Annotated in this window: 70 protein-coding genes (2 of these 70 cut by a window edge); 58 read left to right on the forward strand and 12 right to left on the reverse strand. The window is 68.2% G+C overall.

Going from position 1 to position 54221, the window contains the following annotated elements; genetic code table 11:
• The 22 genes from rplB to EV644_RS22290 all read left to right on the forward strand — a co-directional run.
• A protein-coding gene (gene rplB / locus EV644_RS22185; RefSeq protein ID WP_132190618.1) for a 50S ribosomal protein L2 crosses the window boundary here: on the forward strand, window positions 1-592 show its 3' portion. Its footprint begins 242 nt before the window's first position; the window shows 592 of its 834 coding nt (coding positions 243-834); its start codon lies off the left edge, out of view; its stop codon occupies window positions 590-592.
• 17 nt (window positions 593-609) lie between these two features.
• Window positions 610-891 carry a 30S ribosomal protein S19 gene (gene rpsS / locus EV644_RS22190; protein WP_132190619.1) on the forward strand — a complete coding sequence of 94 codons (282 nt, stop codon included), beginning with the start codon at window positions 610-612 and terminating at the stop codon, window positions 889-891.
• A gap of 58 nt (window positions 892-949) precedes the next feature.
• Window positions 950-1456 (forward strand): 50S ribosomal protein L22, encoded by a 507-nt coding sequence (gene rplV, locus EV644_RS22195; RefSeq protein ID WP_241998620.1) that lies wholly within the window; start codon window positions 950-952, stop codon window positions 1454-1456.
• Window positions 1456-2307 carry a 30S ribosomal protein S3 gene (gene rpsC / locus EV644_RS22200; RefSeq protein ID WP_132190621.1) on the forward strand — a complete coding sequence of 284 codons (852 nt, stop codon included), beginning with the start codon at window positions 1456-1458 and terminating at the stop codon, window positions 2305-2307. The genes rplV and rpsC overlap by 1 nt, the downstream gene beginning before the upstream one ends.
• A gap of 3 nt (window positions 2308-2310) precedes the next feature.
• Window positions 2311-2730 (forward strand): 50S ribosomal protein L16, encoded by a 420-nt coding sequence (gene rplP, locus EV644_RS22205; protein ID WP_132190622.1) that lies wholly within the window; start codon window positions 2311-2313, stop codon window positions 2728-2730.
• The gene (gene rpmC / locus EV644_RS47550; RefSeq protein WP_132190623.1) at window positions 2730-3044 is read left to right on the forward strand and encodes a 50S ribosomal protein L29; all 315 of its coding nucleotides are present in this window, start codon (window positions 2730-2732) and stop codon (window positions 3042-3044) included. Before rplP ends, rpmC begins: the two co-directional genes overlap by 1 nt.
• Window positions 3041-3337 carry a 30S ribosomal protein S17 gene (rpsQ, locus tag EV644_RS22215; RefSeq protein WP_132190624.1) on the forward strand — a complete coding sequence of 99 codons (297 nt, stop codon included), beginning with the start codon at window positions 3041-3043 and terminating at the stop codon, window positions 3335-3337. The genes rpmC and rpsQ overlap by 4 nt, the downstream gene beginning before the upstream one ends.
• 91 nt (window positions 3338-3428) lie before the next feature.
• Entirely contained in the window at window positions 3429-3797 is a 369-nt protein-coding gene (gene rplN / locus EV644_RS22220; RefSeq protein ID WP_077019238.1) for a 50S ribosomal protein L14, read from the forward strand.
• Between the two features lies 1 nt (window position 3798).
• Entirely contained in the window at window positions 3799-4200 is a 402-nt protein-coding gene (gene rplX / locus EV644_RS22225) for a 50S ribosomal protein L24 (RefSeq protein WP_132190625.1), read from the forward strand.
• Window positions 4200-4781: a 50S ribosomal protein L5 gene (gene rplE / locus EV644_RS22230; protein ID WP_132190626.1), complete on the forward strand. Its 582-nt coding sequence runs from the start codon at window positions 4200-4202 to the stop codon at window positions 4779-4781. The genes rplX and rplE overlap by 1 nt, the downstream gene beginning before the upstream one ends.
• A 1-nt stretch (window position 4782) precedes the next feature.
• Window positions 4783-4968: a type Z 30S ribosomal protein S14 gene (locus EV644_RS22235; RefSeq protein WP_012923674.1), complete on the forward strand. Its 186-nt coding sequence runs from the start codon at window positions 4783-4785 to the stop codon at window positions 4966-4968.
• A 97-nt stretch (window positions 4969-5065) separates the two neighbouring features.
• The gene (gene rpsH, locus EV644_RS22240; RefSeq protein WP_132190627.1) at window positions 5066-5473 is read left to right on the forward strand and encodes a 30S ribosomal protein S8; all 408 of its coding nucleotides are present in this window, start codon (window positions 5066-5068) and stop codon (window positions 5471-5473) included.
• Between the two features lie 27 nt (window positions 5474-5500).
• Window positions 5501-6043, forward strand: a complete 543-nt coding sequence (rplF, locus tag EV644_RS22245; protein ID WP_132190628.1) for a 50S ribosomal protein L6 — start codon at window positions 5501-5503, stop codon at window positions 6041-6043.
• Window positions 6044-6045: 2 nt separating this feature from the next.
• A complete protein-coding gene (gene rplR, locus EV644_RS22250; protein WP_132190629.1) occupies window positions 6046-6429 on the forward strand; it encodes a 50S ribosomal protein L18 in 384 nt (127 codons plus the stop codon).
• A gap of 33 nt (window positions 6430-6462) precedes the next feature.
• Entirely contained in the window at window positions 6463-7062 is a 600-nt protein-coding gene (gene rpsE, locus EV644_RS22255; RefSeq protein WP_132190630.1) for a 30S ribosomal protein S5, read from the forward strand.
• Window positions 7062-7244, forward strand: coding sequence for a 50S ribosomal protein L30 (gene rpmD, locus EV644_RS22260; protein ID WP_012923669.1), 183 nt, complete (start codon window positions 7062-7064; stop codon window positions 7242-7244). The genes rpsE and rpmD overlap by 1 nt, the downstream gene beginning before the upstream one ends.
• A 1-nt stretch (window position 7245) precedes the next feature.
• Window positions 7246-7686, forward strand: a complete 441-nt coding sequence (gene rplO / locus EV644_RS22265) for a 50S ribosomal protein L15 (RefSeq protein WP_132190631.1) — start codon at window positions 7246-7248, stop codon at window positions 7684-7686.
• A gap of 133 nt (window positions 7687-7819) precedes the next feature.
• A complete protein-coding gene (gene secY, locus EV644_RS22270; RefSeq protein ID WP_132190632.1) occupies window positions 7820-9121 on the forward strand; it encodes a preprotein translocase subunit SecY in 1302 nt (433 codons plus the stop codon).
• On the forward strand, window positions 9121-9693 hold the full coding sequence (locus EV644_RS22275; protein WP_132190633.1) for an adenylate kinase: 573 nt from the start codon (window positions 9121-9123) through the stop codon (window positions 9691-9693). Before secY ends, EV644_RS22275 begins: the two co-directional genes overlap by 1 nt.
• 12 nt (window positions 9694-9705) lie before the next feature.
• Window positions 9706-10527: a type I methionyl aminopeptidase gene (gene map / locus EV644_RS22280; protein ID WP_199239957.1), complete on the forward strand. Its 822-nt coding sequence runs from the start codon at window positions 9706-9708 to the stop codon at window positions 10525-10527.
• 88 nt (window positions 10528-10615) lie between these two features.
• Window positions 10616-11065 (forward strand): DUF1707 SHOCT-like domain-containing protein, encoded by a 450-nt coding sequence (locus tag EV644_RS22285; protein WP_132190635.1) that lies wholly within the window; start codon window positions 10616-10618, stop codon window positions 11063-11065.
• Complete coding sequence (locus EV644_RS22290; RefSeq protein ID WP_132190636.1) at window positions 11062-11886, forward strand: hypothetical protein; 825 nt, start codon at window positions 11062-11064, stop codon at window positions 11884-11886. The genes EV644_RS22285 and EV644_RS22290 overlap by 4 nt, the downstream gene beginning before the upstream one ends.
• Here EV644_RS22290 and EV644_RS22295 read toward each other — a convergent pair.
• The gene (locus EV644_RS22295; protein WP_132190637.1) at window positions 11883-12776 is read right to left on the reverse strand and encodes an NAD(P)-dependent oxidoreductase; all 894 of its coding nucleotides are present in this window, start codon (window positions 12774-12776) and stop codon (window positions 11883-11885) included. The two genes, EV644_RS22290 and EV644_RS22295, sit on opposite strands and share 4 nt — an antisense overlap.
• A gap of 90 nt (window positions 12777-12866) precedes the next feature.
• Here EV644_RS22295 and EV644_RS22300 point away from each other — a divergent pair, with 90 nt between their 5' ends.
• From EV644_RS22300 to EV644_RS22355, 12 genes are all read left to right on the forward strand, one after another.
• On the forward strand, window positions 12867-13205 hold the full coding sequence (locus tag EV644_RS22300; RefSeq protein ID WP_132190638.1) for a winged helix-turn-helix transcriptional regulator: 339 nt from the start codon (window positions 12867-12869) through the stop codon (window positions 13203-13205).
• Window positions 13206-13447: 242 nt separating this feature from the next.
• A complete protein-coding gene (gene infA, locus EV644_RS22305; RefSeq protein WP_012923661.1) occupies window positions 13448-13669 on the forward strand; it encodes a translation initiation factor IF-1 in 222 nt (73 codons plus the stop codon).
• A gap of 32 nt (window positions 13670-13701) precedes the next feature.
• Complete coding sequence (gene rpmJ, locus EV644_RS22310; RefSeq protein WP_008361054.1) at window positions 13702-13815, forward strand: 50S ribosomal protein L36; 114 nt, start codon at window positions 13702-13704, stop codon at window positions 13813-13815.
• A 198-nt stretch (window positions 13816-14013) separates the two neighbouring features.
• The gene (gene rpsM, locus EV644_RS22315) at window positions 14014-14388 is read left to right on the forward strand and encodes a 30S ribosomal protein S13 (protein ID WP_132190639.1); all 375 of its coding nucleotides are present in this window, start codon (window positions 14014-14016) and stop codon (window positions 14386-14388) included.
• Between the two features lie 41 nt (window positions 14389-14429).
• On the forward strand, window positions 14430-14837 hold the full coding sequence (gene rpsK / locus EV644_RS22320) for a 30S ribosomal protein S11 (protein ID WP_012923659.1): 408 nt from the start codon (window positions 14430-14432) through the stop codon (window positions 14835-14837).
• Window positions 14838-14861: 24 nt separating this feature from the next.
• Entirely contained in the window at window positions 14862-15470 is a 609-nt protein-coding gene (gene rpsD, locus EV644_RS22325; RefSeq protein WP_132190640.1) for a 30S ribosomal protein S4, read from the forward strand.
• 103 nt (window positions 15471-15573) lie between these two features.
• A complete protein-coding gene (locus EV644_RS22330; protein WP_112243143.1) occupies window positions 15574-16599 on the forward strand; it encodes a DNA-directed RNA polymerase subunit alpha in 1026 nt (341 codons plus the stop codon).
• A 72-nt stretch (window positions 16600-16671) separates the two neighbouring features.
• On the forward strand, window positions 16672-17379 hold the full coding sequence (gene rplQ, locus EV644_RS48160; RefSeq protein WP_132190641.1) for a 50S ribosomal protein L17, sunset domain variant: 708 nt from the start codon (window positions 16672-16674) through the stop codon (window positions 17377-17379).
• Between the two features lie 143 nt (window positions 17380-17522).
• Complete coding sequence (locus EV644_RS22340; RefSeq protein ID WP_370451446.1) at window positions 17523-18260, forward strand: tRNA pseudouridine synthase A; 738 nt, start codon at window positions 17523-17525, stop codon at window positions 18258-18260.
• Window positions 18253-18873, forward strand: coding sequence for a class I SAM-dependent methyltransferase (locus tag EV644_RS22345; RefSeq protein ID WP_132190643.1), 621 nt, complete (start codon window positions 18253-18255; stop codon window positions 18871-18873). The genes EV644_RS22340 and EV644_RS22345 overlap by 8 nt, the downstream gene beginning before the upstream one ends.
• Before the next feature lie 4 nt (window positions 18874-18877).
• Window positions 18878-19411 carry a SigE family RNA polymerase sigma factor gene (locus tag EV644_RS22350; RefSeq protein WP_132190644.1) on the forward strand — a complete coding sequence of 178 codons (534 nt, stop codon included), beginning with the start codon at window positions 18878-18880 and terminating at the stop codon, window positions 19409-19411.
• The gene (locus tag EV644_RS22355) at window positions 19404-20168 is read left to right on the forward strand and encodes a hypothetical protein (RefSeq protein ID WP_132190645.1); all 765 of its coding nucleotides are present in this window, start codon (window positions 19404-19406) and stop codon (window positions 20166-20168) included. The genes EV644_RS22350 and EV644_RS22355 overlap by 8 nt, the downstream gene beginning before the upstream one ends.
• On the opposite strand, the gene EV644_RS22360 is transcribed toward EV644_RS22355, so the two are convergent.
• Window positions 20169-21188 (reverse strand): hypothetical protein, encoded by a 1020-nt coding sequence (locus tag EV644_RS22360; RefSeq protein ID WP_132190646.1) that lies wholly within the window; start codon window positions 21186-21188, stop codon window positions 20169-20171.
• Window positions 21185-21607 carry a hypothetical protein gene (locus EV644_RS22365; RefSeq protein ID WP_132190647.1) on the reverse strand — a complete coding sequence of 141 codons (423 nt, stop codon included), beginning with the start codon at window positions 21605-21607 and terminating at the stop codon, window positions 21185-21187. Before EV644_RS22365 ends, EV644_RS22360 begins: the two co-directional genes overlap by 4 nt.
• Before the next feature lie 71 nt (window positions 21608-21678).
• Here EV644_RS22365 and EV644_RS22370 point away from each other — a divergent pair, with 71 nt between their 5' ends.
• Entirely contained in the window at window positions 21679-23361 is a 1683-nt protein-coding gene (locus EV644_RS22370) for an ABC-F family ATP-binding cassette domain-containing protein (RefSeq protein ID WP_132190648.1), read from the forward strand.
• A 34-nt stretch (window positions 23362-23395) separates the two neighbouring features.
• On the opposite strand, the gene EV644_RS22375 is transcribed toward EV644_RS22370, so the two are convergent.
• Genes EV644_RS22375 through EV644_RS22390 form a run of 4 tightly spaced genes read right to left on the reverse strand, consistent with a single transcriptional unit; the run spans window position 23396 to window position 26254 of the window.
• Entirely contained in the window at window positions 23396-23941 is a 546-nt protein-coding gene (locus EV644_RS22375) for a GNAT family N-acetyltransferase (RefSeq protein WP_132190649.1), read from the reverse strand.
• Window positions 23942-24000: 59 nt separating this feature from the next.
• On the reverse strand, window positions 24001-24582 hold the full coding sequence (locus EV644_RS22380) for a CGNR zinc finger domain-containing protein (RefSeq protein ID WP_158292904.1): 582 nt from the start codon (window positions 24580-24582) through the stop codon (window positions 24001-24003).
• A gap of 29 nt (window positions 24583-24611) precedes the next feature.
• Window positions 24612-25658, reverse strand: coding sequence for a glycoside hydrolase family 18 protein (locus tag EV644_RS22385; protein ID WP_132190651.1), 1047 nt, complete (start codon window positions 25656-25658; stop codon window positions 24612-24614).
• Window positions 25659-25690: 32 nt separating this feature from the next.
• A complete protein-coding gene (locus EV644_RS22390; protein ID WP_132190652.1) occupies window positions 25691-26254 on the reverse strand; it encodes a TetR/AcrR family transcriptional regulator in 564 nt (187 codons plus the stop codon).
• A gap of 128 nt (window positions 26255-26382) precedes the next feature.
• Here EV644_RS22390 and EV644_RS22395 point away from each other — a divergent pair, with 128 nt between their 5' ends.
• A complete protein-coding gene (locus EV644_RS22395) occupies window positions 26383-26820 on the forward strand; it encodes a nuclear transport factor 2 family protein (protein WP_132190653.1) in 438 nt (145 codons plus the stop codon).
• Window positions 26821-26925: 105 nt separating this feature from the next.
• Here EV644_RS22395 and EV644_RS22400 read toward each other — a convergent pair whose 3' ends face one another.
• Together EV644_RS22400 and EV644_RS22405 are read right to left on the reverse strand one after the other, a co-directional pair.
• Complete coding sequence (locus EV644_RS22400; RefSeq protein ID WP_132190654.1) at window positions 26926-27387, reverse strand: DoxX family membrane protein; 462 nt, start codon at window positions 27385-27387, stop codon at window positions 26926-26928.
• 241 nt (window positions 27388-27628) lie between these two features.
• A complete protein-coding gene (locus tag EV644_RS22405; protein ID WP_241994852.1) occupies window positions 27629-28915 on the reverse strand; it encodes a citrate synthase in 1287 nt (428 codons plus the stop codon).
• A 284-nt stretch (window positions 28916-29199) separates the two neighbouring features.
• Here EV644_RS22405 and rplM point away from each other — a divergent pair, with 284 nt between their 5' ends.
• The 4 genes from rplM to EV644_RS22425 all read left to right on the forward strand — a co-directional run bounded on the left by rplM (window position 29200) and on the right by EV644_RS22425 (window position 32485).
• Window positions 29200-29643 (forward strand): 50S ribosomal protein L13, encoded by a 444-nt coding sequence (gene rplM / locus EV644_RS22410; RefSeq protein WP_132190656.1) that lies wholly within the window; start codon window positions 29200-29202, stop codon window positions 29641-29643.
• 37 nt (window positions 29644-29680) lie between these two features.
• Window positions 29681-30205, forward strand: a complete 525-nt coding sequence (rpsI, locus tag EV644_RS22415) for a 30S ribosomal protein S9 (RefSeq protein ID WP_132190657.1) — start codon at window positions 29681-29683, stop codon at window positions 30203-30205.
• A 7-nt stretch (window positions 30206-30212) separates the two neighbouring features.
• Window positions 30213-31559 carry a phosphoglucosamine mutase gene (gene glmM / locus EV644_RS22420; protein WP_132190658.1) on the forward strand — a complete coding sequence of 449 codons (1347 nt, stop codon included), beginning with the start codon at window positions 30213-30215 and terminating at the stop codon, window positions 31557-31559.
• Between the two features lie 254 nt (window positions 31560-31813).
• Window positions 31814-32485, forward strand: a complete 672-nt coding sequence (locus tag EV644_RS22425; RefSeq protein ID WP_241998664.1) for a class I SAM-dependent methyltransferase — start codon at window positions 31814-31816, stop codon at window positions 32483-32485.
• A gap of 13 nt (window positions 32486-32498) precedes the next feature.
• Here the strand turns inward: EV644_RS22425 and EV644_RS22430 are convergent, their stop codons facing one another.
• Entirely contained in the window at window positions 32499-32861 is a 363-nt protein-coding gene (locus EV644_RS22430) for a nuclear transport factor 2 family protein (protein WP_132190660.1), read from the reverse strand.
• Between the two features lie 29 nt (window positions 32862-32890).
• Window positions 32891-33598: an SDR family NAD(P)-dependent oxidoreductase gene (locus EV644_RS22435; RefSeq protein ID WP_132190661.1), complete on the reverse strand. Its 708-nt coding sequence runs from the start codon at window positions 33596-33598 to the stop codon at window positions 32891-32893.
• Between the two features lie 168 nt (window positions 33599-33766).
• On the opposite strand from EV644_RS22435, the gene EV644_RS22440 reads away from it, so the two are divergent.
• From EV644_RS22440 to EV644_RS22475, 8 genes are all read left to right on the forward strand, one after another.
• The gene (locus EV644_RS22440; protein ID WP_199239947.1) at window positions 33767-34201 is read left to right on the forward strand and encodes a glutaredoxin domain-containing protein; all 435 of its coding nucleotides are present in this window, start codon (window positions 33767-33769) and stop codon (window positions 34199-34201) included.
• A 232-nt stretch (window positions 34202-34433) separates the two neighbouring features.
• Window positions 34434-36257 carry a glycoside hydrolase family 3 protein gene (locus EV644_RS22445; RefSeq protein WP_132190662.1) on the forward strand — a complete coding sequence of 608 codons (1824 nt, stop codon included), beginning with the start codon at window positions 34434-34436 and terminating at the stop codon, window positions 36255-36257.
• The gene (locus EV644_RS46490) at window positions 36254-38719 is read left to right on the forward strand and encodes a glycoside hydrolase family 3 N-terminal domain-containing protein (RefSeq protein WP_158292905.1); all 2466 of its coding nucleotides are present in this window, start codon (window positions 36254-36256) and stop codon (window positions 38717-38719) included. The genes EV644_RS22445 and EV644_RS46490 overlap by 4 nt, the downstream gene beginning before the upstream one ends.
• 34 nt (window positions 38720-38753) lie before the next feature.
• Complete coding sequence (locus tag EV644_RS22455; protein WP_132190663.1) at window positions 38754-40043, forward strand: exo-beta-N-acetylmuramidase NamZ family protein; 1290 nt, start codon at window positions 38754-38756, stop codon at window positions 40041-40043.
• Complete coding sequence (locus tag EV644_RS22460) at window positions 40040-41764, forward strand: serine hydrolase domain-containing protein (RefSeq protein WP_241998622.1); 1725 nt, start codon at window positions 40040-40042, stop codon at window positions 41762-41764. Before EV644_RS22455 ends, EV644_RS22460 begins: the two co-directional genes overlap by 4 nt.
• A 35-nt stretch (window positions 41765-41799) precedes the next feature.
• Window positions 41800-42702: a MurR/RpiR family transcriptional regulator gene (locus tag EV644_RS22465; protein WP_132190664.1), complete on the forward strand. Its 903-nt coding sequence runs from the start codon at window positions 41800-41802 to the stop codon at window positions 42700-42702.
• A gap of 32 nt (window positions 42703-42734) precedes the next feature.
• Window positions 42735-43628 (forward strand): N-acetylmuramic acid 6-phosphate etherase, encoded by an 894-nt coding sequence (gene murQ, locus EV644_RS22470; RefSeq protein ID WP_199239948.1) that lies wholly within the window; start codon window positions 42735-42737, stop codon window positions 43626-43628.
• A 533-nt stretch (window positions 43629-44161) separates the two neighbouring features.
• On the forward strand, window positions 44162-45562 hold the full coding sequence (locus tag EV644_RS22475; protein ID WP_199239949.1) for a class I adenylate-forming enzyme family protein: 1401 nt from the start codon (window positions 44162-44164) through the stop codon (window positions 45560-45562).
• On the opposite strand, the gene EV644_RS22480 is transcribed toward EV644_RS22475, so the two are convergent.
• Complete coding sequence (locus tag EV644_RS22480) at window positions 45493-46248, reverse strand: 4'-phosphopantetheinyl transferase family protein (protein ID WP_132190666.1); 756 nt, start codon at window positions 46246-46248, stop codon at window positions 45493-45495. The two genes, EV644_RS22475 and EV644_RS22480, sit on opposite strands and share 70 nt — an antisense overlap.
• A 17-nt stretch (window positions 46249-46265) precedes the next feature.
• On the opposite strand from EV644_RS22480, the gene EV644_RS22485 reads away from it, so the two are divergent.
• The 10 genes from EV644_RS22485 to EV644_RS22530 all read left to right on the forward strand — a co-directional run.
• Window positions 46266-46520, forward strand: coding sequence for an acyl carrier protein (locus EV644_RS22485; RefSeq protein WP_132190667.1), 255 nt, complete (start codon window positions 46266-46268; stop codon window positions 46518-46520).
• Window positions 46520-46861, forward strand: a complete 342-nt coding sequence (locus EV644_RS46495; protein WP_241998623.1) for an acyl carrier protein — start codon at window positions 46520-46522, stop codon at window positions 46859-46861. The genes EV644_RS22485 and EV644_RS46495 overlap by 1 nt, the downstream gene beginning before the upstream one ends.
• Window positions 46854-47888: a beta-ketoacyl synthase N-terminal-like domain-containing protein gene (locus EV644_RS22495; protein ID WP_132190668.1), complete on the forward strand. Its 1035-nt coding sequence runs from the start codon at window positions 46854-46856 to the stop codon at window positions 47886-47888. Before EV644_RS46495 ends, EV644_RS22495 begins: the two co-directional genes overlap by 8 nt.
• A 158-nt stretch (window positions 47889-48046) precedes the next feature.
• Window positions 48047-48412, forward strand: coding sequence for a beta-ketoacyl synthase chain length factor (locus EV644_RS22500; protein ID WP_241998625.1), 366 nt, complete (start codon window positions 48047-48049; stop codon window positions 48410-48412).
• Window positions 48409-50025 carry a class I adenylate-forming enzyme family protein gene (locus EV644_RS22505; protein WP_132190670.1) on the forward strand — a complete coding sequence of 539 codons (1617 nt, stop codon included), beginning with the start codon at window positions 48409-48411 and terminating at the stop codon, window positions 50023-50025. Before EV644_RS22500 ends, EV644_RS22505 begins: the two co-directional genes overlap by 4 nt.
• Complete coding sequence (locus EV644_RS22510; RefSeq protein ID WP_132190671.1) at window positions 50022-51281, forward strand: beta-ketoacyl-[acyl-carrier-protein] synthase family protein; 1260 nt, start codon at window positions 50022-50024, stop codon at window positions 51279-51281. The genes EV644_RS22505 and EV644_RS22510 overlap by 4 nt, the downstream gene beginning before the upstream one ends.
• A 10-nt stretch (window positions 51282-51291) precedes the next feature.
• Window positions 51292-52365, forward strand: coding sequence for a 4-hydroxyphenylpyruvate dioxygenase (gene hppD, locus EV644_RS22515; protein ID WP_132190672.1), 1074 nt, complete (start codon window positions 51292-51294; stop codon window positions 52363-52365).
• Entirely contained in the window at window positions 52362-53270 is a 909-nt protein-coding gene (locus EV644_RS22520) for a phytanoyl-CoA dioxygenase family protein (protein ID WP_132190673.1), read from the forward strand. The genes hppD and EV644_RS22520 overlap by 4 nt, the downstream gene beginning before the upstream one ends.
• A gap of 13 nt (window positions 53271-53283) precedes the next feature.
• Window positions 53284-54069: a DUF3050 domain-containing protein gene (locus tag EV644_RS22525; RefSeq protein ID WP_132190674.1), complete on the forward strand. Its 786-nt coding sequence runs from the start codon at window positions 53284-53286 to the stop codon at window positions 54067-54069.
• Between the two features lie 3 nt (window positions 54070-54072).
• Window positions 54073-54221, forward strand: partial view of a thiamine pyrophosphate-dependent dehydrogenase E1 component subunit alpha gene (locus EV644_RS22530; protein ID WP_132190675.1) — the start only. Its footprint extends 808 nt past the window's final position; only the first 149 of its 957 coding nucleotides appear in the window; it begins with the start codon at window positions 54073-54075; its stop codon lies beyond the right edge, outside the window.

The following is a 54221-nucleotide window of genomic DNA, read 5'->3' on the forward strand; positions in this document are numbered from 1 at the left end:
GATCGAGTACGACCCGAACCGCACCGCGCGGATCGCGCTGCTGCACTACGTCGACGGCGAGAAGCGTTACATCCTCGCGCCGGCGAACCTGAAGCAGGGCACGATCGTCGAGAACGGCCCCGCGGCCGACATCAAGGTGGGCAACAACCTGCCGCTGCGCAACATCCCGGTCGGCTCGACGGTGCACGCCGTCGAGATGCGTCCGGGCGGTGGCGCCAAGATGGCCCGCTCCGCCGGAGCCAGCGTTCAGCTGGTCGCCAAGGAGGGCCGGATGGCCACCCTGCGGATGCCGTCCGGCGAGGTCCGGATGGTCGACGTGCGCTGCCGCGCCACCCTCGGTGAGGTCGGCAACGGCGAGCAGTCGAACATCAACTGGGGCAAGGCCGGCCGGATGCGCTGGAAGGGCAAGCGCCCGACCGTCCGTGGTGTCGCCATGAACCCGGTCGACCACCCGCACGGTGGTGGTGAGGGCAAGACCTCGGGTGGACGTCACCCGGTGTCCCCGTGGGGTCAGCCTGAGGGCCGCACCCGCACCCGCAAGGAAAGCGACCGCATGATCGTCCGGCGCCGCAAGGCCGGCAAGAAGCGCTGATAGGGAGCCGGACAGAGATGCCACGCAGCCTCAAGAAAGGCCCGTTCGTCGACCACCACCTGATGAAGAAGGTGGAGGTGCAGAACGAGAAGGGCACCCACAACGTCATCAAGACCTGGTCCCGCCGATCGATGATCGTGCCGGACATGATCGGCCACACGCTCGCGGTGCACGACGGTCGCAAGCACGTGCCGGTGTTCGTGACGGACGCGATGGTCGGGCACAAGCTCGGCGAGTTCGCCCCGACCCGGACGTTCAAGGGCCACGAGAAGGACGACCGCAAGGCACGGCGTCGCTGACCTCGGTCAGGACGAAGCGCAGAGCAACCGACGGAGAGATTCGAACATCATGAGCGTAATGGAGCGTAGGGCTGTCAGTGCCCGTCGCGAGAGCCTGCTGGGCGAGGAGCCCGGGGCCTTCGCGGTCGCGCGCTTCGTCCGCGTGACGCCGATGAAGGCGCGTCGCGTGGTCGACCTGGTGCGCGGCATGGGCGTCGACGACGCACTCGCCACTCTGAAGTTCGCCCCGCAGGCCGCTGCCGCGACCGTGTACAAGGTCGTCGACAGCGCCGCGGCGAACGCCGAGGGCACCGAGCACCTGAGCCGGGCCGAGCTGGTCGTGGTGAAGGCCTTCGTGGACGAGGGACCGACGCTGAAGCGTCACCGCCCGCGTGCACAGGGCCGGGCCACCCGGATCGACAAGCGGACCAGCCACATCACCGTGGTCGTGGGCCCGAAGGTCGAGGCGGAGCAGGCCGAAGCCAAGAAGGACGGCAAGAAGGCCGACGGCGCCAAGAAGGCCGCCGCGAAGAAGGCCGACGGCACCAAGAAGGCCGCCGCTGAGAAGAAGGGCAGGACCCGCTAGTGGGCCAGAAGGTTAACCCGCACGGGTTCCGACTCGGCATCAGCACGGACCACAAGAGTCGTTGGTACGCCGAGAAGCTGTACAAGGACTACGTGGGCGAGGACGTCAAGATCCGCCGCCTGCTGAGCAAGGGCATGGAGCGCGCCGGCATCTCCCGCGTGGAGATCGAGCGCACCCGTGACCGCGTCCGGGTCGACATCCACACCGCCCGTCCGGGCATCGTCATCGGTCGCCGCGGCGCCGAGGCGGACCGGATCCGGGGCAGCCTGGAGGAGCTCACCGGCAAGCAGGTGCAGCTGAACATCCTCGAGGTCAAGAACGCCGAGGTCGACGCACAGTTGGTCGCCCAGGGTGTGGCCGAGCAGCTGTCCGGTCGCGTGGCGTTCCGCCGCGCGATGCGCAAGGCGATGCAGACCACCATGCGTGGCGGCGCCCTGGGCATCCGGATCCAGTGCTCCGGTCGTCTGGGTGGCGCCGAGATGTCGCGGTCGGAGTTCTACCGCGAGGGCCGGGTGCCGCTGCACACGCTTCGCGCGGACATCGACTACGGCTTCTACGAGGCCCGCACGACCTTCGGCCGGATCGGCGTGAAGGTCTGGATCTACAAGGGTGACGTCGCCGGCTCCCGCGCCGAGCGCGAGGCGCAGGCCGCTGCCCGCGCCGCCACTCAGCAGCGTGGCCGTCCGGCCCGCCGTGACGGTGGCGACCGCGGTGACCGTGGTGGCCGTGGCGGCGACCGTGGTGGTCGTCGTGACGACCGTCGCGACGGCGGCGCCCGTAACGAGGCCCCCAAGGCCGACGCAGCGCCGGCAGCCGACAAGCCGGCCGAGACGACCGGAACGGAGAGCTGAACCGTGCTCATCCCCCGCAAGGTCAAGCACCGCAAGCAGCACCACCCGAAGCGCTCCGGCGCTGCCAAGGGTGGCACCACGCTGGCCTTCGGTGACTTCGGCATCCAGGCCCTGGAGAGCCACTACGTCACCAACCGGCAGATCGAGTCCGCTCGTATCGCGATGACCCGGCACATCAAGCGTGGCGGAAAGGTCTGGATCAACATCTACCCGGACCGCCCGCTGACCAAGAAGCCGGCCGAGACCCGGATGGGTTCCGGTAAGGGTTCGCCCGAGTGGTGGATCGCCAACGTGAAGTCCGGTCGCGTGATGTTCGAACTCTCGGGTGTGCCCGAGGACGTCGCCCGCGAGGCCATGCGCCGCGCGATCCACAAGTTGCCGATGAAGTGCCGCTTCATCACCCGAGAGGCAGGTGAGAACTGATGGCTATCCTGACCGCCGCCGAGCTGCGGAACCTGGGAAAGGACGAGCTTCTGGAGAAGCTCGGTAACGCCAAGGAGGAGCTGTTCAACCTCCGGTTCCAGGCTGCCACGGGTCAGCTGGAGTCCCACGGCCGGCTGCGCGCCGTCCGCAAGGACATCGCCCGCATCTACACGGTGCTGACCGAGCGGGCGCTCGGCATCACCGACGAGGTCGACGCCCCCGCGGCTGACGCCGCTGACGCCGAGGTCGAAACCGACGCTGTGTCAGATGAAGTGGCAGCGGACGACAGCGAGAAGGCCGGGAGCAAGGCATGACCGAGAACGCAGCGAAGGACGAGACCGTGAGCACGACCAAGGCGCGAGGTGCCCGCAAGACCCGTGAGGGTCTGGTGCTGAGCGACAAGATGGACAAGACCGTCACCGTCGAGGTCGAGGACCGGGTCAAGCACAAGCTGTACGGCAAGGTCATCCGTCGCACCAGCAAGCTCAAGGCCCACGACGAGCAGAACGCCGCCGGTATCGGCGACCGCGTCCTCCTGATGGAGACCCGGCCGCTCTCGGCGACGAAGCGCTGGCGCGTCGTGGAGATCCTCGAAAAGGCGAAGTGACAGACGTCGCCCCGCAGTACCCAATCGAAATCATTCGTTCCGCAAGGCTCACCACGGGTGAGAACCAGCGAGACAACCAGGAGATCAACAGATGATCCAGCAGGAGTCGCGACTGAAGGTCGCCGACAACACGGGTGCCAAGGAGATCTTGTGCATCCGCGTTCTCGGTGGCTCAGGTCGGCGCTACGCCGGTGTCGGTGACACGATCGTCGCCACCGTCAAGGACGCGATCCCGGGTGGTGGCGTCAAGAAGGGCGACGTCGTCAAGGCTGTCATCGTGCGCACCGTGAAGGAGCGCCGGCGTCCGGACGGCTCCTACATCCGGTTCGACGAGAACGCCGCGGTGATCCTGAAGGCCGACGGCGAGCCGCGCGGTACCCGTATCTTCGGGCCGGTCGGCCGCGAGCTGCGGGAGAAGCGCTTCATGAAGATCATCTCGCTCGCTCCGGAGGTGCTCTGAGATGGCGCAGGAGAAGGTGCGGCGCACGCTGCACGTCAAGAAGGGTGATCTCGTTCGCGTGATCGCCGGTAAGTCCAAGGGTCTCGAGGGCAAGATCATCTCGGTCCTGCCCGAGGTCGAGAAGGTCATCGTCGAAGGCGTGAACCGGGTCAAGAAGCACACCAAGGTGCAGCAGGCCCAGCGCGGCGGCACCACGGGTGGCATCATCACCCAGGAAGCCCCGATCCACGTCTCCAACGTGATGCTGCTCGTCGAGATCACCGACGCGGATGGCAAGAAGCAGAAGGTCACCACCCGCGTCGGCTACAACCGCGTCGAGGTGCAGAAGCGGCGCCCCGACGGTTCGACGTACACCGGGTTCCGCAGCGTGCGTATCTCACGCCGCACCGGCGAGGAGATCTGATGAGTGCTACGGCCACCGAGACCGGTGCTGACAAGACGCTGCCCCGGCTGAAGACCAAGTACCGCGACGAGATCGTCGGCAAGCTGCAGGACGAGTTCCACTTCGAGAACGTGATGCAGGTACCCGGGCTCACCAAGATCGTGGTGAACATGGGTGTCGGCGAGGCGGCTCGCGACTCCAAGCTGATCGACGGCGCCATCAAGGACCTGGCCGCGATCACCGGCCAGAAGCCGTCGGTGACCAAGGCCCGCAAGTCGATCGCGCAGTTCAAGCTGCGTGAGGGCATGCCGATCGGCGCGCACGTCACGCTGCGCGGCGACCGGATGTGGGAGTTCCTGGACCGGCTGCTGGCGCTCGCGCTGCCCCGGATCCGCGACTTCCGCGGCCTGTCGGCCAAGCAGTTCGACGGCAACGGGAACTACACCTTCGGCCTGACCGAGCAGGTGATGTTCCACGAGATCAACCAGGACCGGATCGACCGGGTTCGCGGGATGGACATCACCGTGGTGACCACCGCCAAGAACGACGACGAGGGGCGCGCGCTGCTGCGGCAGCTCGGCTTCCCGTTCAAGGAGAACTGACGTGGCGAAGACAGCACTCAAGGTCAAGCAGGCCCGCAAGCCGAAGTTCGCGGTGCGTGGTTACACGCGCTGCCAGCGCTGCGGCCGGCCCAAGGCCGTCTTCCGCAAGTTCGGCCTGTGCCGGATCTGCCTGCGCGAGATGGCGCACCGGGGCGAGCTGCCCGGTGTCACCAAGTCCAGCTGGTGACCATCCGCACCGCCGGCACCGTTCTTTTCTCCAACCACCATCTAGTCACCGTAGGTCGCCCGAAGGCGAAACCACGGCGGGAAAGAGGCCCCAGGCCATGACGATGACCGACCCGATCGCAGACATGTTGACACGTCTGCGCAACGCCAACCAGGCGTATCACGAGTCGACCCAGATGCCGTACAGCAAGATCAAGCAGGGCATCGCCGACATCCTCCAGCAGGAGGGCTACATCTCCTCCTACAAGGTGGAGGAGCCGAAGGAAGGCGCCGTCGGCAAGACCCTGATCGTCGATCTGAAGTTCGGCCCGAGCCGGGAGCGCTCCATCGCGGGCGTGCGCCGGATCAGCAAGCCCGGCCTGCGGGTGTACGCGAAGTCGACCAATCTGCCCAAGGTGCTCGGTGGCCTCGGCGTCGCGATCATCTCGACGTCGCAGGGACTCCTGACCGACCGGCAGGCCAAGAACAAGGGCGTTGGCGGGGAAGTCCTCGCCTACGTCTGGTGACGAAGAACCGGAAGGAGGACCACTCTCATGTCTCGCATCGGTAAGCTCCCGATCACGGTCCCGTCCGGCGTCGACGTCACGATCGACGGCCAGACGGTCACCGTGAAGGGTCCCAAGGGTCAGCTCTCGCACGTTGTTGCGGAGCCGATCGTGGTCAACCGCGACGAGGACGGCACGATCGCCGTCTCGCGTCCGGACGACCAGCGCAAGAGCAAGGAACTGCACGGCCTGTCCCGCACCCTGATCGCCAACCTGGTGACCGGCGTGACGGACGGCTACGAGAAGAAGCTCGAGATCGTCGGCGTCGGTTACCGCGTCCTGTCCAAGGGCCCGGCCACGCTCGAGTTCTCGCTCGGCTACAGCCACACCATCACGGTGGAGGCGCCGGACGGCATCACCTTCACGGTGGAGACGCCGACCCGGTTCTCGGTGCAGGGTATCGACAAGCAGTCGGTCGGCGAGGTCGCCGCCAACATCCGCAAGCTGCGCAAGCCCGAGCCGTACAAGGGCAAGGGTGTGCGGTACGCGGGCGAGCAGGTGCGCCGCAAGGTCGGAAAGGCTGGTAAGTAACCATGGCGATCGGATTGCGTCACAACAAGCACTCCGCCAAGAAGACCTCCTCCCGGCTGCGTCGCCAGATCCGCGTCCGCAAGAAGGTCAACGGCACCCCCGACCGGCCGCGCCTGGTGGTCAGCAAGTCCTCGAAGCACCTGTTCGCTCAGGTCATCGACGACGTCGCCGGCGTCACCCTGGTCTCTGCTTCCACCATGGAGGCGGACCTGCGCGGTGCGGAGGCGAACAAGACCGACAAGGCCAAGACCGTGGGCGGCCTGATCGCCGACCGCGCCAAGGCAGCCGGCATCGACTCGGTCGTCTTCGACCGGGCCGGGAACAAGTACCACGGCCGTATCGCGGCCCTGGCCGACGCCGCCCGTGAGGGCGGCCTCGGCTTCTGACATGGCGACACAAAAGGAAGAAGGTAGTTCGAAATGAGCGGAGGCCAGCAGCGTCGCGGAGGCGGCGCCGGTGGTGAGCGCCGTAACCGCGACGGTGGTCGTGGTGCGGCAGCTGACAAGACCGCCTACATCGAGCGCGTGGTAGCCATCAACCGTGTCGCCAAGGTCGTGAAGGGTGGTCGTCGCTTCAGCTTCACCGCCCTCGTGGTCGTCGGCGACGGTGAAGGCACCGTCGGTGTTGGGTATGGCAAGGCCAAGGAGGTGCCCGCGGCGATCGCCAAGGGTGTCGAGGAGGCCAAGAAGGCATTCTTCAAGGTGCCGAGGATCCAGGGCACCATCCCGCACCCGGTCCAGGGCGAGAAGGCCGCAGGCGTTGTGATGCTGCGTCCGGCCGCTCCCGGTACCGGTGTGATCGCGGGTGGTTCGGCGCGCGCGGTACTGGAGTGCGCCGGGATCCACGACATCCTGAGCAAGTCGCTGGGCTCGTCCAACGCCATCAACGTGGTTCACGCCACTGTCGAGGCGCTGCGCAGCCTGGAGACTCCGGAGGCCGTGGCGGCTCGCCGTGGTCTGCCGGTCGAGCACGTCGCCCCGGCGGCGCTGCTGAAGGCGCGGGCGGAGGTGGCTTCCTGATGGCTCGCCTGAAGGTGACCCAGACCCGTTCCGGCATCGGTGGCAAGCAGAACCAGCGCGACACGCTGCGGACCCTGGGCGTGAAGCGGATCGGCGACGTCGCCGTTCACGACGACCGCCCGGAGATCCGGGGCATGGTGCGTACGGTTCGCCACCTCATCACCGTCGAAGAGGTTGACTGACATGACGCTCAAGGTTCACCACCTGCGTCCGGCGCCCGGCGCCAAGACCGCCAAGACCCGCGTGGGTCGTGGTGAGGGCAGCAAGGGCAAGACGGCCGGCCGCGGTACCAAGGGCAGCAAGGCCCGTAACAACATCCCCGAGAACTTCGAGGGTGGCCAGATGCCGCTGCACATGCGGCTGCCGAAGCTGAAAGGCTTCAAGAGCAGGAACCGAGTGGAGTTCCAGGTCGTTAACCTGGACAAGCTCGGGCAGCTGTTCCCCGAAGGGGGCGAGGTCAGCGTGACTGACCTGGTCGCCAAGGGCGCGGTCCGCGACAGTCTCCCGGTGAAGGTGCTGGGCGACGGCGAGCTGACCGTTGCACTGCAGGTTTCGGTACACAAGTTCTCCAAGACCGCCAAGGACAAGATCCTTGCGGCCGGAGGATCAGCCACCGAGGTGTGAGTGCCAGGGCTCGTGCGAGCCAGCGTTTGTTATTGTCGCGCTGGAGTTCGGACGAGCCCTGGTTCGTCTCTTGCCCAGCTGCTTTGCTAGGCCCCTGCCCTGACCGGGCAAGGGAAACTTGTGGGAGGACAGGGTGTTAGGCGCCTTTGCCAACGCGTTCAAGACTCCGGACCTGCGCCGGAAGATCTTGTTCGTGCTCTTCATCGTCGTGATCTTCCGGATCGGCTCGGTCGTGCCGGCGCCTGGCGTCAACGTCCAGTCGCTGGACACCTGCCTCAACCAGGCGACCTCGGGTTCGAACGCGAACCTGTACAACCTGATCAACCTGTTCTCCGGTGGGGCACTGCTGCAGCTCGCGATCTTCGCGCTCGGCATCATGCCGTACATCACCGCCAGCATCATCCTGCAGCTGCTCACCGTGGTCATCCCGCGGCTGGAGTCGCTGAAGAAGGAAGGCCAGGCGGGACAGGGCAAGATCACCCAGTACACCCGCTTCCTGACCGTCGGTCTGGCGATCCTGCAGGCGACCGCGTTCGTCGCGCTCGCCCGGACCCCCGGCCGGCTGTTCCAGGGCTGCAACGAGCCCCTGCTGCACAACGACGGCTGGTTCGCGGTCACCGTGATGGTGCTGACCATGACCGCCGGCACCGGTGTGGTGATGTGGCTCGGTGAGCTGATCACCGACCGCGGCGTCGGCAACGGCATGTCGATCCTGATCTTCACCCAGATCGTCGCCACCTTCCCGTCGCAGCTGTGGAGCATCCGCAAGCAGAAGGGCATCGCCACCTTCATCGTCGTGCTCGCCATCGGTCTGGTGATCATGGCCGCGGTCATCTTCATCGAACAGGCGCAGCGCCGGATCCCGGTGCAGTACGCCAAGCGGATGGTCGGCCGGAAGATGTTCGGCGGTACCTCGACCTACATCCCGCTGAAGGTGAACCAGGCGGGTGTGATCCCGGTCATCTTCGCCTCCAGCCTGATGTATCTACCGGTGCTGGTCAGTCAGTTCCGACAAGACGAAGGCTGGGCGCAGTGGATCCAGGGCAACCTCGTCAAGGGTGATCACCCGATCTACATCGTGACGTATGTCGCCCTGATCATCTTCTTCACGTACTTCTATGTCTCGATTACCTTCAATCCGAAGGAAGTTGCAGACAACATGAAGAAGTACGGCGGCTTCATCCCCGGGATCCGGGCGGGTCGGCCGACCGAGGAGTACCTCTCCTACGTCCTGTCCCGCATCACGCTGCCCGGCGCCATCTATCTCGCGGCGATCTCGCTGATCCCGCTGATCGCACTGGTCCTGCTGAACGCCAGCCAGAACTTCCCGTTCGGCGGCACGTCGATCCTGATCATGGTCGGCGTCGGTCTGGACACGGTCAAGCAGATCGAGTCGCAGCTGCAGCAGCGTAATTACGAAGGGTTCCTGCGCTGATGAGAATGTTGCTGATGGGTCCGCCCGGAGCGGGTAAGGGTACGCAGGCAAAGGTGCTTGCGGACCGTCTCGGAATCCCGGCCGTATCCACCGGCGACATCTTCCGCGCGAACGTGAAGGACGAGACCGAGCTCGGTCTCGAGGCGAAGCGGTACATGGACGCGGGCAACTACGTCCCGGACGAGGTCACCAACGCAATGGTGCGGGACCGGCTGTCCGAGGCTGACGCGGGCGAGGGCTTCCTGCTGGACGGGTACCCGCGCACGTTGCCCCAGGTCGGCACTCTCGACGACATCGTGGCCGACCACGGCCACCAGTTGAACGCCGTGGTCGCGCTGGTCGCGGACATCGACGTGCTGGTCGACCGGATGCTGCGCCGGGCCAAGGTCGACGGCCGCTCGGACGACTCCGAAGAGGTCATCCGGCACCGCCAGGAGGTCTACGCCGCCGAGACCAAGCCGCTGTTGCGGGTCTACGCCCAGCGCGGCCTGCTGGTCGAGGTGGACGGCGTCGGCGAGATCGCCGAGGTCAGCGAGCGCGTGCTCGCCGCCCTCAAGACTCTGGATGGTTAGAACCGAGCTGTGATGTTCAAGGAGCGCGGGATCGAGATCAAGAGCCGCGAGCAGATCCTGTCCATGCGTGCGGCCGGCCTGGTGGTCGGCCGCACGCTGGAACTGCTCCGCGCCGAGGTGCGGCCCGGTATCACCACCGGTGAGCTGGACGCGATCGCCGAGGACCACATCCGGTCCTCCGGCGCGACCCCCTCGTTCAAGGGCTACCACGGCTTCACCGGCTCCATCTGCGCGTCGGTGAACGAGGAGATCGTGCACGGCATCCCGGGCGACCGGGTGCTGGCCGAGGGTGACCTCATCTCGATCGACTGCGGCGCGATCGTGGACGGCTGGCACGGCGACGCCGCGATCACGGTGCCCGTCGGCGAGGTGGCGCCCGAACTGCTCGAGCTCGCGAAGGTGTGCGAGGAGTCGATGTGGCACGGGTTCGCCGCCGCCCGGCTGGGTGGCCGGCTGACCGATATCTCCGCCGCTGTCGAGCGCCACGTCCGCGCCAACTCGTCGTACGGGATCGTCGAGGACTTCGTCGGGCACGGGATCGGGTCGGCGATGCACCAGCCGCCGAACGTGCCGAACTACGGCAAGGCCGGCAAGGGACCGAAGCTGATCGAGGGCCTGGCCCTGGCGGTCGAGCCGATGCTCACGCTGGGCGAGCAGAACAACCACACGCTCGAGGACGACTGGACGGTCGTCACCGACGACGGCACGGCCGCGGCGCACACCGAGCACACGTTCACGTTGACCCCGCAGGGTCCGTGGGTGCTGACCGCCCTGGACGGCGGCGAGGCCAGGCTCAAGGAGCTCGGCGTCACCTTCGGCCCGCTGGCCGACTGAGACTGACCAGCGGCCCACTGGCTGACGGACACCGGGGTCCGCCCATCGGGGGACGCCGTGCGCTCCCAGGCTGAGGCACACTTGGGACATGCCCAGTCAGTACCAGCCACACCAGCGCTTCACCGAGGCCGACCGCGACAAGATCGCGAGCCGGCTGCGGGACGCCTTCGCCGACGGTCGGCTGGACCAGCCCGAGTTCACCTCGCGGCTCGACCAGCTGTACGCCGTGCAGACGTATGGCGAGCTGGAACCGCTGGTGCGCGACCTGCCGCCGGTCCGGACCTACCAGACCCCCGCGATGGTGCAGGACAGCAAGCCCGCTCCCGCCCCCGGTGAGTTCCCCGAGCGGAAGAACAACCAGCAGCAGCCGTCGCTGCGCCAGGCGGCCGGCGGCTTCACCGGCATCGTGATGATCAACGTGGTCATCTGGTTCGTCATCGGTGTCGCCAACGGTGGGAACTGGCCGCACTTCTGGCCGGTCTGGCTGCTCATCCCCTGGACGTTGATCGTCCTGGGCAACCTCGGAAAGCGCCGTTGACGGCGGCTCCGGTCGGTCGCCGCGCCCTCCGGCAGCGGATCAAGCCGGCTTGGACGTGGCAACTGCGGCAGGGGTCCGCGCTCGTCTACGTGCTCTGGTTCATCGTCGCGGTCCCGCTGGTGATCGTCGGCCTGCTGGTCGAGCCGCGCTGGGTCGGCTGGCTGGTGCTGGCCTGGTTCCTGGTGCTGATCGTCTTCACCCTGGCCACCCGGCTGTCCGAGGCCAGGTTGCGGCGGTCCTGGGAGGACGTCGTCGAGCAGATGGGCTGGCACTTCAACGCGGTCGATCCCGACCTGCTGGAGCGCTGGCCGTTCCCGCCGTTCAACGCTGACCCCGCCGCCGAGGTCGTCGACGTCACGGCGGGCCGGCATCGCGGCCGGGAGTTCTGGACCGGCCGCTTCCGGCACAAGGTCCGGCGCCACCAGCTCGGCTTCGATTTCCTCGACCTGGAGGTCGAGCGGCCACTGCCGCCCCTCCAGGTGCTGCCCGCCTCACTGGCCCCCTTGGCCGCGGCCAGCCTGCTGCCGATCAAGCTGTCCGTGGACGGGCTTCCCGAGCCGTACCAGTTGTTCAACGGCCGGGAAGACCTGGCCCTCGAGGTGCTCCACCCGCGCGCAGTCGAGGCCCTCACTCCAGTGCCGCCCTTCGGCTTCAGCTGCGAAGGCCGGCGCTTCGTCGTGGTCCTCGCCGCCTACCGCGACGCCAGTACTGCGCTGGCGCAACTGGACGCCGCCTGCGACCTCCTGGACCTCATGCCAGAGCACGTCTGGCAAACCGGCGAGCAGTGGGCCGCCACGAGACCCCTGACCGACCAGACCTAGTTCGCCTGCTGATTCGCCTCCTGGAGCAGGCGAACCGTCACCGCGAGGTCCTCGTCGCCGTGCCCCTCGGCGACCGCCCGATCGAGCAACTCGCCCATCGGAACCAGCAGCGCCGGATCCACTCCTTGAGCGACCGAGGCGTCGAGCAGATTGACGAATCCGATCGCCTGCATCGCCAGGTTCGAACCCGCCGCGCCCGGCTCAGCGCCGTACTCGAGATCGTTGGCGATTCCAGTGATCGAGCCAAGCATGGCGGTGAGCCAGGGGATCAGCAGGCCGGCGGTGAAGGCGGTGGGGGAGACCTTCTCGCTGGAGACCAGTGCGAGGGCCTGCGCGGCGCCACCGAACATCCCGTACATGCCACTGAGCAGCGCCAGATCGTGCAAGGCCGCAAGCCCCGGATCGCTGCCCACGTACGTCGTCTTCGCGATCGCCGCAAGAGTCGTCTGGTGGCGCTCGAAGGCATCGGGTGCGCCGCTGTAGAGCACGAACGCCGCCGGTCCGCCGATCATCGCCGGCACTGCCATGATCCCGCCGTCCAGGTATTGCGCGCCGTGCCGCTGCGCCCACTCGCCTGTACTCCGGGCCTGGGCAGGCGTGCCGTTCGTAAGGTTCACCAGGATCTTGCCCCGGAGCAGCGAGGTGTCCGCATCCAGAGGCGCAAGGGTGGTGTGGACGCTGGCGTAGTCAAGCAGGCAGGCGATCACCAGCGGGGCGGCCTGGACCGCCTCGGCCACGGAGGTGGCGCGGGTGGCGCCGAGGTCGTCGAGCTCGGGGGAGCGGCCGGGAGTGCGGTTCCAGACGGTGGTCGGGTGGCCGGCGGCCAGGAAGGCCCGGGCGAGGGCGGTCCCCATCGCGCCGAGGCCGAGAACGGTGACAGGAGTTTTCATGCGGTCCAGACTTGCCGAGGAGCTATAAAGTCGACAAGTACCTACTATTTGGTCAGGTACTCACCATTTGGTCAGTGAGGAGTTCCGGGCATGGTGGCAGCGACGCCGTACACGTGTGGGTTGGACGCGGCCGCGGACGTGATCGGCGGGAAGTGGAAGCCGCGCATCCTCTGGGCGCTGCACCACGGGCCGCGCCGGTTCGGGGAGCTCCGCAAGGACGTCGCCGGGGTGACCGAGAAGATGCTGATCCAGCAGCTCCGCGAGCTGGAGAGCCGCGACATCGTGCACCGCGAGGTCTTCCACCAGGTGCCGCCGAAGGTCGAGTACTCTCTGACCAAGCTCGGTGAATCGCTGAACCTCGCGTTGGCGCCGCTCGACGAGTGGGGCGCCGAGCATCTGGACGAGCTGGAACTCACCCGCGGCTGTTGACCGCTCACTCCCCGTCGCCAGGCGGGCGCTCCGGTCCGGAGTACCCGGGCCGGCGGAGGCCGATTGGGTTTCCGGCCGGTAGGTGGCGTACACTCTTCCCTTGGCCCATAGTGGCCTCTGATCGTGCTGCCCGCGGCTGCTCGATGAGCGCATTCTGTGTGCCGTCGGGAGGGTGACACTCGTTCAGGGGTGCGGGCCGGTAGTACCACCCATTCAGTTGTCGTCTACAGAAGTGCGAGGACATGCCCAAAAAAGAGGGAGTCATCGAACTCGAGGGCACCATCGTTGAGGCCCTGCCGAACGCGATGTTCCGTGTTGAGCTGTCCAACGGGCACAAGGTGCTCGCGCACATCAGCGGCAAGATGAGGCAGCACTACATCCGGATCCTCCCCGAGGACCGGGTCGTCGTGGAGCTGTCGCCGTACGACCTCACCCGGGGTCGCATCGTCTACCGGTACAAGTAACCACCACATCACCTGTCGAAGAAAGAAGCTCGATGAAGGTCAATCCGAGCGTCAAGAAGATCTGCGACAAGTGCAAGGTGATCCGCCGTCACGGCCGGGTCATGGTGATCTGCGAGAACCCGCGGCACAAGCAGCGGCAAGGCTGATCCAGCCCCACCTCGAGCAGCACAGCACTTTCGCACCACAGCGCGCACGCTCGTCCAGCAAAGCAACAGGCTGGATGCTGCCCCCGGAACAGAGGCCGGGGCCTTGCCGGTGAAATCCCGAGAGATCGGGCAGAGCACCGAGGCGGGCAAGGACGCGGCGCGCCACCACACCTCTGCCGACGAAAGGAACACCGCCACATGGCACGCCTCGTAGGGGTCGACCTGCCGCGCGACAAGCGCATCGAGGTCGCTCTCACCTACATCTTCGGTGTAGGTCGTACTCGCGCCCTGAAGACGCTCGAAGCCACCGGTATCTCCGGTGACAAGCGCGTCCACGAACTGGGCGACGAAGAACTGGTCAAGCTCCGGGACTTCATCGAAGGCAACTACAAGATCGAAGGTGACCTCCGTCGCGAGGTGACCGCGGACATCCGCCGCAAGATCGAGATCGGGTCGTACCAGGGTCGCCGGCACCGCAGCGGCCTGCCGGTGCGCGGTCAGCGCACGCGGACCAACGCCCGTAGCCGCAAGGGTCGCCGTAAGGCGATCGCCGGCAAGAAGAAGACGAAGTGATGACCCGGATGACCGTCGACCACCCCAGGAGCAACTGACCTATGCCTCCCAAGAGCCGCACCGCGGCGGGCGCGAAGAAGGTGCGCCGCAAGGAGAAGAAGAACGTGGCCGCCGGCCACGCGCACATCAAGAGCACGTTCAACAACACGATCGTGACGATCACCGACCCGACCGGCGCGGTCATCTCGTGGGCCTCCGCGGGCACCGTCGGCTTCAAGGGCTCGCGCAAGTCCACCCCGTTCGCCGCGCAGATGGCAGCCGAGGCTGCCGGCCGTCGCGCGATGGAGCACGGCATGCGCAAGATCGACGTCTTCGTCAAGGGTCCCGGCTCCGGCCGTGAGACCGCGATCCGTTCGCTGGGTGCGGTCGGCCTCGAGGTCGGCACCATCCAGGACGTCACCCCGACCGCCCACAACGGCTGCCGCCCTCCCAAGCGGCGCCGGGTCTGACCCAGAGAAAGGTAGGCAGCGAAAATGGCCCGTTACACCGGACCCATGACCAAGAAGTCGCGCCGTCTCGGGGTCGACCTCGTCGGTGGCGACAAGGCGTTCGAGCGTCGTCCGTACCCGCCGGGTATGCACGGCCGCGGCCGTCCCAAGGAGAGCGAGTACCTGCTTCAGCTCCGTGAGAAGCAGAAGGCCCGCTACGCCTACGGCGTGCTGGAGAAGCAGTTCAGCCTGTACTACAAGGAGGCCTCGCGGCGTCCTGGTAAGACCGGTGACAACCTGCTGATCATCCTCGAGTCCCGCCTCGACAACGTCGTGTACCGCGCCGGTCTGGCCCGGACCCGTCGTCAGGCGCGTCAGCTCGTCGTGCACGGTCACTTCACCGTGAACGGCATCAAGGTGAACATCCCGTCGTACCGGGTCTCGGCCCACGACGTGATCGACGTCCGGCCGAAGTCGGCCGAGATGACGCCGTTCATCATCGCCAGGGAGACCCACTCCGAGCGAGTGGTTCCGGCCTGGCTCGAGGCGCTGCCCGAGCGGCTGCGGATCCTCGTGCACCAGCTGCCCACCCGGGCACAGATCGACACCCAGGTCGCCGAGCACCTGATCGTCGAGCTCTACTCGAAGAACTGACGTACTCCGCCCGCCGTGGCTCGCGCCGCGGCGGGCGGGACGTCACTCTTCGGTTCGCGACCTCAAATAGTGGTCGTCGCGGAACTAGAAGGAAGAACACACAGTGCTTATTGCGCAGCGTCCCACCCTGGCCGAAGAGGTCGTCGACGAGCACCGCTCGCGGTTCGTGATCGAGCCGCTGGAGCCGGGCTTCGGCTACACCCTCGGCAACTCCATCCGCCGTACCCTGCTGTCGTCCATCCCGGGCGCCGCCGTGACCAGCATCAAGGTCGACGGCGTGCTGCACGAGTTCTCGACGGTTGCCGGGGTCAAGGAAGACGCCACCCAGCTGATCCTGAACCTCAAGGACCTGGTCGTCTCCTCCGAGCACGACGAGCCGGTCACCATGTACCTGCGCAAGCAGGGCCCCGGTGACGTCACCGCCGCCGACATCGCGCCGCCGGCCGGCGTCGAGGTGCACAACCCGGACCTGAAGATCGCCACCCTGAACGAGAAGGGCCGGCTCGAGATGGAGCTGGTCGTCGAGCGGGGCCGCGGCTACGTGTCCGCGATCCAGAACAAGTCCGCCGACGCCGAGATCGGCCGGATGCCGGTCGACTCGATCTACTCGCCGGTCCTCAAGGTCACCTACAAGGTCGAGGCGACCCGTGTCGAGCAGCGCACCGACTTCGACCGTCTCGTCGTGGACGTCGAGACCAAGCCGTCGATGCTGCCCCGCGACGCCGTCGCGTCGGCCGGTAAGACGCTGGTCGAGCTGTTCGGCCTGGCCCGTGAGCTGAACGTCGAGGCCGAGGGCATCGACATCGGCCCGTCGCCGGTCGACGAGCAGATGGCGGCCGACCTGGCCCTGCCGGTGGAGGACCTGCAGCTGACCGTCCGGTCGTACAACTGCCTCAAGCGCGAGGGCATCCACACCGTGGGTGAGCTGATCTCGCGCAGCGAGCAGGACCTGCTGGACATCCGCAACTTCGGCTCCAAGTCGATCGACGAGGTCAAGCTGAAGCTGGCCGAGATGGGCCTGTCGCTGAAGGACTCGCCCCCCGGCTTCGACCTGCGCGCCGCTGCCGAGGCGTACGGCGACGACGCCGAGGACGAGGACGAGAGCTTCGCCGAGACCGAGCAGTACTGACAGTCCGGCCCTGCACCGCAAGGCCGATCCCAAGGTCCGACCCGGGCCTGAGATTTCCTGGAGTCAACAGAGATGCCTACCCCTACCAAGGGATCCCGCCTCGGCGGCAGCCCGGCGCACGAGAAGCTGATCCTCAGCAACCTCGCGACCTCGCTGTTCGAGCACGGCTCGATCACCACCACCGCGGCCAAGGCCAAGCGCCTGCAGCCGCTGGCGGAGTCGATGATCACCAAGGCCAAGCGTGGTGACCTCAACTCGCGTCGTCAGGTGATGAAGCGGATCCGCGACAAGTCCGTCGTGCACGTGCTGTTCACCGAGATCGGTGAGCGGTTCGCGGACCGTCCGGGCGGTTACACCCGGATCACCAAGCTCGGCCCCCGCAAGGGCGACAACGCCCCCATGGTGAAGATCGAGCTGGTCGAGGCCCTGGCGGACTCGCCGAAGGCCAAGGCCGCCGCGAAGAAGGCCACCCCGGCCAAGAAGGCGACGGCGAAGAAGGCCGCCGCCGAGGACGAGGCGAAGACCGAGGAGGCCGAGGCTCCGGCCGAGGAGACCAAGGTCCAGGACGTGGTGGCCGCCAAGTACGAGGGCTCCGCGGCCCCGAACGAGGACGGCTCGGCGCCAGAGGGCTTCGACATCAAGGGCAACGAGAACTCGATGAAGTACCACACCACCGAGTCGCCCTGGTACGACCAGACCGAGGCTGAGGTCTGGTTCAACACCGAAGAGGCCGCCGAGGCCGCCGGCTTCACCAAGGCCGGCGAGACCGAGGACAAGTAACACCTCGCAGTCGCTGTCAGCGCCTCTCCACTTTCGAGTGGAGAGGCGCTGCTGCGTTAGATTGCCCTGTGCGTTGGCGAATTGACCTGAGGTACGACGGCACCGGTTTTCACGGCTGGGCCCGTCAGACAGCCCTCAGGACCGTGCAGGAGACCCTTGAGGAAGCGCTGCGGACCGTACTGCGACTCCCGGAGCCTCCGGTGGTCACCTGTGCCGGGAGAACCGACACAGGAGTCCATGCCCGCGGCCAGGTGGCCCATGTGGACCTGGAGACCCCTGTGACCGCCAGAGACCTGTTCAGGCGGCTCAACGGCGTACTGCCGGAGGATGTGGCGGTTACGGCGGTAGCGGAGGCTCCGGAGGGCTTCGACGCCAGGTTCTCCGCGTTGTCCCGTCGGTACGTCTACCGCGTCTGTGACGACCCGGCAGGTTGGGACCCGCTGCGCCGCCAGGAGGTACTGCGGGTCGGCAGGCCGCTGGACGTGGGCCGAATGAACCAGGCTGCTTCCGGGTTGCTGGGCGAGCACGATTTCGCCGCCTTCTGCAAGAAGCGCGAGGGGGCGAGCACCGTCAGAGCCCTGCTGGACTTCTCCTGGGCCCGGGTGGCTCCCGGCCTTCTGGAGGGCACAGTGATCGCCGATGCCTTCTGCCATTCGATGGTGCGGGCTCTGGTGGGCTCGATCATCCCGGTGGGCGACGGACGCCGTGAGGTTGACTGGCCCGCCAGTGTGCTCGCCGCGCGCGTGCGGGACTCGGCAGTGACCGTGCTGCCCGCGCACGGGCTCACCCTGGAAGAAGTGCGCTACCCAGCAGACGAAGACCTGGCCGCGCGGGCCGTCCAGTCCCGCCAGGTCAGGGGAGAGGTGTACCAGCGTGGCTGACCACTACTTCTCGGCGGAGCCCACCTCAGCCGACGTACGACGTACGGTCGAGGCGCGGATCTGGGGGCGCGAGTACACCTTCACCACGGCGACTGGCGTCTTCTCCCGGGACCGCCTGGACCTCGGTACGTCGGTCCTGCTGCGCGAGGTGGAGCCACCCAGCGGCGGCGGGACGTACCTCGACCTCGGGACGGGGTACGGGCCGATCGCCTGCGCCCTGGCCGTGGAGGCTCCGGAGGCCCAGGTGTGGGCGGTCGACGTGAACAACCGCGCGCTCGAGCTGACCGCCGAGAACGCGAAGGCGGCCGGCGTCGCGGACCGGGTGCACCCGGCGCTGGTGGACGACGTACCGGCCGAATTGCGGTTCGACGAGATCTGGTCCAACCCGGCGATCCACATCGGCAAGCCCGAGCTGCACAGGATGCTGCTGCACTGGCTGGCCCGGCTTGCCCCCGGCGGCGTGGCATGGTTCGTCGTCGGCAAGAACCTGGGCGCGGACTCGCTGCAGCGATGGCTGACGGAGCAGGGGTACCCCTGCGAACGCACGGCCAGCGCGAAGGGTTTCAGGGTTCTGCGGGTGACTGCAACGAATGAGACTCCAGCGCCGTCCTGAGGGTATGGAGGCAGCCTTGGCGGCAGCAGAGGCGCATACCAGCGCGATCGACTTCGAGCTGTGGGTGACGGAGAAGTCGGACGCGCTGCTGCGGTTCGCCTACATCCTCACCGGTGACGTCACGCTGGCCGAGGATGCGGTCCAGGACGCCCTCACGACGGCCTGTGCGCGCTGGGGCCGGGTCAGCCGGGCCGACGACCCTGAGGCGTACGTGAAGCGGATGGTGGTCAACGCGCACATCTCCTGGTGGCGGCGCTTCCGCCGCCGCGAGGCACCGGCCGCGGAGCCCACCCGAACGGCGCCGGCCTCCCCGGATGGCACAGCCGCCCGGGCCGACGCAGAAGCCGTGTGGGCGCTCTGTGCGACCCTCCCGGACCGGCAACGCGCCGCCGTGGTGCTGCGCTTCTACGAGGAGCTCTCGTACGCCGAGATCGGAGTACTGCTGCACTGTGCGGAGGCGACAGCCAGATCGCACGTCCACCGGGCCCTGGGGGTCCTGAAGAACACGCTGAGCAAGGAAGGAGCCGAGGATGCCTGAACCGGAGTACGGGCATGAGCAGGAACTCGGCCCCAAGATCGCCGACGCTCTCCAGACCAAGGCGCACGCCGCCCGCGGGTTGCAGGCGAGCGGACTGGCCCAGGTGGCACGCAAGCGGGTTCGCCGCCGGCGGCAGACATTGATCGCCGGCTCGGCGGCTGTGGTGGTCGCCCTGTCGATCGGTGGCGTCTGGGGCGCCATCGGCGGACCTTCGCCGGTCTCGACGAGTGCCGATAGCAGCAGCGCCGGGGGCGCGGGCGATGCTGACTCCAGGGAGGCGGCACCGTCCTTGCCAGGTCCGGCCTGTCCGGAGCAGCACCCGATCCTGACGGCTGGCAGTCACGAGGCAGTGCAGCCTGGTGTTGGTCTCGATGTGGAACTTCCGGTCTACGGGCTCCAGGCGTGCCGCTACCGGCTCCTGGCGGGCGACACGATGCTGCTGGGCGCGGCGACCTTCAACGCGACTACGGCCCAGCAGGTGGTCGACGCCATCAAGGTGCTCCCCGAGCGGAACCCGACGCTGCCCGTCTTCAAGTGCGCGCCGGACACGGCCCGTCCGTCGGAGGCGATCGTCCTGCGCTTCGACACCAGGCTCGGCATCCGCGAGATCTGGGTCGGCTACGACGGCTGCTCCTCCGCCGGCTTCTTCACCGGCTCACGCACCTTCGGCCTGTACGCCGCCCCCCTCAAACTCTTCATGACCGGCACAGTCCGCCCCACCGGCGGCACCTACCTCGACCACCTCAAGGGCTGGTAGCTACTCCAACGACTGTCCCTGCCCCCGCCTGCTGTTCAGCTGCCGCACGTTGTCCGGTACCGCGCCGTCCCCGCCACTCGCCCGGAAGGACGCGTCAGGCGGCGTCTGCCCGCCCAGAAACTTCCGCAGGTGGCCGACCTCAGGGTCAGGGGCGGCCTGCTTGATCGCCTGGTCGCGGTGCCAGTCGCGGTAGTGATTCTCGATGCCGGCGGTTGACGTGCTCAAGGCGGTCACCGCGCGCCCAGCACTCTGGTGGCCGGCGATGCTCTTGGCCACGTCGGACTGGAGTTCGCTGCCCTGCGCGGCCGCGACATCTGCCAGGTGTGGCCGCATCGCCTGGACCAGTTGGGTTCTGACTACCTCCCGATGCTGGGCGGGCATGACATCGCCCAGCCTCTCGTCGATCACCATGTCGGCGACGGCTGCCCAGCGGTCGGTTCGGTCCGCCTGCTCGAGGCCTTCGCGTACCTGGCTCTGGGGCAGGCCGGAGACCTCTGCCGCACCGCGAATCAGCTCGTCGGTGGCCGCTGTGTAGGCCGGATAGGAGTCGATCGACTCGGCGCTGAGCAGTCCCGGCTGCGCGCGGTCCATGCCGATGTCCTGGATCACGTCGTCGACGTTCTCGTGCGCCCAGGTCTCGGTCAGCCCTTCCTCCAGCGCCAGGGTGTCGGGGGAGTAGACCGGGGTCGCGCCGGGAGCAGTGTCATCCCCGAGCGTGTTGCTCAGGTGCTTGGCCTCGTGGACCACGGTGAGGACAGCATCCCGCGCGTTGACCAGTTCGTCCTCGGTGAGCGGCCGGCCGGCGGTATAGGCCTGGGCGACCGGCTTGAGCACCCTGTCGACGTTGACGGTCATACCACCGTCGTCCATGGCGCTCCCGCCGGCGTCCGACCGCGTTTCCTCGTACAGCTCGCCGTTCCAGCGCGACGCGGTACCGGACAGTTTCTGCACCGACCGGACCACGCCGGCTACCCAGAGGTACTCGTTGCTATTGGGTGGGACCGGTCGACCTGCGCTCATCCGGCCGAACTCTGCAGGTGGTCGATCAGCCGGACCAGCGGGCTGTTGAGCCTGCGGATCGCTCCGGCCTCGCGGACCGGCGCCTCGTCGGCGAGGGCGCCGATCTGCTCGATGGTCCGCTCGAGCTGAGGTATCCGGGTCTCGGCCGGCCCGTCGCCGTTGATCGCCCGGGCGAACAGGACCTGGGCCTGCTGGAACTGCTCGCTGCTCGCCTTGGCGGGACCGGCGAGCAGGCGGGGCAGTTGGCCGGCGCGAAAGCGCGCACGTTCGCGGCCGCGCTCGTCCCGGACCTGTTCCGCCAGGTTGCGCAGTCGCTCGCCCTCGGCCTGCACCACGTCGGGCGTGGCGCCCTTGAGGTCGGACAGCAGCCGCCTCATCTCGGCCTGGAAGGTCTCGTAGTCGACCGGCTCGTCGTTCATCGGGCTCCCTGTTCGCTCGGCGTAGACGATAACGGTTCGCGGTCGCACGGAGCGCCGGTCAGACTGGGGGTATGGGTCACGTGGATGTCGCTGGGATCGGGTTCGAGTTGCCGGACGGGCGGGTGTTGCTGGACGACATCACGTTCCGGGTCGGGGACGGGGCCAAGGTCGCATTGGTCGGCGCGAACGGGTCCGGGAAGACCACGTTGACCAGGATCATCGCGGGCGACCTGAAGCCACACAGCGGAAGCATCGGGCGATCCGGTGGGCTCGGCGTGATGCGGCAGTTCATCGGGTCGGTGCGGGACGAGACGACCGTCCGGGACCTGCTGCTCGGCGTCGCGCCGGAGCGGATCCAGACGGCCGCCGCGAAGCTCGACCAGGCCGAGCTGGCGATGATGGAAGCCGACGACGAGAAGACCCAGTTGCGCTACGCCCACGCCGTCTCCGAGTGGGGCGAGGCCGGCGGGTACGACGCCGAGGTCCTCTGGGACGTCTGTACGACGGCCGCCCTCGGCATCCCGTTCGACAACTGCCGGTGGCGCGAGGTGAAGACGCTGTCGGGTGGTGAGCAGAAGCGGCTCGTGCTGGAGGCGTTGCTGCGCGGGCCGGACGAGGTACTGATGCTCGACGAGCCGGACAACTACCTCGACGTGCCCGGCAAGCGCTGGCTGGAGGAGCAGCTCAACGCCACCCAGAAGACGGTGCTCTACATCAGCCACGACCGTGAGCTGCTGGCCAACACCGCGACCCGGATCGTCACCGTCGAACTAGGGGCCGCGGGCAACACCGCGTGGACCCACGGCGGCGGTTTCCGGACGTACCACGCGGCCCGCGAGCACCGGTTCGAGCGGTTCGAGGAGCTCCGCAAGGTCTGGGACGACGAGCACGCCAAGCTGCGCGCGCAGATGCTGATGTACAAGCAGAAGGCGGCCTACAACTCCGACATGGCGTCGCGCTACCGGGCGGCGCAGACCCGGCTGCGGAAGTTCGAGGAGGCCGGGCCGCCCGAGGCGATCCCGCGCGAGCAGAAGGTCAGCATGCGGCTGACCGGCGGTCGCACCGGCAAGCGCGCGGTCGTCTGCACCGGCGTCGAGCTGACCGGCCTGATGAAGCCGTTCGACCTCGAGGTCTGGTACGGCGAACGCGTGGCCGTCCTCGGCTCGAACGGCTCGGGCAAGTCGCATTTTTTACGCCTGCTGGCGAACGGTGGTTCCGATCCGGACATCGAGCACCAACCGGTCGGGGAGGTGGCGATCCCGCCGGTCGCGCACACCGGCAACGCCAAACTCGGCGCGCGCGTGCGGCCCGGGTGGTTCGCGCAGACGCACGAGCACCCGGAGCTGGTCGGCAAGACCCTGCTGGAGATCCTGCATCGCGGTGACGACCACCGCGAGGGCATGGGCCGTGAGCTGGCCTCGCGGAAGCTGGATCGGTACGAGCTGGCCCACGCGGCCGAGCAGACCTTCGACAGCCTGTCGGGCGGTCAGCAGGCGCGATTCCAGATCCTCCTGCTCGAGCTGTCCGGCGCCACGCTGCTGCTGCTCGACGAGCCGACCGACAACCTGGACGTGGAGTCGGCCGAGGCGCTGGAGGAGGGCCTGGACTCCTTCGACGGCACAGTGCTGGCCGTCACCCACGACCGCTGGTTCTCCCGCGGCTTCGACCGCTTCCTGGTCTTCGGCAGCGACGGCTCGGTCTACGAGTCCCCGGAGCCCGTCTGGGACGAGGGCCGAGTAGAGCGCGCTCGCTAGTCGCAGTACTGCGGCATGGGTTGCTCCCAGTTCGCTAGACGGGCTGGGGGCGGTCCACGCGGTACACGTAGTGAAGTGGGTCGTCGATGGGGTTGTCAGGCTCCATCGGGCCCTCGGCCACACGGCGGAAGCCGGCCCGCTCCAGAGCTCGCCAGGACGGCCGATTGCCGGCCACCACCGCGACCATGATCGCGGCCGAGTCCGGGTACGCCGACCAGGTGTCCGCGACGATCGCCGCGATCATCGCGGTCCCGATGCCCTCACCCGTGAGCCCGGCCTCGCCGATCAGGTAGTCGATCGTCGCCGTCTCGGCCGGTACGTCGGTCAGCGCCTCGAACTCGGTCAGGTACTCCGGATAGTCGCGCAGCCTGCACCGCTGGATCAGGCCCACCGGGAGGTCGTCCCGTAATACCAGCAGATCCTCCGACGGTTCACCGCCGTCGGCGCTCGTCCCGAAGTCGCGCTCGACGGCCTCCGGGCTCGTCTCGTGGTTCCACCAGCGCGCGACGTGAGGGTTCGCCAGCCACCCCGCGAGCAGCGGGAACTCGGCGCGGGTCAACCGACGGAAGCTGTAGCTCATGTCCCCTCCTGACAGCTGCTGACGCCAAAACCATAGATCAACCGTCAGTTTCACGCGCTCTATTTGCTGGTACGACGCCGGTAGTACCGCGCTTGGCGGGCTCGCTGGCCGCAAGAGGGATCGCAGAACTGCCGTCGCGGGTGGGTCTTCACGAACAGCATCCGGCAGTCCGGACCTTGGCAGCGAACCACCTCGTCGGGTCCGGCCGCAAGGGTGATCGCGTCGGTGGCCAGGTCGGCGAGTAGGCGCGTCGTGCCCGTGGTCGACGAGTTCCCGACGGCGACTGGGGTCTCGCCGGCACTCCATTCCAACTGCAGCGAAGAGTGTGCCTGAGCAGCGCAATCGTTGAGGGCGGCGATCGACTCGTCGCCCGGGTGCTTCCCGTCGGCGAGCGCGGCGAGCACCCGGTGGACGTGATCCCGGAAGTCCTGCACGCGTCCTGCATCCCGAGCCGGCACGAAGACCGGCCGCGCGGGTGCCCCGGTCGCATCCACCTCGCCGTGGAGTTCGGCGTACGAGGTGAACCAGCCGTTGAGGAGTTCGGCCGAGGCCAGGTAGTCCAGGATCACGCCGCGGTCGTCGTACCGCGTGTTCGCGAACTCGACCACGAGCGGCTCGGTGCCCAGCAGCGGATACTCCACGCACTGACGATAACAAGAACCTCTTGCCGTCAGACGCTGAAGCACCAGCCCTGGCGATAGGCGGCCCAATGCTCAGGCGTCGCGGTGAAGTCGACGTACAACGCGAGCCCGAAGTTCTCCCGTCCGGCCTTCCCGAGCCCCAGCCGAGCACCTCGCACCGCGGCCTTCACCGTCTCCGCGTGCCCCCAGTGTGACGGGTTGCTCTCCCAGTACGCCGGCAGTCCCATCAGCAGGTCCACGTTCGGCGGGGTGACCTCCAGGGCGAGTTCGGTCTGGCGAGCCACGTAACCGCCGTACAGGGACTCGGTCGGCATCGCGGTGTCGTACGACATCACCGCGACCTGCTCGACCCGCCGGGCGACCTCGGCGAAGTAGTCCTGCGACCACCACTTGCCGTGCCCGGCGATGGCGATCGTGGCCTTGTCCAGCCCAGGCGCCGGGCTGATCTGTGCGGTCGCCACCGACAGCGGGACGTCTCGAGCGGCCGTCACCTCGTGCACCTGGTCCAGCAGCGCCAGGAACCCCTTCGAGCCCGACCACACCGGTTCGACGTCGAAGTGGATCCCGTCGAAGCCCTGGTCGAGCACCTGAGTGGACGTGGTGGTCACCCGATCGCGGACCGCCGGATCCTCGAGATCCATGCCGGGCTTCTTCTCCGGCTGCAGTACGTCGCCGAGCCACGCCTGGACCCGGATGTTCGGCATCGCCTGGTGCACGGCGTCGGTGAACCAGCGGGCCTTCGGCGAGACCTTTGCCAACGGCAATGTCCCGTCGTGCTCCATCGGTCCGGTGTGCACGTAGAGATCGCGGACTCCGGTGTCCTTGAGCAACGCGGCCAGCGTCGCCACATCTGCCGCGGACTTCCTGCCGTCGACCCACGCATGCCCGAGCCAGACGGCGTCCTTGCCGCGCGTCCGGGCGTCCACCGACGGATCGCCCGTGTACTCGAGCCGCAGCGACACCGCCAGCACCCCCAACGGCACCGGAATCACCAGCAAGAACGCCAGTACTGCGACCAGCAGCACTTTCCGCCGGCGCGACCACCCCCGCCACCTCGCTGCGAACCCCCGCCGCATCGCCGCGAACCCGCGCGGCCTGGCGCCCGGCGTCACGGAGTACGGCCCGGGCGCAGGCCGTCGTACAGGAGGGCGAGCATGCGGTCACGGACGGGTGGCTCGAGGCCGACCGCGGTGGCGCCGCGGGATGCGCCGATCAGCAGGGCGTACACCTCGGGCAGGGCGGCGTCGGCGCGGACGTCCCCGCTCTTCTGTGCGCGTTCGAGCAGTTCGCCGAAGGCCTCGCGCAATCCAGTTCCGGCCTGTTTGGCGTCCTGGCCGACGGCAGACTTCGCCGCGCCGAGGGCCTCCGCGATGGCCAGCTTCGACGCGGATTCCGAGACCACCTGGCTGAAGAAACCGTAGAAAGCGGCTCCTGGATCGTCATCACCCGCCAACTCGATCGCGCGGTCGCGGAGCCGCTCCAGCCGCCTCGTGAGCACGGCCTCGAGCAGTTCGACCTTGGTGGGGAAGTGCCGGAAGACGGTGGCGATCCCGACGTCGGCGAGCTTGGCGACCTCGTCGGTGGACGCGGTCGGCGACTGCCCGAAGACCTCCTCGGCCGCGGACAGGATCCGGGCCCGGTTGTCCCGGGCATCGGCTCGCAACGGCCTCATCGCACTCCTCGCTAGTGGTGGCACCGACAGCCTAGGAGACGCCGGCCGACACTCCTGGGTTGTAAACGGAGTTGTGACTCCGTATATTCGGAGTCGCTACTCCGTTTAATCTCGTGGAAGAGGACCTGATGACTCCGACAGATGTGTTCCTGCGGCTCGTGCACGGCGTCGCCGACCGCGACTTCGAGGCGCTACCCGTGCTGTACGCCGAACAGACCGACGTCCGCCACCCGATGTCGCCGTACGGGGATCACCCGCTGCTCAGCCGCGACGCGCTGCGCGAGCACTTCGGTGGTACCGGGCCGCGTGTCGGCGAGGTGGTGAAGTTCCAGCCCGCCAACCTCCGCATCCACGAGACGCGGGATCCCGAGGTGATCGTCGCGGAGTTCGACTACGCCGGCACCGTGATCGCGACGGGCGAGCCGTTCACCGTGCCCTGTGTCTTCGTACTCCGCGTCCGCGACGGCCTGATCGTCGAGTCGCGCGACTACATCGACCACCTCGCGATGGCGAGGGCCAGGGGGCAACTCGACGAGCTGATCGCGGCCCTGAAACCCGCAAGCTGAATCCCTGGGAACCGCGCGCCGGGACCGCGGCGTCGTAGTCGCCAGAAGCGCACAGAACGGCCCCGGTTCGTGGCGAAGATGCCGGACCGGGGCCGTCCCCAATGCTCAAACGCTCAGCCTCTTCAGCGGTGCCGCGGCGAGTGCCTTGGCGGCGATCACCAGCCCGGCCGCGGCGAGCACGATGTCCTTGAACACGTACTGCGCCTCCAGCGTGGGCGTCCCCGGGAACAGGTCCCCGAAGAAAAGCACCAGCGGCGACATGATGCCGACCAGCGAGAAGCCGAGCACCAGCAGTCCAGTGCGGAGCAGCTTCCCGGTAACCAGCGTGATCCCGATGAAGCACTCCATCACCGCCGTGAGCAGCAGCGCGGACTGCCCGCTGATCACGCCGAGGGTGAGGGTGTCGATCGTCCGGATCACGAGCGCCTCCGCCGGGCTCGCGCCGGGGAAGAACTTCAGGATCCCGAAGGCCAGGAAGACCAGGCCCAGGCTGATCCGCAGGATGTCGATGCTCCGCCGGCCGAGCCAGCCGGTGATTCTGTTGCCTTTGACAAGTAACGCGTTCATGGTCGGTTTCTCCCGTTCGCAGCTGATGACCACTTCAGCGTCGTGGTTTCGGGCCCTTCGCCGCGTCCGGCCGGCGACGGCACTGCGACTACCCCAGCCGCGGTAGTACGCCGTACCGGGGACTCGCCCGTACGGCGTACCGGCCAGGGTTGCCCTGATGCCCGCGGGAGCAGGCGGCGGGAACGCGAACGGCTCCCCGACCGAGGTCGGGGAGCCGCTTTGGGCAGACGGTTTCAGCGGGTCAGCGGTCGCCCATCGGGACGTACTGCGTGCCGCGCGCGCCGGTGTAGATCTGCTTCGGCCGGGCGATCTTCTGGTCGCTGTCGCCGAGGCTCTCCAGCCACTGCGCCAGCCAGCCCGACGTCCGCGGGATGGCGAACAGCACGGTGAACATCTCCGGCGGGAACTGCAGCGCCTCGTAGATCAGACCCGAGTAGAAGTCGACGTTCGGGTAGAGCTTGCGGGAGACGAAGTACTCGTCCTCCAGCGCGATCTTCTCCAGCTCGACGGCAATCTTCAGCAGCGGGTTGATGCCCGTCACCTCGAACACGTCGTCCGCGGCCTTCTTGATGATCTTGGCGCGCGGGTCGTAGTTCTTGTAGACCCGGTGGCCGAAGCCCATCAGCCGCTCGTCGCCGTTCTTCACGCCCTCGATGAACGACGGCACGTTGTCGACCGTGCCGATCCGGCGCAGCATCTTCAGCACCGCCTCGTTGGCGCCGCCGTGCAGCGGGCCGTAGAGGGCCGCGATGCCGCCGGTGACCGCGCTGTACGGGTCGACCTGGGTCGAGCCGATCGCCCGGACGGCGTTGGTGGAGGCGTTCTGCTCGTGGTCGGCGTGCAGGATGAACAGGATCTCCAGGGCGCGCACCAGCCGGTCGTCGGCGGCGTACTTCGGCTCGCTCATCTTGAAGAGCATCGAGAGGAAGTTCGCCGCGTAGCTGAGCTCGTTGTCCGGGTACACGTACGGCTTGCCCTGGGCGTGCCGGAACGCGAAGGCGCCGAGCGTCGGCATCTTGGCGATCAGCCGGCGGATCTGCAGCGCCCGCGACTCCTCGTCGAAGATGTTGCGCGACTCGGGGTAGAAGGTGGACAGCGCACCGACCGAGGCGAGCAGCATGCCCATCGGGTGCGCGTCGTAGCGGAAGCCCTGCATGAAGGTCTTCAGGTTCTCGTGCACGAACGTGTGATAGGTCACGTCGTGCGTCCAGGCCTCGAACTCGGCCTTGTTCGGCAGCGAACCGTTCACCAGCAGGTACGCGACCTCGAGGTAGTTCGACTGCTCGGCGAGCTGCTCGATCGGGTATCCGCGGTACTCCAGGATGCCCTTGTCGCCGTCGATGAAGGTCACGGACGACCGGGTCGAGGCCGTGTTGACGAACCCGGGGTCGTAGGTCGCGAGACCCCCGTCGCCGTCGGTTGCGCTGATCTGCTTGAGGTCTGCGGCACGGATGGTGCCATCGGTGATGGCAAGGTCGTAGTCCTTGCCGGTCCGGTTGTCCCGGACGGTGAGCGACTGTTCGGTCACAATGCCCTCTTCGGAAGCTGGCGCCATCGCCTGGTGAGTGAGGGTTATCGTCGCCGGCGGGACGCGGATCGGACTGCAATCTTCACCGCTAAACTAGTGCTGTCCTCAGCTGCTTCCAAGCCGGGGTCCTCCGGTGGCCTGGGCTCACTTTGACCCCGGGGTGTCCGCGCCGGTATTCTGGGCTGCTGTTGTGCGTTCCTGGTCCTCGCCGGTGTGTTGCGGGCCCGCTCGCCGACGTACCAGTTCTGTTTTTGTCAACCTCTGAGAAACGAAGGTCAACGACCGTGCGCACGTACAGCCCGAAACCTGCTGACGTCACCCGTGAGTGGCATGTGATCGACGCCACCGACGTCGTGCTCGGTCGGCTCGCCGTCCAGATCGCCACCCTGCTGCGCGGCAAGCACAAGCCGACGTTCGCGCCGCACGTGGACGGCGGTGACTTCGTCGTCGTCATCAACGCCTCCAAGATCGCCCTGTCCGGCAACAAGCGGACCGACAAGCTGGCGTACCGCCACTCGGGTCACCCGGGTGGTCTGACGGCCACGCCGGTCGGCGAGATCCTCGAGAAGGATCCTCGCAAGGCCGTCGAGAAGGCTGTCTGGGGCATGCTCCCGAAGAACCGTCTCAGCCGGAAGCTGCTCAGCAAGCTGAAGGTGTACGCCGGTCCGGAGCACCCGCACACGGCTCAGCAGCCGAAGCCGTTCGAGATCACCCAGATCGCTCAGTAGTAGCGATCGACGAGCCAGGTAAACGAGGATTCCCAGCGTGAGCGACATCACCACCGAGACCGACGCCGAGTTCGACCCCGAGGTCCCCATCGACAGCGAGGGCCCGGTCGCCTACACCTCCGAGACGAACCCGAGCCCGGAGCAGCGTGCCGAGTCCGGCCGCGTCGCGGTGATCAACCCGGCCGGTGCCACCGGTCGCCGCAAGGAGGCCGTCGCTCGCGTCCGCCTCATCCCGGGGACGGGCAACATCACCGTCAACGGCAAGCCGATCGACGTCTACTTCCCGAACAAGGTTCACCAGCAGCACGTGAACGAGCCGTTCGTGGTCGCCGGTCTCGAGGGCTCCTACGACGTCATCGCCCGGATCAACGGCGGTGGCATCACCGGCCAGGCCGGTGCGCTGCAGCTGGGGATCGCCCGCTGCCTGAACGCCGCCGACGAGGAGGCGAACCGCCCGGGTCTGAAGAAGGCCGGTCTGCTCAGCCGCGACGCGCGGATCAAGGAGCGCAAGAAGGCCGGTCTCAAGAAGGCCCGTAAGGCTCCGCAGTACAGCAAGCGCTGATCACCTGATGTCGCGTTTGTTCGGCACGGACGGCGTCCGTGGCCTGGCGAACGTGGATCTCACCGCGGAGCTGGCTCTCGACCTGTCGGTCGCGGCCGCTCACGTACTCGGCGAGGCCGGTGCCTTCGAAGGGCACCGGCCACGCGCCGTTGTGGGCCGGGATCCTCGTGCCAGCGGTGAGTTCCTCGAAGCAGCGGTGGTGGCCGGTCTGGCCAGCGCCGGTGTCGATGTCGTCCGGCTCGGCGTGCTGCCGACCCCGGCCGTCGCCTACCTGACCGGTTCGACCGGTTCCGATCTCGGCGTGATGCTGTCCGCGAGCCACAACCCGATGCCCGACAACGGCATCAAGTTCCTGGCCCGCGGCGGGATCAAGCTCGACGACGTGATCGAGGACGCGATCGAGGCCCGGATGGGCGAGGAGTGGCAGCGCCCGACCGGCGCCAAGGTCGGCCGCGTGCTCGACGACGGGCAGGGATTCGAGACGTACGTCTCGCACCTGGTCCGTTCCGCCCCCAACCGTTTCGACGGCGTCAAGGTGGTCATCGACTGCGCCAACGGCGCGGCCTCGCTGACCGCCCCCGAGGCCCTGCGCCGGCTGGGCGCCGAGGTCATCACGTACTCCGCGGCCCCGGACGGCCTCAACATCAACCTCGACTGCGGTTCGACCCACATGGAGGGTCTGCGCCGCGAGGTGATCGGCCACGGCGCCGACCTCGGCATCGCCCTCGACGGCGACGCCGACCGCTGCCTGGCCGTGGACGCCGACGGCGAACTCGTCGACGGCGACCAGATCCTGGCCGTGCTCGCGCTGTCCATGCGCGACTCCGGCCGGCTGTCCAACGACACCGTCGTGGCGACCGTGATGAGCAACCTCGGCTTCGTCCAGGCGATGGTCCGGGAGCGGATCGCGGTCGAGCAGACGAAGGTCGGCGACCGGTACGTGCTGGAGGCGATGAAGGCCGGCGGCCACAAGCTCGGCGGCGAACAGTCGGGCCACGTGATCCTGTCCGACCACGCCACCACCGGCGACGGCACCCTGACCGCCGTCATGCTGCTGGCCCGGATCGCCCAGACCGGCAAGTCCCTGTCCGACCTGGCCGCCGTGATGACCCGCCTCCCGCAGGTCCTCGTCAACGTCCCCAACGTCGACAAGACCCGGGCCGGCACCGACCCCGAAGTACAGGCCGCCGTAGCAGCCGCAACCGTCCGCCTGGGCGAAACCGGCCGAGTCCTCCTCCGCCCTTCCGGCACGGAGCCCCTCGTCCGAGTCATGGTCGAAGCGGAGTCTTCCGACACCGCCCACGAGGTAGCCCACGACCTGGCCGCCATCGTGGAAACCTCCCTCAAGCTCTGACTCCAGCTGAAGTCCCCGCCGACGAACCTGTCGGCGGGGACTTTCTGTTGTACCGCCTCCTAGGCTGCCTGGATGAGGCGAGCCGTGGCTGAACCCCAGGCCGGGTAAGCCCGAGGCACCCGGCCCCCTTTTCTGAGGGCCTGGGCGATAACCGGTGGACAGCTTTGGCGGTCTGTTGTCATCGTCGCGGGATGCGACAGGACGAGATTTGGGATGTGGATGCGGCTCGGGTGTATGACTCGCCGGGGACGGGGATGTTTGCGCCTGAGGTTCTTGGGCCGACTGTGGACCGGTTGGTGGAGTTGGCGGGGGAGGGGCGGGCGCTGGAGTTTGCGATTGGGACTGGGCGGGTTGCGGTTCCGCTGGCCGAGCGTGGGGTTCGGGTTACTGGGCTGGAGTTGTCGCAGCCGATGATCGAGCAGCTGCGGACGAAGGTCGACGAGGAGACGATCGAGGTGGTCGTCGGCGATATGGCGACCGAGCGCGTTCCGGGGGAGTACACGCTCGTCTATCTCGTCTACAACACGATCTCGAATCTGCTCACCCAGGAGGAGCAGGTCGCGTGCTTTCGCAATGCGGCCAGGCATCTGGTGGCCGGTGGGCGGTTCGTGATCGAGCTTTGGGTTCCGGACTTGCGGCGGCTTCCGCCGGGGCAGTCGGCCACGGTGATTCACAACGAGCCGGGGTACATCGCGCTGGACACCTACGACGTGCTGAACCAGCAGGTCGTCTCTCACCACTTCAAGTTCGACGACAGCAAGCAGGCGCAGCTCTTCCGTAGTCCGCACCGGTACATCTGGCCGGCTGAGCTCGACCTGATGGCGCAGCTGGCCGGGTTCGAGCTGGAGAGCCGGCACGCCGACTGGGCGGGGGCCGAGTTCACCTCCGAGTCCCGGTCGCACGTGTCGGTCTACCGCCTGCCCTGATAACCCACGCAGGTCAGGTGAGGCGCGAGACCTGGTAGTGGGTGATCAGCCAGCCTTCAGGAGTACTGCGGATGATCAGGCTCAGGTAGACGGACACGGTGGGCCTGTCGAGGAAGCTGAAGTCGACGGTGAGGTAGCCGAGGATCAGGTCGTCGGCCAGCCGCTTGGTCTCGCGGATGTCGTAGTGGGCGGTCATGCCGATCGGCTGGACGTCGTAGTACGCGGCGACGCTCTCCGGGCCGATGCTGTACGGGTGCAGGCCCTGGAAGATCGCGTCGTCGGTGAAGTACGAGGCGACTAGCTTCGGGTCGTGAGCGTCGACAGCGGACTTCCAGTGGTCGACGACGGTTCTCAGGATCTCGGTGTCAGTGGACATGCTCTTCTTCCTTCTACTGCTGGTGGTGGTCAGTGGCCCGCGCTCTGGCCGCCGTCGACGTGCAGGACCTCGCCGGTGACGAAAGGGGCGTTCTCCAGATAGGTGATCGCGTCCACGACGTCGCCGATCTCGCCCATCCGGCCGACCGGATGCAGTCCGGCGAGGGCATCGTGGGTCTCCGCCGGGTGCATCGGCGTCCGGATGATGCCGAGGGCAACAGTGTTGACCCGGATGCCGCGGGCGGCGTACTCGATGGCCAGGGACTTGGTGACCGCGTTCAGGCCGCCCTTGGTGAGGGAGGCCAGCGCCGACGGCACGTTCGTGCTGGCGTGGTCGACCAGGCTGGTCGAGACGTTCACCAGGTGCCCGCCGCCGGTGGCGAGCATCGCGGCGACGGCCTGCTGCGAGACCTCGAAGAACCCGCGCAGGTTCACGCCGGTCACCAGGTCGAAGTCCTCGTCGGTGTAGTCGGTGAAGGGCTTGGCGACGAAGACACCCGCGTTGTTGATCAGGGTGTCGATCCGGCCGAACTGCGCCAGACCGGCCTCGATGATGCGGGTGCCGACGCCCGGCTCCGAGATGTCACCCGGCACGGTGAGTACCAGCGGGTCGTCGGACGGGGTGATGGAACGGGAGTTCGCGACGACCGCGTACCCGAGCTTGCGGTAGGCGGTCACCAGGGCCTCGCCGATTCCTTGGGACGCGCCCGTGATCACGGCGACTTTCTGCGTGCTCATTCGCTGCTGCCTGCTCTCTACTAGGAGGTGGCCTCCGCTTCTGGAGACCATGGATTGAGAGTCGCTCGGGCGCCGGGCGTTCAGAACGACCGAGTTGCTCCCTGCTGAGAGGCAGCGGCTCCCACGGCCTCGGGACCGGGCGGGATGGGGTGAGATAGCGTCACGGGCGTGCTGCGTAGCTGGATGTTGGCCGGGTTGGTCTTCGTGTGCGGGCTATTGGCAGCCGCCTCCCAGGTCGCCGCGGGCTCACCCGGCTCGGGCGTCGTCCTGGCGGTCGCCTTCTGCGCGCTGGCCGCTCTCGTGTCGCCCCTGGCCTTCCCCAGGTCGATCACCGCGGCCGAGGCGCAGCAGCGCAGTACCGACGACGGCAGAGCGATCATCTACTGGCGCCCGGGCTGCCAGTACTGCATCCGCCTACGCCTGAAGCTCGGCCGTCTCGCGCGCCGGGCCTATTGGGTCAACATCTGGACCGACCCGGAGGCGGCAGCCGCCGTCCGGGCGATCACCGGCGGCAACGAAACCGTCCCCACAGTCGTCTACGCGGGCCACCCCCAGGTGAACCCCGACCCAGACCAGCTCCGCCGCCAACTCCTCGCCGACTGACGGCTGGCGGCCGGCCGGTTCCGTGAACCTCGACGGGCCGCTGAGGATCGCAGAGTGTAGTCGGGTGGGGTTGGCCGGCTGAGGTTCAAGTGATTGAACTGTGCTGGTTGTTGTCGGGGGTGTGCAGGGCGTGTTGGATGAGGTTGCGGTTTCCCCTTGACCGGGCTCGGTGGCGTGGGTAACTTTCGCGTGCGGGGGCACGGTTGTAATTCAATTACCTGAGGGGTCGGTCATGTCCGCCTTGCGCCGTTTTGCCGTTGCCAGCCTCACCGGGGTGAGCGCCGTTGCCGTTGTGGCTTCGCTGGCTCCCGCCGCCGCTGTCAGTGCTCCACCGCCCGAGCCTCGCGTCGAGGCGCCGGCGATCACCAATCTGCAGCAGGCCACCCAGGCGCTGCAGGGGATGACGCTGGAGGAGAAGATCGGGCAGATGTTCGTGCTGTTCGCCTACGGGCCGGACGCCGCGAGACCTGACGCCCGGAACACCGCCCTGTACGGCGTGGCGACGCCCGCCGAGGTGGTCGCGAAGTACAAGCCGGGTGGGTGGATCTACTTCAACGCCCGGGACAACGTCACCAACCCGACCCAGCTGGCGACGTACTCGAACCAGTTGCAGACCGCGGCCACCAGCACCGGCCAGCGGATCCCGCTGACGATCGCCACCGACCAGGAGCAGGGCGTGGTGGTCCGGATCGGTCCGCCCGCCACTCAGTTCGGCGGCAACATGGCCCACGGCGCGTCCCGCAGTACCGCGGACGCCCGGACGGCGGCCGGGATCACCGGGCGTGAACTGAAGGCGATGGGCATCCGGCAGGACTACGCGCCGGTCGCCGACGTGAACGTGAACGCGCTCAACCCCGTCATCGGCGTCCGCTCGTTCTCCAGCGATCCCGAGCTGGTGAGCGACATGACGGTCGCGCAGGTCCAGGGGTACCAGAAGGACGCCGGGATCATGGCGACCGCGAAGCACTTCCCGGGCCACGGTGACACCCGGGACGACAGCCACACCTCGCTGCCGACGATCAACCACACCCTGCAGGAGTGGAACACGATCGACGCGCCGCCGTTCAAGGCCGCGATCAAGGCCGGCATCGACTCGATCATGACCGCGCACATCGTGGTGCCGTCGCTCGACCCGTCGGGTGACCCGGCGACGCTGAGCAAGCCGATCCTGACCGGTGTGCTGCGCAACCAGCTCGGCTTCAAGGGCCTGATCATCACCGACGCGCTGGAGATGGCCGCGGTCCGGGCCAAGTACGGCGACGCCGAGGTGGCGGTCCGCGCGATCGAGGCCGGGGCCGACCAGATCCTGCTGCCGCCGGCGCCGGACGTGCAGTTCAACGCGGTCGTCAACGCGGTGAAGTCGGGCCGGATCAGCGAGCGCCAGATCAACGAGAGCCTGCTGCGGATCCTGCTGATGAAGCTGAAGAACGGCGTGCTCTTCCAGCCGTTCGTGGACCCGGCGAAGATCCCGAGCGTCGTCGGTACGCCGGCCAGCCTCGCCGCCGCGCAGAAGATCGTGGACAAGAGCATCACCTTGGTGAAGAACAACAACTCGACCCTGCCGCTGTCCAACACCCCGCGGAAGGTCCTCGTCACCGGTTGGGGCGTCGCGACGACGGCGTCGCTGGGCGCCAGCCTCACCAACCGGGGCGCGACCACCACGGTCGCGCAGACCGGGGCGGCGCCGACCGATGCGGCGATCGCGGACGCGGTCGCGAAGGCGCAGGTCAATGACGTGACGGTCGTCCTGACCCAGAAGGCGTGGGACACGACGGTGACGGACAAGCTGGCCAAGCAGCAGAAGCTGGTCAACGACCTGCTCGCCACCGGCAAGACCGTGATCGTCGTCGCCGTGCGCGACCCCTACGACATCGCGTACTTCGACGACGCGCCGACGTACGTGGCCACCTACGGCTACCAGGGTGTCTCGATGGAGTCGCTGGCGAAGGTGCTCTACGGCGAGATCGCGCCCACGGGCAAGCTCCCGGTCGACATCCCGGTCGCCGGCCAGCCCACGACCCCGCTCTACCAGTTCGGTCACGGACTGACCTGGTGAGCCCGATCGAGTTCTCCCGTCGGCAGACTCTCGGCCTGGCGGCCGCGGCAGTAGCTGGTACCACGTTCGCGGCCGCGCCCGCCCAGGCGGCGTCCAACCGCTGGGTCCGGGAGACCCTGCGCAGGATGTCGCTCGAGCAGAAGGTCGGGCAGCTCTTCGTCAGCTACGTCTACGGCCCGACCGCGGACACCGCCGACCAGCGCAACACCAACCTGTACGGCGTGGCGACCCCGGCCGAGGTGGTACGCAAGTACCGCCTCGGCGGGGTGATCTACTTCGCCTGGACCGACTCGGTCGCCAACCCCGACCAGATCGCGCGGCTGTCGAACGGCCTGCAGAGCGCCTCCCTGGACAACCAGGGGATCCCGCTGCAGATCAGCACCGACCAGGAGCACGGCGTCGTGTTCCGGGTCGGTCCGCCGGCCACCCAGTTCCCCGGTGCGATGGCGCTCGGGGCGACCAGGTCTGCCACGAACGCGCGCACGGCCGGCGGCATCGGCGGACGCGAGCTCAAGGCCGTCGGCGTCAGCACCGACTTCGCGCCGGTCGCCGACGTCAACGTGAACCCGCTCAACCCGGTGATCGGCGTCCGCTCGTTCTCGAGCGACCCGCAACTGGTCGCGCAGCTGACGGCCGCCCAGGTCGCCGGCTACCAGCGCGACGGCCGGATCGTCTCCACCGCGAAGCACTTCCCGGGTCACGGTGACACCGCGACCGACAGCCACACCGGCATCCCGGTGATCAGCCACACCCGGGAGCAGTGGAACACCATCGACCGGCCGCCCTTCGAGGCGGCGATCCGGGCCGGCATCGAGTCGATCATGACGGCGCACATCGTGGTCCCGGCCCTCGATCCGTCCGGGGACCCGGCCACCCTGAGCAAGCCGATCCTGACCGGGATCCTGCGCGAACAGCTCGGCTTCGACGGGGTGGTGATCGCCGATTCCCTCGGTATGCAAGGCGTCCGGGACAAGTACGGCGACGCCGAGATCCCGCTCCGGGCGATCGAGGCCGGCGTCGACCAGCTCCTGATGCCGGTCGACCTGGAGCTGGCGTACAACTCGGTCCTCAACGCCGTTCGCAGCGGCCGGATCAGCGAGCAGCGGATCGACCAGAGCCTCGAGCGGATCCTCAGCCTGAAGCTGAAGACCGGCGTCGTCGACCACCCGTACGTCGACCTCACCCGCGTCTCCAAGATCGTCGGCACGCCGGCCAACTACGCGGCGGCACAGCGCATCGCCGACCAGAGCACCACCCTGCTCAAGAACGACGCCGGCCTGCTGCCGCTGTCGCCCGCGCCCCGCAAGATCCTGGTCGCGGGCTACACGCCGGCGGTGCTCGGCGCGGCGTTGCAGAAGCGCGGCGCGACCACCACGGTCAAGGACACCGGCGCCACTCCCACCGACGCCAAGATCGATGATGCGGTCGCGGCGTCCGCCCAGGCCGACCTGACGATCGTGCTCACCATGAAGGCGTGGGACACGGCCGTCACCGACAAGCAGGCGAAGCAGCAGCTCGTCAACGCGCTGCTCGCCACCGGCCGCCCAGTGATCGTCTCCCACGAAGCACTCGCCAAGGTCCTGTACGGCGAGATCGCGCCGACGGGCAGGCTCCCGGTGGACATCCCGACCGCCGCGGATCCCACCCAGTCCCTGTATCCGTTCGGCCACGGCCTCACCTGGGATGCCAGGGAGACCCGCCTGACGGTGGCGTCGTACAACATCCATGCGGGGGCGGGCGTGGACAACGTCTTCGACCTGGACCGGACGGCGCAGGCGATCAAGGCGCTGGACGCGGACGTGGTCGGCCTCGAAGAGGTCGACGTGCACTGGGATGCGCGTAGCCAGTGGCGGGACACCATCGCGGAACTGGCGGAGAAGCTCGGCATGTACGCCGGATTCGCGCCGATCTACGACCTGGATCCACCGGCCGCCGGGCAGCCGCGCAGGCAGTACGGCGTGGGGGTGCTCTCGCGATTCCCCTTACAACGTACAGAGAACCATCCGATCACCCGGCTCTCCACCCAGGACCCGAATCCCGTGCCCGCTCCGGCGCCGGGATTCCTGGAGGCCGAGCTCGACGTCCGCGGCCGCCGGGTGCACGTCTACGTCACCCACCTGGACTACCGGGCCGACCCGTCGGTCCGGCTCGCCCAGGTGGACGACACGGTGAAGATCCTGGCCCGGGACAGCAAGAAGGACCTGCAGCTCCTGGTCGGCGACTTCAACGCCGAGCACGACGCGCCAGAGCTCGCCAAGCTCTGGCGGCGCCTCGACGACAGCTGGACCGAGGCCGCGGCGACCACTGGTGGTCCCGCGACCTATCCAGCCGTCACTCCGGTGAAGCGGATCGACTTCGTCACCGTGGGCGCGGGCTTCCGCGTCCAGCACGCCGCAGTACCTCAAGAATCAACGGCCAGTGATCACCGCCCCGTGGTGGCTGACCTGTACTTCCGCCCGTGACTACTTCCCCTGTGTGTCCTCGAAGGAGAATGCGATGAAGCGCCGCAGTCTGCTGGCTGGTGCGGGAGCACTTGCCGCCGCCCCGCTGATCGACGTCCAGGCCGCCGGCGCGGCCGAGCCGGCCAAGCAAGGCAGCAAGGTGACGACCGGCGCCCAGGCGCTGGCGAATGACGGGTGGAAGGCACTCGCCGGGCAGAAGGTCGGGGTGATCAGCAACCCGACCGGCATCCTGGAGGACCTGAACCACATCGTCGACACCATGCACGCGTCCGGCCAGGTGAACGTGGTCGCGGTCTTCGGGCCCGAGCACGGGTTCCGCGGCAGCGCGCAGGCCGGCGGTTCCGAGGGCGACCACGTCGACCCGCGGACCGGGATCATGGTCTACGACGCGTACGGCGCGAACGCGGACAAGCTCGCCTCGCTCTACACGAAGTCGGGCGTCGAGACGGTCGTGTTCGACATCCAGGACGTCGGCTCGCGGTTCTACACCTACATCTGGACCATGTACGAGGCGATGATCGCCGCGGTCCGTACCGGCGCCAAGTTCGTCGTGCTGGACCGGCCGAACCCGGTCGGCGGCTACGCGCGCGGCCCGATGCTCAAGCCCGGCTACACCTCGGGCGTGGGCAAGGAGGAGATCATCCAGCAGCACGGCATGACCGTGGGCGAGCTGGCCCGGCTCTTCAACGCCGAGTACCTGCCGCTGGACGCGAACGGCGCCCGGCTCAAGGAGCTCCAGGTGATCCAGGTGAAGAGCTGGAAGCGCGACCAGCTGTACGCCGACACCGGGCTGACCTGGGTGATGCCGAGCCCGAACATGCCGACGCCCGACACCGCGCTGCTCTACCCCGGCGCCTGCCTGTTCGAGGCGACCAACATGTCCGAAGGCCGCGGCACCACCCGGCCCTTCGAGCTGATCGGCGCGCCGTACGTCGACTACAAGTGGGCGCAGGCGCTGCAGACCAAGGACATCCCGGGCATCGCCTTCCGCGAGGCCTACTTCACGCCGTTCATCAGCAAGAACGCGAACCTGCTCTGCGGCGGCGTGCAGATCCAGATCACCGACCCGCACCAGGTGGAGGCGATCGTCGCCGCGACCCACATGATCGTCGAGGCCAAGAAGCTGTACCCGGGCTTCGCCTGGCGTACCGGTGACAACCCGCCCGGCCGGTGGATCGACCTGCTGACCGGCTCGGATCGCTTCCGCACCATGCTGGACGGCGGCGCCACCGCCGAGGCGATCATCGCCGCCTGGCGCAGCGAGACCGACGCCTGGACCGCCCGGCGCGCGAAGTACCTGCTGTACAAGGGAGATCACCGGTGAAACTGGTCAAGCCGATCGCGGTAGTGTCTACCCTGATGCTCACCATGGCCACTCCTGCAGTTGCTTCAGGCAACAAGTCCGGGCGCTTCGACCAGCCGCACGACGGTTACGCGCCGAAGTCGACGCTGCTGCGCGACTCGACCCCGGCGAAGGCCGGTCTCGACCCTGCCCCGATCGACGCGGCGCTCGCCCAGGTCGCGGGCTGGACCCGGCCGAGCGGCACCGTCAAACCCCTGTACGCCGGGGCGGTGACGCTGCTCGGTCACGACGGCAAGGTCGTCACCAGGACGGCGACCGGGCTGGCCCTGAAGTATTCGGACGGCAGCGGGACCGAACTGCCTGCTGACCAGCAGATCCCGATGCGCACGGACACCATCTTCGACATGGCGTCGGTGTCGAAACTGTTCACCTCGATCGTGGTGATGCAGCAGGTGGAGAAGGGCAAGATCGGGCTGGACACGCCGATCGCGACCTACGTGCCGGAGTTCGCGGAGAACGGCAAGGGCGCGATCACGGTCCGGCAGGCGCTCACCCACACCACCGGCCTGCCCGCATGGCTGCCGTTGTGGAGCGCGCAGCCGGATCCCGCCTCCCGGATGCACATGGCGCTGACGGCGAAACCGACCAGCGCGCCCGGCACGACCTACCTGTACAGCGATCTGAACCTGATCTCCCTGGGCGAGGTCGCGGCCCGGGTGTCCGGCAAGACGCTCGACAAACTGGTCGCGGACGGGATCACCAAGCCGCTGCAGATGCGCGACACCGGCTACAACCCGGACGAGAAGAAGAAGCCGCGGATCGCCGCCACGGAGTACCAGACGGCACCGCCGCGCGGCATGGTCTGGGGTTCGGTGCACGACGAGAACGCCTGGTCCCTGGGCGGCGTGGCCGGCCACGCGGGCGTGTTCTCGACCGCGGACGACCTGGCCGTGCTGGCCCAGACGTTCCTGAACGGCGGCAGTTACCGCGGGGCGCGGATCCTCAAGGAGAACTCCGTCACCGCGATGATCACGAACTTCAACCAGGCCTTCCCGGGCAACGACCACGGGCTCGGCTTCGAGCTGAACCAGCGCTGGTACATGGGTGGTCTGTCCGCTCCCCGGACGGCCGGGCACACCGGGTACACCGGCACCTCGATCGTGATCGACTTCGACTCACGCTCGTTCGCGATCCTGCTGACCAACCGGGTCCACCCGAGCCGCAACTGGGGCAGCAACAACCCGGCCCGGCGCGCCGTCGTACAGGGCCTGGCGCTCTCGCTGGGGGTCGGCCCGCGGCACGGCAAGGACGCGTGGTTCTCCGGCACCACCGACGCCAGTACTACGACGCTCGCGGCAAAGATCGCCGTACCGGCCGCCGGCGCGAGGTTGTCGTTCGACCTGTTCGTGGACACCGAGGAAACCGATCTCCTGTACCTGGAGAGCTCCACGGACGGGACCACCTGGACCAAGGTGCCCTTCACCGTCAGGGATCGGGGCACCGTGATCGACCGGGACGGTTCGATCAGCGGATCCGGCGACCGGCACTGGCACCAGGTGTCGGCCGACCTCGGAGCGGGCGACCAGACGCTGCGCTGGCGCTACACCTCCGACCCGCTCTACCAGGGCCGGGGAGTCTATGTGGACGGCGTCAATGTCTCATCGGGCGACCAGGTGCTGTTCGACGGAGAACGAACGCCTGAATCATTTATCGCTTCTGGTTGGAGACTTTCGCGTCGGTGACCCCGCTCGGTGCTTGATCGCCGTACGGTGGCGTCATGACTTCAGTTACCTCTCCAGGACCCACGGGGCCGCTGCTGGTCCGGGTCCGTGCGGTGATGCCCGCGCTGGCCCCGGCCGAGCAGCGGGTGGCGAACGCGGTCCTCGCGGACCCGGGCGGAGTGGCGGCGATGACGATCTCCGAACTGGCCGAGGTGGCGTCCACCTCGGAGACCACGGTCATCCGGTTCTGCAAGCAGCTCGGGGTCCCCGGCTATCCGCAGCTCCGCCTGCAGCTGGCGGCCCAGTCGGCGCAGGAGAACATCCGGCCAGAGGTCGGCGGCGACATCGAGCCGGGGGACTCCCTGGCCGATGTCGTCGGCAAGGTCGCGTTCGCGGACGAAAGGGCGGTCCGCGAGACCGCTCAGCAGCTGGACGTCGACGCGCTGAGCAAGGTCGTCGCCGCGGTCGCGAAGGCGCCGCGCGTCGACCTGTACGGCGCTGCCGCGAGCTCGTTCGTGGCGCTCGACCTGCAGCAGAAGCTGCACCGGATCCGCCGGGTCGCCTTCGCCTGGTCGGACGTGCACGTGATGCTGACCAGCGCCGCCCTGCTCGGTGAGGACGACGTGGCGATCGGCATCTCGCACACCGGGACCACGGTCGAGGTGGTGGAGGCGCTCGAGGAGGCGGCCAAGCACGGCGCCACCACGGTCGCGGTGACGAATTTCCCCCGCTCCCCGCTGGCCCGGACCGCAGATCTTGTGCTGACCACGGCCGCTCGCGAGACGACGTACCGGTCCGGTGCGATGTCCAGCCGGATCGCGCAGCTGATGGTGGTCGACTGCCTGTTCATCGGGGTCGCACAGTCCGTGCTGCCCGACGCCCGGAAGGCGCTCGAGGAGACGGCGACCGCGGTCCGGGGTCACCGGCTGAAGAGCTCTGTCAATGATCAACAGAATTGAAAAACCTTCAGTAGAAAACTAACATCGTCTCTGTGATCACACCCACGGAGCAGCGCAACCCCAGGACGCTCGCGATCGATGCGGTGGGCACCACCGAGATTCTCCGGATGGTCAACGCGGAGGACGCCAGAGTCGCCGGCGCGGTCGGTGCGGTGATCCCGGAACTCGCGCAGGCCGTCGACGCCGGCGTGGAGGCCATCCGGAACGGCGGACGGGTGCACTACTTCGGCGCCGGCACCTCCGGTCGCCTGGCGGTGCTCGACGCGGCCGAACTGCTGCCGACCTTCCACGCTCCGGACGACCTGGTTGTCGCCCATCACGCAGGTGGCATAGAGGCGTTGCTCCGCGCGGTCGAGAACGTCGAGGACTCCGAGGAGGGCGGCGCCGCCGACGCGGCGTCCGTGACCGGGCACGACCTCGTCATCGGACTGGCCGCCTCCGGCAGTACGCCGTACGTCGCGGGCGCGTTGCGGGCGGCTCGGGCGGTCGGCGCGACCACGGTCCTGGTGACCTCGAACCCGTCCGCGCCGCTGGCTCCGCTGGCCGACATCGTGATCGCCGCGGACACCGGGCCCGAGGTGATCGCCGGATCCACCCGGCTGAAGGCCGGCACCGCGCAGAAGCTGATCCTGAACGGCTTCTCCACCACGCTGATGATCAAGCTCGGCCGCACCTGGTCGAACCTGATGGTCGACATGGTGGCCACCAACCAGAAACTCCGCGGCCGGATGCTCCGGATCCTGGCCGAGGCCACCGGCGCCGACGAGGCCGCCTGCTCCGCCGCGCTGGCCGAGGCCGACGGCGAGCTGAAACCGGCCCTTGTGCACCTTCTGACCGGCTCTCCCGTCGCCCGGGCCCGCGAGGCCCTGGAACAGGCGGGCGGTCGCGTCGCCATCGCCTTGGGCCGCCTCAGCGCCCCTGCCTGACCTGCCACACCCCTCGCCGAGGGCGGCTTCCGCGACTCAGGTCGGGGCCCTTTGCCGCCCGGTGGCGGGTTGTTCGATCGATAGCGGCATGTAGGGCGCCAGTCGTCGGACAGGCCGCCAGCGGTGGGCTCGAGCCTGGCAGTGGACGCACCACCGGGCCGGCCGAGCAGAAATCTGGAAAAAAATTCTGCCGGTATATTCTGGAATAGCCCGCAAAACGCTGATTTGAGCTCCGCGCGGGGAACCCTGCGCGGCTCTGTGATGCTCCGAAATTCCTAACCGGTGGTAGCTCGTCGACTGGTTTGATTGGGTGGGGTTTGTTTGAGTGGCGGCCGTTGCGGAACGAAGCAGCATCGCTCATTTTTCGCCAAATGTTAAGCGATCCGGAGCACATTGCGAAGGGTAGCGGAGTCGTCACTTTCGGTCCGTAGCGGGACCGTCTGGTCGTGTCGTATCGTCACGTCATCGCCAGGCCTTGGTGGGGGTGCTGGTGCTCTGAATCCTTTGTGTTCAAGGCGAACTTCGGAGCTCGGATGACCATGGACGGTACTGTCGTGGTGCCCGGAACCACTATGGGTGCCCAGTGGGTCGACGACGTTCTGCTGGCCGGACCGGCGAGCGACGTCTGCTTCCATCTCCCTACTCCCATTGACCGCGGAATGCTGCGCCGGCTGGTCCGGGACCGGCAATCCGAACTGGCGGAATCGGGCTTCCGCCCGGGTGGTGCCGCCGCATTGCGGTTACCCCCGTCAATGGCATTCATCACGCATTTGCTGGCGGTTTGGCGCAGCGGTGGCCAGGCGATCCTGCTGGATCACCGGCTGACCGACTACGAGGTCCGCCGGGCGATCGAGCGGCTGGTTCCGCAGGTCGTGGTGTCGCCCGAGCGGCCGGTCCCCTCGGGGCTGCGCACGTTCGTCGAGATCGACACCGACGTGGCCAGCTACTCCGGTCACCCGGCGAACACCTCGCACGCGGTGGTCCAGCTCAGCTCGGGCTCCACCGGGCCGTCCAAGGTGATCGGCCGGACCGCCGAGGACCTGGTCGAGGAGGTACTGCGCTACACCCGGATCGACGGGGTTCCGCAGCGCGGCGAGCGGGTCATCCTGCTGCCCTCGATGGTGCACGTGCTCGGTCTGGTCGGTGGCCTGCTGTACGGCCTGCACGCCGGCGTGACGCTGGTCCCGCCCGCGCGGTTGACCGGTGACGCGATCGTCCAGGCGATCGCGAGCGACGACAGCCCCGCGACCGTGCTGGGCGTACCGTTCCACATCGGGCTGCTTGCCTCGGTCAACGAGCCGCCGCCGCTGCCGCAGTTCAAGCGGATGACGACCGGTGGGGAACTCGTGCCCGCCGCGATCTCGCGGGCATTCGAGGAGAAGTTCCAGGTCCCGCTCGGCAACATGTACGGGATGACCGAGGTCGGGGTCATCGGCACCGACCTGTTCGGCCGCCACCGTCCGGCGATCATGCCCGCGCCCGGCATCGAAGTACGGGCTGTCGACGGGGAACTGCACATCCGTCGGCCGGAGTCGCCGTACCTCGGGCTGTCGGACCCGGCGCGCTGGGCCGACGGGTGGCTGCGGACCAAGGACGCCGGGGTGGTCGACCCCGAGACCGGGCTGGTCAGTATCAAGGGGCGACTCGACTCGCAGGTGTCCGTCGGCGGGCTGAAGGTGGACCTGACCGAGGTGGAGTACACGCTCGGCACGTTGCGCGGCGTCGAGGCGGCGGTCGTCGTCTTCGACGGCGGGATCACCGCCTACCTGCAGCTCAACGAGCCGCGCACCGTCGCCTGGATCGAGGCCGACCTGGCCCAGCAGCTCGCGTCGTACAAGCGGCCGCGGAGCGTGCGGCTGGTCGATCAGTTGCCACGGACAACCACAGGGAAGCTGGTCCGCGACGTCACCGTGCTGCGCAAGGCAGCGCCGTGATGTTCGCAGACCTCCACGGACCGGACACCAGCCGGTACTGCGACCGCGAGCACGGCATCAGCGTGCAGGGTCAGGTAGAGCAGCGCCAGGGTGGGTTCGGAGGGCACCAGGCCGCCGGTCAGAGAGCCACCGGTCAGAGAGCCACCGGTCAGGGTGCCCGCATCGGGGGGCGGCGAGTCGAGGGGTTCCCGCGAGTGGACGGATTCCGGCGGAGGCAGGGGGTCCGCCGGAGCGAGGGGTTCTGGCGGGAGGGGCATCAATCGGCGAAGACCCGAGCCGCGCAGACCGCGGCCGAGTGCCTTGCCGACGGCCTCCTTCGCCGTCCACAACCGCAGGAACGCCTCGACCTCGTCGGGTTGAGCGGCCATCCAGGTCAGCTCGGCCGGGTCGAACCAGCGCCTGGCCAGGCCCGCGACCTCGAAGGACCGGCGGTTCTCGACGTCGATGCCGACCGGACCCGCGGCGCTCGCGGCGACCGCGACCAGATCGTGCCCGTGGCTGACGCTCACCCACAGACCGTCCACATGCGGGCGGCCGGCTTCGTCGTGCCGCAGTACCGGCTCGCCGCCGACGAGGTTGACGGCGAGCGCGATCAGCAGGGCGTGTGCGGCCGACCGCTGGTCGCCGTCGACAGGCTTCACCCAGACGTGCACGGGCTCCGGACCGGATCCCGGACGTTCTTCCACAGAAAGAAGGTATCCCGATGAGGGAAGAGGTTCGCGAGTTCGTCCTCGCCCAGTTGCAGGACATGAACTACGACACCGAGGGCATCGACGACGACACCACCCTCGGCCCGGCCGGGGTGGATCTGGAGTCGCTGGCGCTGGCCGACCTGTCGGTACGGGTGGAGGACCGGTTCGGGGTGCGCTTCTCCGACGACGAGTCCGAGGAGCTGGCCCTGATGACGGTCGGCGAGTTCACCACCGCGGTGGCCGGCCGGGTCGCGCAGCAGGTCTGATGAACTCGTCCGCCCCACCCCCCGTCACCCCGCCGCCGGCTGCGTCGTCGGCCGAGTGGGTCCAGCCGGTCCCGCCGTCGGCTGGGTCGGTCGCGTCGGTGCAGTCGCCGTCGGTCCCCGGGCCGCCTGGACGGGCGGAGATCGTGGACTGGCTGGCGGCGCTGGGGGACCGGCCCGCGGGGGAGGTCCGGGAACGGATCGACTCGATGGAGCTGGCCTGGCTGGTGCATCAGGTCGAGCAGCGCTACGCGGTCGAGCTCGACGACGACCAGCTGGACCGGATCAGGACAATCGGGGACGCCGTCGCCGTGCTCGCGGAGGTGATCCCGGGCCATGGCTGACCCGCGACCGGTCTCGATCACCGGGCTCTCGGTGCTGAGCGCTCTCGGCCGAGGTGCCGAGGCGCAACTCGCGGCGGCGCTGCCCGGCGCGGCCGCCTTCACCGAGGTTCAGCGCTTCGACACCACCAATCGCCGGGTCCACCGCGCAGCGACGGCGGCGGACGTCCGCTCGCTGGAGGAGGAGATGCTCGACGCGATCACCGGCGCCTGCGCGGAGGCCGGCCTGAACGCGGCACGACGAGCCACAACCCCTTTGTTCCTGGCGGTTCACGGCCGCGCCGGCGTGCGCGGCCTGGCATCGCGAGCCACCCGCATCTACACCAGCGCCTGCGTCTCAGCCAGTACTGCGGTCGCCGACGCGGCCGCGCTGATCCGCAGAGGCCACGCGAACCGGATCGTGGTGGCAGCCGGCTACTTGGTCGAGCCGGACCAGTACGCCTTGTTCGACGCCGGCCGGGCGCTCTCGGACGACGGCGTGGTCCGCCCGTTCAGCCTTGACCGCAAGGGCTTGCTCCTCGGCGATGGGGTGGCAGCAGTGGTCCTCCAAGCAGGCGAGGGTCAGGCGGAGATCGTTGGGTGGGGCCGCGCGGGCGACGCCTATCACCCGTGCCAGCCGGCTCCTGATGGTCGTGGGCTGGCGACCGCGATGACCGCCGCACTCCGCAAGGCGGATCTCCCGCCCGAGGTCGTCGGCTACATCAACGCCAACGCCACCGGAACCAGCTTCAGCGATTCCTCCGAGGCGGCCGCGATCCGCCGTGTGTTCGAGGCGGATGTCCCGGTCAGCTCGACGAAGGCCGTGCACGGTCACGCCCTGGAAGCCTCCGGGCTGCTCGAACTCGTCCTGACAGTGCTGGCCCTGCGCGCCGGCAAGTTGCCGGTGAACGCCGGCTTCACCACGGCCGATCCGGACTGCCCGCTGGAGCTGATCCTGGATGCCCCCAGGCCGGCCACAGCGCAGTACGGGATGACTCTGAATGCCGCCTTCGGCGGCGCCGACACGGCCCTGCTGGTGCGTGCTGGATGAACCGCCTCGCCGGAATTCCTGAACCCCGTGTGGTCACGGACAGTCACTGGCCGCAGTCGGCTGACGACGCGCTGGCAGGTCCTCCGTCACTACCCGGTTTCGTCGGGTCATCGTTCAGCCCGCTCGTCGCGGCTGTGGCCGATGGTTGCCTGCGGCCCGTGTTCGGCGAACCGCCTTTGCGGCAGGGCGAACGGACCGGGATCGTGCTCGTCAGCCGGACCGGCGATCGGGCCGGCGCCGAGCACGTCCGCGCCGCGGTTGCCGACGGCAAGCGAGTCGGCCCGCTCTACTTCTTCCAGTCTGTGCCGAACAGCGTGGCCGGCTATGTCGCAGCCCGCTGGGGATTGCGCGGACCGGTCGTCTGCCTGAGCCCGACCACCGACGCCCGGCGTACCGGGCTCGACCAGGCAGCACTCCTGATCGCGGACGGCGACGCGGACCACGTCCTCGTCGTACTCGTCGAACAAGCGGCCGCCGGCGACACCGCCGTGGCCCTGTTGGTAAGTGGGGGAGATCCGTCATGAAAAGTCTCAGGGCCCAACTGGCCGCGGACCCGACGATCGGTGCGGGCAATGTGCTGGGGACCGTGATCGCCCACGGCGCCGACCTGCAGGGACCGGGGTTGACCTTCGACACCGCGGTCGACCACTTCCCGGCCGAGCACCCGCTCACGCTGGGCGAGCTCGACGAGCGCGTCCAGGCCCGTACGGCGTGGTTGCGGGAGCACGGCATCGGTCGCCGGGATGTGGTCGCGATCTGGGCGACGGAGGCCGCCGACATCGTGCTGAGCTTCCTCGCGCTCACCCGGGTCGGAGCGATCCCCGCGCTGATGAACGGCAAGATGGCCCCGGCCATCGCAGAGGAGTACATCCGCCGCCTGCGCGTCACCGGCGTGCTGGCTGATGCCGAGCATCGGGAGAAGCTCAGCGAGGCGCCGATCCTGGCCGAGCCGAAGGATGTCGGCACCGGCGATCCGGCCGAGGCGCCCGAGCACTACCGGCACCACCAGGACGATCCGGTCGTCATCACTCATACCTCGGGGACGACCGGCGTACCGAAGGCCGTCCTGCACACGCACACCACCTTGTACGCCGCGCTGAAGCACCTGCTCACGATGCCGCAGGCGCAGGGCACCGACAGGATCCTGAACGCGCTGCCGATTCCGCACACCGCGACGATCCTGATGGTCAACCAGGTGCTCGGCAACCGGGCCGAGATGCTGCTGCTGTCCAGCCAGGACGCGCCGAACGTGCTGCGGCAGATCGAGCGGTGGAAGCCGCGTGGGGTCTATGGGTTCGCGGTCACCTGGGCCGGCCTGGCCCGCGAGGACCTGAGCCGGCACGACCTCGCCTCGGTCCGGATGTGGTTCAACACCGGCGACTGCGCGCACGAGCCGCACATCCGCAAGCTGGTCGCGGTCGGCTCCCGCGAAACCGTCACCAGACAGGGCCGTACGACGGTCCCGGGGTCGCACTTCATCGACGGGCTCGGGTCCAGCGAGATGGGGCACAACGGGTTCCACGTCACCCACACGATCGACAGCCAGCACTACGGCCGGTGCATCGGCAAGCCGTACCAGTTCGCCGAGGCGACCGTGCTCGACAGCCGTGGCGAGGAACTCCCGGCGGGCAAGCCGGGCCTGCTCGGCTTCCGGTCGCCCTCGGTGTCGCCGGGCTACTGGAACGACTCGGTCAACACCTACAGGTTCCGGCTGAACGGCTGGTTCCTCACCGGTGACCTGGTCTACCGCGACGAGACCGGGCACTTCTTCCACCTGGACCGGGTGCCCGACGCGGTGGCCGGGTTCGAGGGGCCGCAGCTCTACACGTCGATGTCGGAGGAGCGCATCCTCGCGGCATTGCCAGAGGTCCTCGACTGCACGGTGATCATCGTCCAGGAGGACGGCCGATTCCTCACCGACGTCCTGCTCGAACTCTCGCAGGACGCTGACCCCGCCGCAGACCGCAGCGAGCCGGTACGACGCGCCGTCGGCGAGGAAGTCGCGGCGACGATCCGGCGGATCGCTGTCATCGGCGAGGACGACGTACCGGTGACGGTGACGGGCAAGGTCCGTAAGGTCGCGCTCCGCCAGGAACGACTGGATGGCGTGGCGGCCGGAGCCGGGGTGGGTCGATGACCGCGGCAACCATCACCGGAATGGGCCTGCTCACCCCGGTCGGCCGAGGTGTGGAGAACGTCTTCGACGCGTTGCTGCATGGCAGGTCCGGCATCAGCCGTCCGCCCGAAGGCCACCCGGTCGCGAACTCGGTCGAACTGGCCGGTTTCCTGCCGCCGTTCGACGCGGGCACGATCGCTGGTGGCCCGGACGGGAAGGTGATGGACCGCACGGTGATCCTCGCCCAGCTCACCGCCGAGGATGCGCTGGCCGACGCCGGTCTGGTCGTCGGCGAGAACGTCGACCCCGCACGCATCGGTGTGATCGTCGGCGGCGTGGGCGGCATGGCCACGCTGGAAAACCAGGTGCTGGCCCGGGCCGAACGCGGTCGCGCGGCCGTCAGCCCCTACCTGCTGACCGGGATCCTGCCGAACATGCCCGCGGCCAGGATCGCGATCCGCCTCGGCCTCCGCGGCTACACCTCATCAGTCGGTACGGCGTGCGCGTCCGGCGCGCAGGCGATCGCCGACGGCGTGCGGCTGATTCGCACCGGCGAGGTGGATGTGGTGATCTGCGGCGCGAGCGAGGCGCCGCTCTTCCCGACCTTCGCGGAGACCTTCGCCAACGCCCGGGCGCTCGCCCGGAACTGGGATGACCCGACCCAGGCGAGCAGGCCGTTCGACCTGCGCAGGAACGGGTTCGTGCTGTCGGAAGGGGCCGCGCTGCTGGTGCTGGAGAGCGCCGAGCACGCCACCGCCCGGGGAGCAGCCGGGTACGCCGATGTCGCAGGCTACGGAGTGAACGCCGACGCGCATCACCCGACCGCACCACGACCGGACGGGACGGGGGCTGCCGACTGCATGCGCAGGGCCTTCGCCAGCGCCCGGGTGAGACCCGAGCAGGTCGGTTACGTCAACGCGCACGGCACCAGCACGAAGCTCGGCGACGTCGCGGAGTCCGTCGCGATCGGCCTGGCCTTCGACGGATCCAGCCCGGCGGTGAGCTCCACCAAGGCCCTGACGGGTCACATGCTCGGCACCTCAGGCGTGGTCGAGGCGGCCGCCAGTGCGCTGGCGGTGAACGCCGGGCTGCTGCCGCCGACGTACAACCTCGAGGACCCGGATCCGGCCTGCCCGCTGGATCACGTCCGCAAGGAGCCGCGTGAGGTGCGCGTGGAGTACGCGCTGTCGAACTCGTTCGGGTTCGGCGGCCAGAACGTCAGCCTGCTGTTCGGACCACCGAGCACAGAGATCAAGAGTGAGGGAAAGGCCCGGTGAAGTCATCGTGATGGAGATCTACGGGATCGACCACGTGGAGATGTACGTCGGCGACGCGAAGCAGGCGGCGTTCTACCTGGGACACGCCTTCGGCCTGCAGGTCCATGGCCAGGGCGGTCCGGACACGGGGCTGGCCGGCCAGCGATCGCTGCTGCTGCGGGAGAGCGCCGTACAGATCGTGCTGACCTCGGGGCTGGCCGCCGACCACCCAGCGGCGGAGTACGTGCAGCGGCATGGTGACGGAGTCGCCGTTGTGGGGCTTGAAGTGGACAACGCGTCCGTGGCCTACACCGAGTTGCTGGCCCGGGGCGCCGAGTCCGTGGCCGAGCCGGTGACGTACACCGACGAGCAGGAGACCACCGTGGTGATCGCGGAGGTGGCCGGCTTCGGCGACGTGGTCCACCGGCTGGTCGAACGGCACGGACCGCGGCGGGAGTTCCTGCCGGGCGCGTTCCAGATCACCGAGCCCGCGGGTGGTCCGGACGAGAAGCTGTTCAGCGAGATCGACCACCTGGCCATCTGCGTGCCGTCGGGCCGGCTGAAGCCGACGGTCGACTTCTACCAGAACGTCTTCGGGTTCCTGCCGATCTTCGACGAGTACATCGAGGTGGCCGGACAGGGGATGGAGTCGACGGTGGTGCAGAGCCCGTCGAAGCACGTCACCTTCACGCTGATCGAGCCGGACCCGAACCGCCGGCCTGGTCAGATCAACGACTTCCTCACCTGGCACGCGGGCGCCGGAGTACAGCACATCGCCCTGCGCACCAGCGACATCGTCGAGGCGGTCAGCACGCTGTCCGAGCGCGGGGTGAACTTCCTCGCCTCGCCGTCGGCGTACTACAAGGCGCTGCCCGACCGCGTCGGCGAGGTGGAGACGCCGCTGGAATCCCTGGAGGAGCTGGGCATCCTGGTCGACAAGGACCACTGGGGTCAGCTGCTGCAGATCTTCACCGAGTCGATGCACGTCCGCCGCACGCTGTTCCTCGAGATCATCGAGCGGCGCGGCGCGATGACGTTCGGCAGCGGCAACATCAAGGCGCTGTACGAGGCGAAGGAACGCGAGCTGCAGGGGGTCGAGGTATGACCGCACTGGAGTTCACGCTGTCCGAGGACGAGATCGCGCTGCTGCCGTCGGACGACGACGTCGCGTTCTACCAGCAGCACGGCTGGTACCTGTCGCAGAAGCTGCTCACCGACGACGAGACCGACGAACTCGTCAACGCCAGCGAGCGGTACTACGCCGGCGAGCGGGACCGCACGCTGCCGGCCAGACCGCCGAAGCTCGCGTACTGGGACCCCTCCAAGGGCGACGTGCAGCGGCACAACGACTACGTGCACTACGAGCACGACGGACTGGCGAAGATCCTGCGCAAGCCGTTGATCGGCGCGGTCGCGGCCCGGCTGGCCCAGGTCGAGGAGATCCGGATCTTCCAGTCCACCTTGATCTACAAGCCGCCGGTCCCGGGGGAGCCCTCGAACATCGTGCCGTGGCACTTCGACAAGCACTACTGGTCGTCCTCGTCGTCGGACCGGATGCTGACCGCGTTCATCCCGTTCCACGACTGCCCGCCGGAGATGGGCACCATCACGATGGTCGACGGCAGCCACCGGTGGCAGGAGATCGGCTCCGACGACACCGTGGTCCGGCACTTCGCCGAGCGGGACCGGTCCCAGCTCGACCAGATGCTGACCGAGAACGCGCAGTACAACGGCGTCGAGGTGGTCAAGGTGCCGATCACCATCCCTCGTGGCCACCTGAACTTCCACCACTGCCGGACGTACCACGGGTCCGGCGCGAACGTGACCGACCGGCCGCGCCGGGCGATCTCGCTGCACCTGCAGGACGGCGGCAACTCCTACCGGGAGTTCCCGCTCTCCGACGGCACCCTCGCGGCGTACAACCACGACGCCGTGGTCCGCCGGACCCCGGACGGCCGGCCTGACTACGCCGACCCGGACTTCTGCCCCACCCTCTGGGCCGATCGCTAACAAGGAGAAGGACATGTCACGTTACGACTGGGGTCAGACCCACCCGGGCATCGAGCAGCTCGAGAAGGCCGTCGGCGACGCCCGGGACAAGGTCGTCCAGCACCCGCTCTACGCCAACCTGGACACGCACGAGTCGCTCGTCACCTTCATGGAGCACCACGTCTTCGCGGTCTGGGACTTCATGTCGCTGCTGAAGTCGCTGCAGCGCGAGCTCACCTGCGTCACGGTGCCGTGGATCCCGACCGCGCACACCAGCAGCCGCCGGCTGATCAACGACATCGTGATGGTCGAGGAGAGCGACGAACTCGGCGACGGCTTCATCAGCCACTTCGAGCTCTACGTCAACGGCATGAAGGAGGCCGGCGCCGACACGACCGCGATCGAGAAGCTGGTCGACCTGCTGCGCAACGGGGGCTCGGTCGTCGACTCGCTGAAGGAGGCCGGCGTGCCGCAGGCCTCGATCGACTTCGCCGCCACCACCTGGGACATCATCGAGAACCAGCCGGTGCACTGCCAGGCGGCCGCCTTCGCCTTCGGGCGCGAGGACCTGATCCCGGACATGTTCACCCAGGTGGTCGCGGTGAACGAGCGGTCGAACAGGCTCAACACCTTCGTCGACTACCTGGAACGCCACATCGAGGTGGACGGCGAGCAGCACACCCCGATGGCGATGCAGATGGTGACCGACCTGTGCGGTGATGACGACGCCAAGTGGGAGGCGTGCGCGGACACCATCAACACCGCGCTCGCGGCCCGGGCCCGGCTCTGGGACTCGATCCTCGCCGCCGTGAAGGGCTGAGTCATGTCGACCGTCGATCTCTACCGGACCGTGCGGCTGATCCGCCGCTTCGAGGAGCGTGCGATCGAGTTCGTCCGGTCCGGCGAGATCGTCGGCGGCATCCACCCGTACGTCGGTCAGGAGGCCGTGGCCGCGGGGGTCTGCGCGGCGCT

Origin of the sequence: Kribbella orskensis (assembly GCF_004342085.1) — a bacterium.
Classification (GTDB): Bacteria; Actinomycetota; Actinomycetes; order Propionibacteriales; family Kribbellaceae; genus Kribbella; species Kribbella orskensis.

Coding starts and splice junctions, on each gene's coding strand:
- EV644_RS22510 (WP_132190671.1), top strand. CDS start 50,022: ATGACCGCGGCAACCATCACCGGAATGGGCCTGCTCACCCCGGTCGGC.
- rpsM (WP_132190639.1), top strand. CDS start 14,014: ATGGCACGCCTCGTAGGGGTCGACCTGCCGCGCGACAAGCGCATCGAG.
- map (WP_199239957.1), top strand. CDS start 9,706: ATGTTCAAGGAGCGCGGGATCGAGATCAAGAGCCGCGAGCAGATCCTG.
- EV644_RS22430 (WP_132190660.1), bottom strand. CDS start 32,861: ATGTCCACTGACACCGAGATCCTGAGAACCGTCGTCGACCACTGGAAG.
- EV644_RS22395 (WP_132190653.1), top strand. CDS start 26,383: ATGACTCCGACAGATGTGTTCCTGCGGCTCGTGCACGGCGTCGCCGAC.
- EV644_RS22375 (WP_132190649.1), bottom strand. CDS start 23,941: ATGAGCTACAGCTTCCGTCGGTTGACCCGCGCCGAGTTCCCGCTGCTC.
- EV644_RS22295 (WP_132190637.1), bottom strand. CDS start 12,776: ATGAAAACTCCTGTCACCGTTCTCGGCCTCGGCGCGATGGGGACCGCC.
- EV644_RS22475 (WP_199239949.1), top strand. CDS start 44,162: ATGACCATGGACGGTACTGTCGTGGTGCCCGGAACCACTATGGGTGCC.
- EV644_RS46495 (WP_241998623.1), top strand. CDS start 46,520: ATGAACTCGTCCGCCCCACCCCCCGTCACCCCGCCGCCGGCTGCGTCG.
- EV644_RS22370 (WP_132190648.1), top strand. CDS start 21,679: ATGGGTCACGTGGATGTCGCTGGGATCGGGTTCGAGTTGCCGGACGGG.
- EV644_RS22355 (WP_132190645.1), top strand. CDS start 19,404: ATGCCTGAACCGGAGTACGGGCATGAGCAGGAACTCGGCCCCAAGATC.
- EV644_RS22285 (WP_132190635.1), top strand. CDS start 10,616: ATGCCCAGTCAGTACCAGCCACACCAGCGCTTCACCGAGGCCGACCGC.
- rplR (WP_132190629.1), top strand. CDS start 6,046: ATGGCGATCGGATTGCGTCACAACAAGCACTCCGCCAAGAAGACCTCC.
- EV644_RS22365 (WP_132190647.1), bottom strand. CDS start 21,607: ATGAACGACGAGCCGGTCGACTACGAGACCTTCCAGGCCGAGATGAGG.
- rpmJ (WP_008361054.1), top strand. CDS start 13,702: ATGAAGGTCAATCCGAGCGTCAAGAAGATCTGCGACAAGTGCAAGGTG.
- EV644_RS22275 (WP_132190633.1), top strand. CDS start 9,121: ATGAGAATGTTGCTGATGGGTCCGCCCGGAGCGGGTAAGGGTACGCAG.
- rpmC (WP_132190623.1), top strand. CDS start 2,730: ATGGCTATCCTGACCGCCGCCGAGCTGCGGAACCTGGGAAAGGACGAG.
- glmM (WP_132190658.1), top strand. CDS start 30,213: ATGTCGCGTTTGTTCGGCACGGACGGCGTCCGTGGCCTGGCGAACGTG.
- rpsS (WP_132190619.1), top strand. CDS start 610: ATGCCACGCAGCCTCAAGAAAGGCCCGTTCGTCGACCACCACCTGATG.
- rpsH (WP_132190627.1), top strand. CDS start 5,066: ATGACGATGACCGACCCGATCGCAGACATGTTGACACGTCTGCGCAAC.
- hppD (WP_132190672.1), top strand. CDS start 51,292: ATGGAGATCTACGGGATCGACCACGTGGAGATGTACGTCGGCGACGCG.
- rpsE (WP_132190630.1), top strand. CDS start 6,463: ATGAGCGGAGGCCAGCAGCGTCGCGGAGGCGGCGCCGGTGGTGAGCGC.
- rplV (WP_241998620.1), top strand. CDS start 950: ATGGAGCGTAGGGCTGTCAGTGCCCGTCGCGAGAGCCTGCTGGGCGAG.
- rpsK (WP_012923659.1), top strand. CDS start 14,430: ATGCCTCCCAAGAGCCGCACCGCGGCGGGCGCGAAGAAGGTGCGCCGC.
- rpsQ (WP_132190624.1), top strand. CDS start 3,041: ATGACCGAGAACGCAGCGAAGGACGAGACCGTGAGCACGACCAAGGCG.
- EV644_RS22455 (WP_132190663.1), top strand. CDS start 38,754: ATGAAGCGCCGCAGTCTGCTGGCTGGTGCGGGAGCACTTGCCGCCGCC.
- EV644_RS22505 (WP_132190670.1), top strand. CDS start 48,409: ATGAAAAGTCTCAGGGCCCAACTGGCCGCGGACCCGACGATCGGTGCG.
- EV644_RS22520 (WP_132190673.1), top strand. CDS start 52,362: ATGACCGCACTGGAGTTCACGCTGTCCGAGGACGAGATCGCGCTGCTG.
- rpsD (WP_132190640.1), top strand. CDS start 14,862: ATGGCCCGTTACACCGGACCCATGACCAAGAAGTCGCGCCGTCTCGGG.
- EV644_RS22445 (WP_132190662.1), top strand. CDS start 34,434: ATGTCCGCCTTGCGCCGTTTTGCCGTTGCCAGCCTCACCGGGGTGAGC.
- EV644_RS22350 (WP_132190644.1), top strand. CDS start 18,878: ATGGAGGCAGCCTTGGCGGCAGCAGAGGCGCATACCAGCGCGATCGAC.
- EV644_RS22300 (WP_132190638.1), top strand. CDS start 12,867: ATGGTGGCAGCGACGCCGTACACGTGTGGGTTGGACGCGGCCGCGGAC.
- rplX (WP_132190625.1), top strand. CDS start 3,799: ATGGCGCAGGAGAAGGTGCGGCGCACGCTGCACGTCAAGAAGGGTGAT.
- EV644_RS22425 (WP_241998664.1), top strand. CDS start 31,814: ATGTTTGCGCCTGAGGTTCTTGGGCCGACTGTGGACCGGTTGGTGGAG.
- EV644_RS22385 (WP_132190651.1), bottom strand. CDS start 25,658: ATGCGGCGGGGGTTCGCAGCGAGGTGGCGGGGGTGGTCGCGCCGGCGG.
- rplN (WP_077019238.1), top strand. CDS start 3,429: ATGATCCAGCAGGAGTCGCGACTGAAGGTCGCCGACAACACGGGTGCC.
- EV644_RS22400 (WP_132190654.1), bottom strand. CDS start 27,387: ATGAACGCGTTACTTGTCAAAGGCAACAGAATCACCGGCTGGCTCGGC.
- EV644_RS22435 (WP_132190661.1), bottom strand. CDS start 33,598: ATGAGCACGCAGAAAGTCGCCGTGATCACGGGCGCGTCCCAAGGAATC.
- infA (WP_012923661.1), top strand. CDS start 13,448: ATGCCCAAAAAAGAGGGAGTCATCGAACTCGAGGGCACCATCGTTGAG.
- rplE (WP_132190626.1), top strand. CDS start 4,200: ATGAGTGCTACGGCCACCGAGACCGGTGCTGACAAGACGCTGCCCCGG.
- rpmD (WP_012923669.1), top strand. CDS start 7,062: ATGGCTCGCCTGAAGGTGACCCAGACCCGTTCCGGCATCGGTGGCAAG.
- rplF (WP_132190628.1), top strand. CDS start 5,501: ATGTCTCGCATCGGTAAGCTCCCGATCACGGTCCCGTCCGGCGTCGAC.
- rplO (WP_132190631.1), top strand. CDS start 7,246: ATGACGCTCAAGGTTCACCACCTGCGTCCGGCGCCCGGCGCCAAGACC.
- EV644_RS22465 (WP_132190664.1), top strand. CDS start 41,800: ATGACTTCAGTTACCTCTCCAGGACCCACGGGGCCGCTGCTGGTCCGG.
- EV644_RS22495 (WP_132190668.1), top strand. CDS start 46,854: ATGGCTGACCCGCGACCGGTCTCGATCACCGGGCTCTCGGTGCTGAGC.
- rplQ (WP_132190641.1), top strand. CDS start 16,672: ATGCCTACCCCTACCAAGGGATCCCGCCTCGGCGGCAGCCCGGCGCAC.
- EV644_RS22525 (WP_132190674.1), top strand. CDS start 53,284: ATGTCACGTTACGACTGGGGTCAGACCCACCCGGGCATCGAGCAGCTC.
- EV644_RS22485 (WP_132190667.1), top strand. CDS start 46,266: ATGAGGGAAGAGGTTCGCGAGTTCGTCCTCGCCCAGTTGCAGGACATG.
- EV644_RS22390 (WP_132190652.1), bottom strand. CDS start 26,254: ATGAGGCCGTTGCGAGCCGATGCCCGGGACAACCGGGCCCGGATCCTG.
- EV644_RS22360 (WP_132190646.1), bottom strand. CDS start 21,188: ATGAGCGCAGGTCGACCGGTCCCACCCAATAGCAACGAGTACCTCTGG.